Genomic DNA, 57,671 nt, shown 5'->3' with positions numbered 1-57,671 from the left:
GGTGAGGGAGATCAGCATAGTAACACACCGGTTCTTTATTAAACAGGCCTTAATTGCCGCTTTTAAGAAGGAAATACTGGCACATGTACCAGAGAAGATGAAAATTCAGAAGAACAAAAAGGTCGTAGAAATCACTGTGGATAAATAGTCCAATGAAACGAGTTATAAAAGAAAAAGCATCCGCTACAAACGGATGCTTTTTCTCTTGCTATCAGGTATCTGATTATTTCTTGATAGGCGTGTAATACTTCATTGCCTCAGGCATGAGCTTCTGCAGTTCTGATACACGGCGCTCATCGCTTGGGTGCGTGCTCACCAGCTCTGGTGGCTTATTACCACCGCTGGACGCCGCCATACGCTGCCAGAAAGGAATCGCTTCCTGAGGATTATATCCGGCCATCGCCATGAAGATAACACCCAGGTGATCCGCTTCCAGCTCATTCTTACGGGAGTATGCCAGCATACCGAGGTTACCACCTACACCGAAAGATTGCAGGAAGATATTCTGTGCCTGCGGATTACGGTTGAGCGCTACAGAACCAGCTACCTGGATACCCTGTGCCACTACCTGCTGACTCATACGCTCGTTACCATGACGGGCAATAGCGTGGGCAATTTCATGTCCCATTACACAGGCAAGTGCCGTTTCATTCTGTGTTACAGGCAATAAACCGGTATACACCACTACCTTACCACCCGGCATACACCAGGCGTTCACCTCTTTACTATCTACCAGGTTAAATTCCCATTTGTAATTAGCTACCTCGCTAGCCAGATTATGCTCGGTCATGTAACGGGTAACCGCAGAAGCAATACGCTGTCCCACTCTTTTTACCATTTCAGCATCCTTACTGGTTGTAGCGGCTACTGTTTTATTCTGGGATAGGAACGACTGATATTCCTGCAGCGCCATAGATTGCATGGTGCTTTCAGGAATCAGGTTCAACTGGCTACGGCCAGTGATAGGTACTTTGGCGCAAGCAGTGATAAGCGCAAGGCCGGTACCGATAAGAAGGAGTTTCTTTTGCATCTGACAATTTGTTTTTGATGGATATTACCCCATCCGAAAGTGCTACTACAGTTGTTTAAAACAACTTTAATCGTTGCCCTATAAAGCATCAACACCCTATAACGCAACAATCAAAATCCGAGGAAAGTTAAATATTAATATCATTCAGTACAAGAGATATGCCAGAATGGATACGGCATACCTGGTAGCAGCGCAAATTATTTTTTGTCCCTCCTGTTTTTAAATAGGGGTACCTTGCTCTCATTACCGTTTATAAGACGGAAGATGTTCTTCTGATGAGTTAGTACTACCATCAGTGCAACAGCAATAGCAAATATGCGATAGAATACTTCTGGCTCGTTGAAGATATAGAGGATCAGGATAGGGAATGCGATACTGGCAGAAATAGAGCTCAGCGATACATACCTGGTCAGTGAAAGGCTCAGCAGAAATACGCCTACACAGCAGATAGCCACCAGTGGCTGGATGGCCAGCACCAGGCCAAACAGGGTAGCAATACCTTTACCACCACGGAAATTTGCCCAGATAGGAAAAATGTGACCTATTACAGCCGCAAGTCCCAGACCAATCTGGAAGTTCACCAGCTGTGTTGTTACTTCCTGCAGATGCTCAGGATTCTGATAATAACCCACCAGGTAAGCCAGGCGCACGGCCATTACTCCTTTGAGCATATCCACCAACATCACAAAGGAACCTGCCTTTGGTCCTAATACGCGGAAAGTGTTGGTAGCACCGGCATTGCCGCTGCCATACTCCCGGATATCCATACCAAAAACTCCTTTACTTACCCATACCGCAGTAGGTACGGAGCCAATCAGATAAGCACAAAATAGTAACAATAATTCTGTCATACAACAAGTTAGGTTTTGCTAAGATAGTAAATTCGTTCGTTAAAATTAAGAAAACATTAAGAATTTCGTTAACACGAAAATTGTATAGTTTTCAGTGTAATATTAACTAATTTATCTAGAGCGGCCACAGCTATCTCGCTAATAATTTCATAGCCAGCCAATTATCTTTCTCCAGTTGGGTTTCCAACACCAGCGCATTTCTCCTGGCTGCTTCCAGGATCGCAGTCTCATCCTCCTTTAAAATACCGCTCAGCAGTAAAATACCATCCCTGACGAGTATACGGCGCATATCTTCCATATACTCAAGTAAAATATTTCTATTGATATTCGCAAGCACTACATTATAACTACTCCGGATACTCTTCAGACTGTCTGCCTGCCATACCTTTACCGGTAATGCATTGTTATTGACAATGTTCTCCTTCGTGTTTTCCACAGACCATGTGTCGATATCTATGGCATCTATCACAGCCGCTCCCATTTTATATGCCAGAATAGCCAGTATTCCAGTACCAGTGCCAAAGTCAAACACATTCTTTCCCACAAAATCTATTCCCTCCATTAGTTTGATAACAGAATAAGTAGTAGCATGATGACCTGTGCCAAATGACATCTTTGGAGTGATCAGAATTTCATGCTGCGGAGCCGGAACAAAAGGGGGATGAAAAGAAGCCCTGATGCCGCAGAAATTGTCTACAAGTACAGGTTGAAAATTACTCTCCCATACCGCATTCCAGTTTGTCTGTTCTATACGTTCGCGTGTATACGTCATACCAAAACCAGCCGTCAGCTCATTCGTTTCTTCTTCGTTAAAATCCTCTTCAGGAATATAAGCAACGAGAACATTACCGGGTTGTTCCTCAAACCCCTCAAAACCTTTTTCTGACAACACTGCTACCAAGATATCTTTCGTTTCATCGGTACAGGTCAGGGTAATTGCTATATGTGCCATAGCAGCAAATATAGAGAAACTAAATGCATCGTATGTAACGCATACGTGTGAGACCTGCACCCCTACCTGTTATTGTAATGTTAATAACTAATGTGGCAACTGACAAATGCATAAAGTTATTTTATTATATTTGCAATATCTTTAATTGAAAACCATATTTTATGAGAACCTTGTTTTTAACAGTGACGCTGCTGGTAACAGCCCTCGCCAGCAAGTCCCAGGACATCGTCAAGTTGTACCCGGATGATACCATGAAAGATTCAATCGTTTACAAAAATGGCACCAGTATCCTCGTTATCAATCGTGTAGATGTGGTAAACTACATGAAAGGAATGGACACCGTATTACAGAAGACCTGCTACAGCGATAACAGAGCCTTTCATAACGTACAGTTCAGCCATCTAACAGCGCAGGAAATTGAATCACACTTCACCAGCGCACTTGCTTTTCTGGGCGACTCCACACATACCAACCTGGAATACAGCACTGATAAGTTTGTGCAGTTCTGGACAGAAGGCGAGAACATTCTCCTCCCCTACATTGAGGATATGTTATCAAGTCTGCTGACAGACGGACGTATCAAAGTGATCGACAAAAGCACGCAAAAGTCTGTACCTCAGTACACTATTTTCTGGGAAGATATAGCGGGTCAGCCTTTCAAGATCTTTAAGTTACCTTCCGGTAAGATCATCTTCAGAGAAAGTAATCACTACATAGAGCAGTTCGCAGGAAGCGGCGCTGCCAGATAAATCACAATAGTAAATTCACCAACGGATAGATAGTCGATAGTCAACAGAAAAGGCCAGAGCGTTGCTCTGGCCTTTTCTGTTTGCAATGGCAGCGTCAATTTATATTTCTGAATACTCCGCCGGTTGCAGGAATATGATTTCTGCTTTAGACACATTATGACTGTACTCTGGCTTTGCCAGCAGCGTTTTCCATTGTGCATCACTACTGAAGGCCTTCCAGTGTTCATCCCTGGAAGCACGGTTATCAAAAGTGGTCATGTACATCAGATTCGGCATATGGCTACCGCTCAATACCTTGGCATAGAACACTGCATTAAAATCCAGTCTTTTGAAAATACTGATCTCATCTCCCTTATTGAACATATCTACCTTATTGCGGTATAATTTATCGGTCGGACTTTCATAACTACGCAATTCGTATATGCGTTCACTCTTAGGTCCTTTTAACCCTGGCAGTTCCATTTTAGTCATACCAGGAAATGCTTCCAGAATAATGGTTTCCTGGCGTGTATACGTCGGCTTGTCCCATGCAGCGTCAATGAAATCTTTTGCCGCAGTCTGATAAGCAGTATTTTCCAATAATGTTACCGGCAACTGTAATAACTGTTCTGGAGAATTGCCGGGAATAAAAACATACACTCTGCGGTCTGCAGTGGTATCATTCCCAACAGGTTTAAATACACCCACATGCGCAGCGCCGGCTTTGTGCAAAGCAGGTATCAGCGCGTCTTTCAGATAGTTGTCCATGCGCGTTTCCTGCTCAGCATCTTTCAGATGATAGATCAGGATGCTGTAAAATTCTTTCTTCGGAGGAGCATGGTGGGCGGCCTGTAACAGACATGGCAAGAGGAACAGGAGCATTCCCAGCGCAAGGCCATGATATACGTTTAACGAAATGCGTTTTGTTTTCACTGATGTGGAAATTTTAGTCATGAAATATAATACGAATTATCCGGCAGTAAGATACAATTTGTAGGAACGGTCAGACCGGGTGACAGCTTTCTCACAAATAAAATAGCCCTGAAATAAAACAGCCGCCCTGTAGTACAGGACGGCTGCTAAGTATATTGATCTGAATGATCTGTCTGAATTATGATTCTTCATCAAACATAGGCTCCTGCGGCTGATCAGGCGGAGGTGTAGGACGATTACGCTCGCCTCTGTCACCACCATCACGAGGGCCACGACGGTCACCGCGATCACCACCACGGTCGCCACGATCTCCACGGAAATCACCGCGTCCACCACGATCACCTCTGTCACCACGACCACCACGGTCGCCTCTGTCACCGCGATCTCCACGATCACCTCTGTCGCCACGTTCGCTACCTTCAGGTCTTTCTACATAACCTTCTGGTTTTGGCATCAGTATACGGCGGCTCAGTTTGAACTTACCAGTCTTAGGATCTGTACCTACCAGTTTCACTTTCACCTTTTCACCTTCAGACAGTACACCGTCCATTGTTTCCAGGCGTTTCCATGAAACTTCAGAGATATGTAACAGTCCCTGTTTACCAGGCAGGAATTCTACGAATGCACCGTAAGGCATTACTGACTTCACAGTTGATTCGTATACTTCGCCGATCTCAGGAACAGCAACGATACCTTTTATCCATTCGAGTGCCTTCATCAGGCCTTCTTTCTGTGCAGAGAAGATACTTACTTCACCGGTTTCACCAACTTCTTCAATGTTGATGGTAGTACCGGTTTCGCGTTGGATCTCCTGAATCACTTTACCACCAGGTCCGATCACAGCACCGATGAATTCGCGGTCGATGATCAGTTTTTCCATACGTGGTGCATGTGGTTTCGGCTCAGGACGTGGTGCTTCGAGACATGCATACATTGCATCAATGATATGCAGACGGCCATTACGTGCCTGTTCCAGGGCTTTACGCATTACGTCCATGCTCAGGCCATCCACTTTGATATCCATCTGGATACCGCAGATACCATCACGTGTACCGGTTACTTTAAAGTCCATATCACCCAGGTGGTCTTCGTCTCCCAGGATGTCTGTGAGTACCGCCCACTTTCCGTCAGAAGCACGGGAGATCAATCCCATTGCCACACCGGAAACGTGTTTAGGCAGAGGTACACCAGCATCCATCAGCGCCAGTGAACCGGCACATACGGTAGCCATGGAAGAGGAACCGTTGGATTCGAGGATATCGGATACTACACGCACGGTATAAGCGTATTCGCTGCCTGGCATCATCTGCTTCAGGGAGCGCATCGCCAGGTTACCATGACCTACTTCACGACGGCCGGGGCCACGCATAGGTTTTACCTCACCTGTAGAGAATGGAGGGAAGTTATAGTGCAGTATGAACTTTGAATATTTTGATACAGCAGCGCTTTCGATCAGCAGCTCATCATCAGGAGTACCCAGGGTCACAGTAGTGAGGGATTGGGTTTCTCCACGGGTGAACAGTGCAGAACCGTGCGGAGAAGGCAGTATATCTACTTCCATGTTCAGCGGACGTACCTGATCCAGGCTACGGCCATCCAGACGAACGGATTCGTCCAGGATCATGTTACGTATCACTTCCTTTTCCAGGCTGTGGAAGTATTTGCCTACCAGTGGAGCATCCTCTTCGGACAGCTCTCCCAGAGATTCTACCAGCTCTTCGCTGATCTTGTCGAATGCATCACTACGGTCGTGTTTCGCAGAAGCAGATTTTGCTACGGCGAGAATACGGTCTTTTGCAAAAGCAGCTACTTTCGCTTTCAGTTCCTCGTTTGCGTAAGGCAGGTCAAACGCACGTTTGCCGGTAACACCAGCTTTATCACGCAGTTCTTCCTGTGCCTTTACCTGTACCTTGATAGCATTGTGGGCCACTTCGATAGCCTTAATGATATCTTCCTCGCTGCACTCCTTGCTCTCACCTTCCACCATCATGATGTTCTTGTCAGTAGCACCGATGATGAAGTCCATGTCAGCTTTCTCTAAAGAAGCGCGGTTTGGATTTATAACTAATTGTCCCTCAATACGGGACACTCTTACTTCGGAAATAATTTCCTGGATGGGCACGTCAGAAACGGCCAGTGCAGCAGAAGCGGCCAGACAAGCCAGTGCATCCGGCATCACTTCCGGATCGGAAGAGATGAGACTCACCAGTACCTGTACCTCGCAGAAATAATCATCCGGGAAAAGGGGGCGCAAAGCGCGGTCGATCAAACGTGAAACTAAAACTTCGTAGTCAGACAGCTTTCCTTCGCGTTTAAAGAAGGAGCCTGGTATACGTCCTGCAGAAGCAAATTTTTCCTGATAATCAACTGTAAGGGGAAAGAAAGATTGTCCGGGTTTTGGAGTTTTAGCTGCAACGACGGTAGCCAACAGGATACAATTGCCCAGACGAACCGTTACTGCACCATCAGCCTGGCGGGCTAACTTGCCGGTTTCGATGGTTACGATCCGGCCATCTCCTATATCGAAATTAACTGAGATAGGTGTCAGATTCATAAAAATGAGAAGATTAAAATGGTATACCTAAAAAAAAACTATTCCCAACCTTATAAGTTGGGAATAGCGCTATAAAAAAGTTCTTATTACTTTCTGAGACCTAATTTCTCAAGCAGAGCGCGGTAGCCTGTGAGGTTGGTTTTAGACAGGTAGGAAAGCAGACGCTTTCTCTGGCCTACCATTTTCATCAAACCACGGTGTGTAGAAAAGTCTTTTTTGTTTTCTTTCAGGTGACTGGAGATGCTGTTGATACGCTCAGTCAGCAGGGCTATTTGCGCTTCTACAGAGCCGGTATTTTTTTCGCTTCCACCAAATTCTTTAAAAATATTGGCTTTCTTTTCAACAGTTAAGTAAGACATCTTGATAATTAAATAAAAAAATGATAAAGTTTATTTAGTCGCTATTTTTCCGGGGCAAAGGTAAATCAAATATTGTGAATTAACAATTTCACATAAATTTTACACAAAAGTCACACTGGCGTGATCTGTCACCTTGCCATTTTCAGTTCTCAGTACCCTGGACGGGAACTTCTGCAGTAAAATATAATCATGGGTAGCCATCACGATTGCGGCGCCTTCCTCGCGGCTGATCCTAAACAATAACTGCATAATACCGTCAGAGGTCTCGGGGTCCAGGTTACCCGTAGGCTCGTCCGCCAGGATCAGTTTCGGGGAATTCAGCATTGCCCGGGCTATATCCACACGCTGCTGCTCGCCACCACTCAGCTCATAAGGCATCTTGAACCCCTTGGTTTCCAATCCCACTTTCTCCAGCACATCTTTGATCTTCTCGTCCATTTTTTTAGTCTCCGTCCAGCCTGTCGCCTTCAGGGCAAATTTCAGATTGTCATATACGGTCCTGTCTGTCAGCAGCTGGAAATCCTGGAATACCACACCCAGGTTACGACGCAGGTAAGGCACCTTCTTCCAGTCCATCTTCTTCAGGTCAAACCCTACTACCTGACCGGCGCCTTCCTTCAACCGCAGATCCCCATAAAGGGTCTTCAACAGGCTGGATTTACCAGTTCCCGTCCTGCCAATCAGGTATACAAATTCTCCTTTGTTCACCGTAATATTCACGTCAGCAAGGATCAGGGAAGTTCCCTGGTAGATATTCACATTGGATAATTGTATAATAGGTTGTTCTGTCATTTTCCGCTGTATGGTTTTATAATAACAAAAATAGTTATTTATCGGCATAACCATCCGCTCGCGGTCGATCTGGTCTGGAATTTCTTTGAGATAGCATAGAGGTTCGGTCGAGGCTATATCCTATAGGCTCTCTAGTCCTACATTACAGGCACTATTCTATAGCGATCGCTATAGGAAGTGCCTATAATGCTATAGTAATGGGCCTATAGGATATAGCCTCCACCGAATCTCTACTGAATCTCTATCGGATATGTACCGGATACATTTTCCCCAGGAATAAATTACCCGCGCTACAAACAATATGACCCCTAAAGGGGTCGATCGACGGGGATCTGGTGCGTTTTAATCCCGGGGATAAACCCCTGCGCTACAAACAATATGCCCCCTAACGGGTCGATCGACGGGGATGTGCACATTTCATCCGGAGATAAATTCCCGCGCTGCAAACACACAACCGCGCACCCGACGAGTCGATTAACGTTTGTTGCTCCGGCCCAACCTTGTAGACGGCGAAGCATCGAATAAGCATCGAATAAGCGTCGAAGAAGCTACCTCAATTGACCCTTACCATAACTAAAAAAATAGTTTGTAAACTAAATTATTAGTTTTACCTTAGTTTCAGCAACTAAAATTTCACATTATGTCAGCTGTAAAAACATTGACCAAAGCGGAAGAACAGGTAATGCAGGCCCTGTGGACAACCGGGCCGGCATTCGTAAAAGACCTGATAGACATCCTTCCCGAACCCAAGCCCCACTATAATACCGTGTCGACATTAATAAAGATCCTGCAGGACAAAGGCTTTGTGGATTATAAGGCTTATGGTAAATCCTACCAATACTTTGCCCTGGTCAGCAAAGACGAATACAGCCGGAATACCATGCAAAACTTTGTAAAAGGGTACTTCTCCGGCTCATTCAAAGACATGGTGTCCTTCTTCGTGAAGGAGAAAGACCTCAGTGTCAACGAACTGGAACAACTACTGGAACAGATTAAGGACGCTAAAAAACAACAATCATGATTGCTTACCTTATCAAAATGCTGGTGTGCTCAGGCGTACTGTACGGCTATTATGTACTCGCCCTGAAAAATAATTCATTCCACCGCTGGAACAGAGGGTACCTGCTATTAGCTACCATCACATCCATACTCCTCCCCCTGCTGCAGTTTTCCTTTGCCAGCGCTGCTGCTCCTGCCTATACAGGGCCACTGGTAACTGTATACGCTTACATGACAAGCACCGCCCAAAAGGCCGGCGCTTCCAACTTCGCCTCCTGGATCCCGCCGGGCATCTACGCCCTGATAGCTTTATTACTGATCGTTAATATGTTACGGAACTGGCTGCTGATCAAACGGCTGACAAGACAGGGAAAACAGGTTAGTTTTGACAGCTATCTGCTGATCAATCATCCGCAGGTAAAATCTACCTTTTCTTTCTTCAGTGTTATTTTCTGGGGAGACGAGCTGACGCCCGATAGCGAGGAGGGTAAACAAGTACTCAGACATGAGCTGGAACACATACGGGGACGGCACACGGCAGACAAACTTTTCCTCCAGCTGGTTTGCGCTGTTTTCTGGTTCAACCCTTTCCTGCATCTTTTCAAAAGGGAACTGGCCATGGTGCATGAATTCCTGGCGGATAAAGCGGTAGCCGCAGAAAACGCTCCAGACGACTACGCAAGGACATTGTTACAGATGACGCTGCAGACCAAACGCATGCTGATCGCCAACAGTTTCACACAGGCGCCGGTTAAACGCCGTATCCTCATGTTATTTAGTCAGAAGGCGAATTACGCGCTTATGAAAAAGATCATCATATTCCCCGTTCTGGTATTTTTGGGTTTTATTATAGGCTGCCAGCAGGATCTGGACCTGCAATCGCCGGTGAAGCGCAGTACTGCATTGATCAATACGTCAGCATCCGCGGTAAATGCACCATCAGACGAAGTATTCTCTTTCGTAAGCGATCCTCCAAAATTTCCCGGTGGGGATAAAGAGCTGGCCAGGTTTCTTTCGCGTAGCATCCACTACCCGAAAAAAGCCCAGACGAATAATACCACTGGTACCGTATTGGTAAAATTTGTGGTCAACTCCGCCGGTAAGATCTCAGAGGTGACAACCGAAGGCAAGTTCCTTGGAAATGGTCTTGAAGAGGAATCTATGCGTGTGGTGGCCGCTATGCCCGATTGGATACCTGGCGAACAGGAAGGCAGAAAAGTAAGTGTAGAGTTCCACCTGCCTATCCGTTACGTATTGCAATAACACACCATTCTCACAACTAAAAAACAAAAAAGAGGCTGTTCCACTATATAAGCGAACAGCCTCTTTCTATTTAAATAAAGTAATATCTCAGATGTTAAATCAGTTATAGATAAACTCCCCATGAGTACTGCGCACAGTCACCTGCTTTGCAGCCGCTGGTTCTACCCTGCCCACGATCTGTGCGTCGATATTAAAGCTTTTGCTGATCCTGATAATATCCGCTGCAATCTCCTCAGGTACATACAGTTCCATGCGATGTCCCATATTGAATACCTGGTACATTTCCTTCCAGCCAGTACCCGATTGTTCCTGAATTAACTGGAACAAGGGAGGAACCGGGAACAGGTTATCCTTAATAACATGCAGATTATCGATGAAGTGCAACACTTTTGTCTGTGCACCACCACTGCAATGTACCAATCCGTGTATACGGGAACGGTAGGCCTCCAGGATCTGTTTGATCACCGGCGCATAAGTGCGGGTAGGTGACAGGACCAGTCTGCCGGCATCTATAGGACCAAAGCCTGGAATATCAATTTTATCGGTCAGTGCTTTCTTTCCGCTGAAGATCAAGTCGTAAGGAATACCGGGATCATAACTCTCAGGATACTTTTCAGCTACCTGTTTGTTGAACACATCATGACGGGCGGATGTCAGTCCATTGCTGCCCATACCTCCGTTGTAAAATTTCTCGTAAGATGCCTGTCCGTAAGAAGCCAGTCCTACGATCACGTCTCCGGCCTGTATGGTATGATTGGAGATCACTTCCGCTCTTTTCATGCGGCAGGTCACCGTGGAATCCACTATGATGGTGCGTACCAGGTCTCCCACATCAGCAGTTTCACCGCCGGTGGAGTAAATACTGATACCATGCCCTCGCAGCTCTTCCAGGATCTCTTCTGTGCCATTGATGATAGCCGCGATCACTTCTCCTGGTATCAGCTGTTTATTACGGCCGATAGTGGAAGACAACAGAATATTTTCAGTAGCGCCTACACAAAGCAGATCATCAATATTCATGATGATCGCATCCTGCGCAATGCCTCTCCATACATCCAGGTTGCCAGTTTCCTTCCAGTAGGTATATGCCAGTGAAGATTTCGTTCCGGCGCCATCGGCGTGCATAATATTGCAATATTCCTCCTGTCCGCCCAGGATATCGGGCACTATTTTACAGAAAGCTTTCGGAAACAGTCCCTTGTCAATATGCTTAATAGCGTTGTGCACATCCTCTTTTCCGGCTGAAACGCCGCGCTGCGCGTAGATATTCTGATCCACCAGATAATTTTAATAATGAACAATCTGCTGCAAAAGTAACTGATTAGCCACTTATCTGATATCTAAATGTTGTAATTTGCATAGGATTTTGATCGTTTAAGGCAATTTATGCGGATACACAGGGACCTCACCCATTTGCCAGCTTTGAGGCGGGCTGTAATAACAATTGGTACTTTTGACGGCGTTCACAGCGGTCACCGTTATATTATACAGCAATTGCAGGAAACTGCGGCGGCCTGTGACGGGGAAACCGTGATCATTACCTTTGATCCTCACCCACGGGAAGTACTGCAACCCGGCGGCGCACCTGTCAGGCTGCTCACTACCCTGGAAGAAAAGATCGAACTGCTGGCCAAACAAGGCATTGATCACCTGGTGATCGTTCCCTTTACCAAAGAGTTTTCAGAACTTTCTGCCCAGGCTTATCTGGAAGATTTCCTGATCAAAAAATTCAATCCGCATACGATCATTATCGGCTACGACCACCGTTTTGGCCATAACCGCGAAGGTGGGCTGGAACTACTGGAAGCAGAACAGAACCGGTATGGTTTTCAACTGGTGGAGATCCCCCAGCAGGTAGTCCATGACCTGGCCGTCAGCTCTACCAAGATCCGCAAAAGCCTGCAGGACGGGAACATACAGCTAGCCAATGAATTGTTGGGCTATCACTACTTCCTGGAAGGAAAAGTGATCCACGGCGATAAAATGGGCAGGCAGCTGGGCTATCCTACCGCCAATATTGAATTGCCAGACCCACGCAAACTCATCCCCGCACAGGGTATTTATGCTATAAAAGTCTACCTGGATAAACAACCCGTTCCGCTGAACGGCGTAATGAGCATAGGTACCCGTCCCACCTTCAATGGTGTAGACCTCCGCCTGGAGGCGCATATCTTCGATTTCGGCCAGGAAATTTATGACCGGATGCTGCGGGTGGAGATGATCAGTTATATCAGGGCTAACCAGAAATTTGACAATATTCAGGACCTGATCGACCAGATGGACAAAGACAGCCTTGCCGCGAAAAATGTGCTGATGTCCTGAAGATGTTGAACGGTGCAACAGTCACAGCCACCGTCGTTTATCAGTACATCAGCTTGTATACCAGTTCCTTCATCAGCTCTCCATCTTCTACACCACTGTCATTGATACCAATGCTGCGGAGGTTATAGGCATGCAGCAGCAAAATGGCCTTTTCCGTGCCCTCTACGCCGTATTGACGGGCAGCGTTGACATAATCCTTCACAAAGAAGGGATGTACGCCTAAAGCGGCTGCAATCTCCTTTTCTCCGCCTTTTACACCAAAGACCATGTTCATCTTGCTGAAGAAATTATACAATGCCGGCAGGACCATCTGTATAGGGCCTGCTTTGGGATTGGCAGCAAAGTAATGGATGATACGCATCACCTTGCTGATATCTTTCTGTCCAAGAGCATTCTGCAATTCAAACACATTGTATTCCTTGCTGATCCCTACATATTTCTCAATATCGTTCTCGTCTATCTTTTTATCAGCCGGCAGATTGACCAGCAGTTTGTCTATTTCATTGGCCATCCTGGACAGGTCATTACCGATATGATCTACCAGCAGGATACCCGCCTTCTGGGAAATGGCTCTTCCCAGGCCGCTTACGTAAGCTTCCACCCAGGCAGGTAGCTGATTGTCGTACATCTTCTTTGTACTCAGTAGTACTCCCTTCTCCTTGATCAGTTTAGCCAGTTTACTACGCCCGTCTATCTTACCCTGTTTATGAGCCACTACAAAAATGGTGGAACCCAGCGGATTATCGATATAAGCTTCCAGCTTCAGGATATCTTTCATAGACTGCGCCTCTTTCAATACCACTACCTGTCTTTCGGCAAACATGGGATAACGGCGGCAGGCATTGATGACCGTACTCCAATCTGTTTCCTTCCCATATAGAATGGTCAGGTTAAACCCCTTCTCCGCTTCGTCCAGCAGGTGGTGTTCCGCATAATTGCTGACCTGATCGATAAAAAAATCCTCCTCCCCTTCCAGCCAGTAAAGCGGTTTAAACTTCTTTTGCTTCCACTCTTTTATAATATCCTGATATTCCATGCTTTATTATTTTGAATACACCACGTCTTCCGTTTCCAGTAAGGGAATGCCCTTAAAACGCATCAGCAGTTGTCCAACGGCTACCACATCTTTCTGGCAATAATTGGCAATTCTTTCCAGATCCTTGTCCTGCCAGTAGACTTTTGCTACCATACTACCGTCAATATCATCTTTTGGTGTCGGAATGCCCATGACAGCTGTCATCAGTTTCAGGGAAGTATAGTTCTTAAAGTCTCCGAACCGCCATAACTGCATGGTATCCAACATCGGCAACTCCCAGGGTTTAAATCCATGGATCTGCAAAGGCAGGGGCAAAGATAGCTGATGAATAACAGATCGCCTGCAAATAAAAGGAATATCAAATTCTTTGATGTTGTGCCCCGCAAACTGGAAACGGGGAAATTTTATATGGAATTTATTTACCAATTCTAAAAAACTCGTTAATACAACTTTTTCATCATCATTATAAAATGATTTTATACGTAGTTGATAACGACCACTTTCCACGTGAAAAAACCCTACTGAAATACAGATGATTTTGCCGAATTCGGCGTAGATCCCGGCCCTGTCTGCATATGCTTCTGTAGGGTTCCCCGTTTCTGGCAAAGTTTTTGCAATTTTGTCCACCCAGAGCGATTGCATATTGTCAGGTAAAAAATCGAACGCCGCAACAGCCGGAGTTGTTTCAATATCCAACAGCAATAATTGATCTAAAGATATATTCGGTAACACTATTTTCTACGGTTTATATTTTTTTATAATAAAGTGCTTTTAACAATTACATTTGCATAACTAGTTTTAACCATATAACAATTAACTATAAAACACAAAAACGACTATGACTGAGAACACTTTTAACACGCCTGCGGCAGGATCCTCCGGACCTGAAAAGCCTAGAAGCCGTAATGGTCTGATATATGGTATATTGATTGCAGCATTGGCCGGTACTTGGATTTACATGTTGTATGACAAAAATAAAACTACCGATCAAATTGCTCAACAGGCTACACAGATCGATTCTATCTCCACTTCAAGAGATGCTTTACAGCAGGAATACAATGCCGCAAATGCGCGTCTGGATGACCTGATCTCCCAGAACAGCCGCATGGATAGCCTGGTAAAAACAAAAGATAAGGAAATTGCCGATATGAAAGCGAGGATCCAGGGTATCCTCTCCAACAAAAACGCTACTCAGAAAGAACTGGCTGAAGCCCGTCGTCTGATCGAAACACTGAAGGGTAACATTGAAAACTATACGGAAACTATCGAACGCCTCGAAGGTGAAAAGATCGTACTGACAGGTGAGCGTGACAACGCCCGCAAAGAAAGGGATGAAGTAAGTACCCAGAGAGATAGTCTGAACAAGAAAGTAAACCTGGGTTCTGTATTACATGCATCCAACATTCATCTGCAGCCTATCAACATTAAAAAGAATGGTAAGGAAGTAGAAACGACCAAGGCTAAACGCGCAGACATGATGCGTGTAAGCTTCGATCTGGATGAAAACAGGATCGCTCCAACCGGTGATAAAGAATTGTACGTTGCTATCACTTCTCCTGACGGCTCTCCACTGGCAGTAGAAGCGCTGGGTTCCGGCAGATTCACACTGGAAGATGGTACTGAAAAATTATACACTGCCAAGAAAACAGTGAACTACGCTACCGGTCAGAAACAAACCGTAAGCATGGACTGGAAACAGAATTCAGATTTCAAACCAGGCGATTATGCTGTTGAGATCTACCATGATGGTTACAAGATCGGTTCAGGCAAGGTGACACTGAAAAAAGGCGGACTGTTCTAATAGTCTTCACCTGATTACATAAGAAATCCCGGATATTTACCCGCCAAGGCAGGTAGATATCCGGGATTTTTTATGTATTTTAAGCAAACACGACCATATTTTTAGGTTTCAGAATTTGTTAACAATTAGTTATTGGGCAATTATCATATATAAAATTATAATTAATTAGTGTTTATTTGCATTCGATTGTACCATGTGAAACCGGGGATTACATCAGCTGTGTTTTATGTTACCCCCCTCGAATACTAGGAAGATTAAGTTTGCAAAATCAGGTATATATGGTGGAAACCGTTAAACAGGTGTATGTTGTTGACGACGATGAAATATTCCATTTCATCCTGAAAAAAATGTTAGAACAGAATGGGGAAAATCTCGAAGTGACCTCATTCCTCTGTGCAGAGGATGCATTGGAAGAATTACAGCATTCCAAAGGACATCCCTTACCATCACTGATCATCCTGGACATGAACATGCAACGGATGAACGGCTGGGATTTTATAGAAGCCTACCGTGGTATTAAATGCAACCTGACCCAGCAGATCCCTATCATTATGTGCTCCTCCTCCATTGATATGCGCGACATACAGAAAGTGAAACGTACGCCGGAACTGAAGGCCTACATCACAAAGCCTCTGGATCCTGAGAAAATGCAGCAGATCAAAGACTACCTCTAAAAAAAACCAGGAATCAGGCATTAAGAACAATTTATTCTTAATACCCAACTCCTGATCCTTCAAAACACTAATCTTTATAAACACAGCTCATCCGGAGCTGCCTGTTGCTTAGGAAATCGCTACTTTCTCCCCATACATCTCTTCTCTCAGCGCTTTTACCCTGTCATCTGCCAGATACTCATCAAAGCTCATCAGCCTGTCAATAATACCTCTTGGCGTTATTTCGATAATACGGTTCGCTACTGACTGCATGAATGCGTGGTCATGTGTGGTGAAAAGTACAACACCCTTGAAGTTCATCATGCTTTCGTTGAACGACTGGATAGATTCCAGGTCCAGGTGGTTGGTAGGCTCATCAAGTACCACCACGTTAGGGTCCTGCAGCATCATACGGCTGGTCATACAACGTACTTTCTCACCTCCACTTAATACGCTGGTCTTTTTCATGATCTCATCGCCGCTGAACAGCATTTTACCCAGGAAGCCACGCAGGAATGGCTCATCCACATCTGTTACATGCGGCGGTACGAACTGGCGTAACCAATCCATCAGGTTCAGGGATTGATCAGTAAAGAATTTAGCGTTATCGTTTGGCAGATAAGCGGACGTAACAGTCGTTCCCCACTCAAATTTACCGCCATCAGCAGCCTGTTCGCCGTTGATAATCTCGAAGAAAGTGGTCAGCGCCACGTGCTCTTTAGACAGGAAAGCGATCTTATCACCTTTATTCACCGTGAAAGTTACATTGCGGAACAGGGTATTACCTTCGACTGATTTCTCCAGTTTTTCCACATTCAGGATCTGATTACCGACTTCACGCTGCTGCTTGAAGATGATACCAGGATATTTACGGTTGGAAGGCTGGATATCTTCGATAACCAGTTTTTCCAGGGCTTTTTTACGGGAGGTAGCCTGTTTACTCTTGGAAGCGTTGGCACTGAATCGGGCAATGAAGTCCATCAGGTCCTTACGTTTATCTTCCATTTTCTTGTTCTTATCGGCTATCTGGCGGGCCATCAACTGGGAAGACTCGTACCAGAAGGTATAGTTACCGGAGAAGATCTGGATCTTGGCGCGGTCCACGTCAGCCACATGGGTACAAACAGCATCCAGGAAGTGACGGTCGTGGGATACTACGATCACAATGTTCTCATAATCAGCCAGGAAGTTTTCCAACCAGCCGATGGTTTCTACGTCCAGGTGGTTGGTAGGCTCATCCAGCAGCAGAATATCAGGGGTGCCGAACAGGGCCTGCGCCAGGAGCACACGCACCTTCAGGTTACCACTCAGCTCCTTCATCTGTACCCCATGCAGATCTTCCTTTACGCCCAGATCGCCCAGCAGTACGCCGGCATCACTTTCTGCGGTATAACCGCCCATCTCGCCATATTCTGCTTCCAGCTCGCCGGCACGCATACCGTCTTCTTCTGTAAAATCAGCTTTGGCATAGATCTGATCTCTCTCATGCGCTATCTCCCACAGCTTTTTATTCCCCATCAGTACGGTGTTCAGTACGGTTACTTCGTCAAATTCGAAGTGGTTCTGCTTCAGAACACTCATACGTTCACCGGGTGTGATTTCGACAGTGCCCTTAGTTGGGTCAATCTCACCTGATAATATCTTAAGAAACGTGGATTTACCGGCGCCATTGGCACCGATTACACCATAACAGTTACCTTTGGTGAAATTGAGGTTAACTTCATCAAACAACACCCTTTTTCCGAAAGAAAGCGATACGTTTTTAACACTGATCATGCTGGCTAAAGAAATTTAAGGCGCAAAGTTACTAAATGTTCCTGGTTTTACAGTTATGGTTTTAAACTGACGGCCGGGGCCATAATTTCAGGAGTTTGTTTATCCGTCCCCCTGTTTCGGGGGAAATCTGACTACGGGACAACCAATCACCTTCTTACTGCTTACAGCTATTGAAAAAGTAATAGCTGTCGTGATGTATCTTTACGCCCTATCCGTGAATGTTATACGCAATCTAACTTTATTAAACTCCTTACTATATGACCAGGTACGACGAGATTTTTGAGAACAACAGAATGTGGATGGCTTCCAAAACAGCCTCAGACAAGGAATTCTTTGAAAAGCTGGCAGTGGAACAGAACCCGGACTACCTTTACATTGGCTGCAGCGATAGCCGCGTGCCTACCAATGAGATCATGGGACTGGATGCAGGCGAAGTATTTGTGCACCGTAACATCGCTAACCTGGTGAACAACGTGGACCTGAGTGTCATGTCTGTCATCAATTATGCCGTGCGGCACCTGAGCGTAAAACATATCATCGTTTGCGGTCATTATAACTGCGGTGGCGTGAAAGCAGCGATGCAGCCTGCCGACCTCGGACTGCTCAACCCCTGGTTGCGTAATATCCGCGACGTATACCGTTTACACCGTCAGGAACTGGATGCTATTGAAGATGATCACGCCCGTTACAACCGTCTCGTGGAGCTGAATGTACAGGAACAATGCGTGAATGTTATCAAAACCGCTGCTGTACAGCAATCATATGTTGAAAGAGGCTATCCTACCGTACATGGCTGGGTATACGACCTCAATACCGGCAGGCTCATTGACCTGAAGATCGACTTTGAAGGTATCCTGCATAATATCCAGGAAATTTATGACCTGACTGGTCAGGGCTTAATGAAAAAAAAGGATGACAAATGACAGGACCTATTGGTGTGTTTGATTCCGGTTATGGCGGATTGACGGTGTTGAAAGAGATCATTGCCACTCTTCCGCAGTACGACTATATCTACCTGGGTGATAATGCACGTGCTCCTTATGGTAACCGCGGCTTTGATGTTATACACACTTATACGCTTCAATGTGTGCAGCACTTGTTCGATATGGGCTGTCCGCTGGTAATACTGGCCTGCAATACTGCTTCTGCACGGGCGCTCCGCACTATTCAGCAGAAAGACCTGCCGCGTATTGCTCCAGACCGTCGTGTACTTGGCGTGATCCGTCCTACTACTGAAATGGTGGGTACGCTCACGCAGAACGGTGAAGTAGGTATCCTGGCCACCAATGGCACCGTTGCATCCCAATCATACCCGATTGAGATCAACAAGTTCTTCCCACATGTGAGAGTGCATCAGCTGGCCTGTCCGATGTGGGTACCGATTGTTGAAAATGGCGAAGCAAATAGTGAAGGAGCTGATTACTTTGTCAAAAAATATCTTAATCAGATACTGACAGACGCACCTGAAATAGATACGTTGGTATTGGCTTGTACCCACTACCCTATTCTGACTAAAAAGATCCGGCAATTCCTTCCCGGAGGCATCACGCTGCTGTCCCAGGGAAAGATCGTTGCGCATAGTCTCAAAGACTATCTGCATCGTCATGCTGAGATGGAAGTCCAGCTGAGTAAGAATGGTACGCGGAAATATTTCACTACGGATGATCCGGTGATATTTGAAAAACAGACAGAGATATTTCTGGGAGAAACAGTGAAGACGGAGTTTATCAATCCTTAGTTACATAAACCAAAGCAAGTAATAAAAAAGCCCATAGATCGTGATGACCTATGGGCTTTTAAATATCTACACCAGACTACTTCCCTTCGAGATCCAGCAGGAATGCATATTGCAATGCAATATCCTCCAGGCTCTTGAAACGGCCGGAAGCACCACCGTGCCCTGCTTCCATATTGGTATGCAGCAGCAGCGTATGATTGTCTGTTTTTAATTCACGCAGCTTGGCTACCCACTTAGCGGGTTCCCAATATTGCACCTGTGAGTCATGCAGGCCTGTTGTGACAAGCATATTAGGATATGCCTGCGCCTTTACATTATCGTAAGGAGAATAAGCCTTCATATAGTCGTAGTATTCCTTCTTCTTAGGATTGCCCCATTCGTCAAACTCACCGGTAGTGAGAGGAATACTTTCATCGAGCATTGTTGTCACTACATCTACAAATGGTACAGCTGCAATAACACCATGCCAGAGCGTAGGACGCATATTAATAACAGCGCCCATCAGCAGCCCACCGGCACTGCCTCCCATTGCGTAGAGGTGTGTGCTGTCAGTGTAATGCGCTTTTACAAGATAGTCAGCACAATCAATGAAGTCGGTGAAAGTATTCATCTTCTTGAACAGCTTACCATCTTCATACCATTGCCTGCCCATTTCCTCACCACCTCTGATATGCGCGATAGCATAAGCAAAACCTCTGTCCAGCAAACTGAGACGGTTACTGCTGAAAGACGGTTCTATACTATGACCATAAGAACCATAGCCATAGAGTAACAGCGGCCCTTTGCCATTTTTCTCGAATCCTTTTTTGTATACGATAGATACCGGCACTTTCACACCATCCCTGGCAGTAACATACAGGCGCTCTGTGACATAATCCTTCGGATCATATCCTCCCAATACTTCCTGTCGTTTACGCAGCTCATTCTTTTTAGTATCCATGTCGTAATCGTAAGTAGATACCGGCGTTGTCATGGAAGTATATGAATAACGCAGCGTCTTCGTATCAAACTCAGGATTGACAGAGATAGAAGCAACGTAGGCAGGTTCTTCGAATTTCAGGTAATGATCTTCCTTTGTACGTGAGTTGATCACACGTAACTGTGTAAGACCATTCTTACGTTCACTCAGCACCATATGATCGCGAAACAGCTCAATGCCCTGTAGCAATACATCTGCACGATGAGGTATTACCTCTTTCCAGTTACTGCTGGCGGTTTTATCCAAAGGACATTCCATGAGACGGAAGTTCACAGCCTCCCAGTTGGTAACGATATAAAACTTATCATCCTGATGATCGATATCATAGAGATGGTCGCGCCTGCGCGGTTCAAAAACACGGAATGCGCCATCAGGTTTTGCAGCATCCAGTATACGGTATTCGGAAGATACCGTACTGTGACTTTGTATCATGATGAACTTACCCGATTTTGAACGGCCTACACCAATGGAGAAGGTCTCATCCTTCTCATTGAACACCTCTTTATCTGTGCGTACGTCCGTATTGGTTACATGCCGCAGAATGCGTTCCTCTCTCAGTGTAACCGGGTTCTTCACTGTATAAAAGAAAGTCTTGTTATCGCTTGCCCAGGCTGCGCTGCCGGATGTTTCTTTAATCGCCTCAGGCAATACTTCTCCCGTCTTCAGGTTCTTGACATAGATCGTGTACTGACGGCGGCTTACTGTATCAACACCATAGGCCAGCCATTGTGCATCGGGGCTTACAGACATGCCTCCTACCTGGTAGTAGTCATGTCCGGCAGCCAGTACGTTCACATCCAGTATCACTTCCTCTGTACCTTCCAGACTGCCCTTTTTGCGGCAGTATACCGGGTATTCCTTGCCCTGGGTAAAACGGGTATAATAGTAATAACCATCTTTCAGGTAAGGCACGCTGGCATCCGTTTCCATAATGCGGCCTCTCATCTCTTCATACAGCTTCTTCCTCTTATTCACAGAAGACTCCATCATGGTATCCAGGTAGGCATTCTCTGCTTTCAGATACGCGATGACTTTGGGATCATTACGGTCATTCATCCAGTAGTATTTGTCTATCCTGGTATCACCGTGTATGGTCATTGCTGTATCTATCTGTTCCGCTACCGGTGGCTTTATTGTTTTGACTTCGGCTGACATACTTTTTTTATTTTCCTTACAGGCAAACAGGCCCATGCCTGACAACATTATGGTAAATGCAGCGGCTTTCCTCATAGGTGACAAATTGAGGCTACGAATGTAATACTAATACTGTTACACAATCTTCATTTTTTGGGCATCCCAATGGATCACTTTTTTATTGAAGTAACTTTCATTGGTAACCAATGCAGGACCTGCTGCGCGGAGCCCAAAAGAGGCATCTTCCACCACAGGTTTGCCTGTACGCATGGCATCAAAAAAGTTGATAAAGTGGTCCAGGCGGGCGTCATATCCCCTCGGAGCAGCATAGGCACTTTCTGAGCGTTGTGCCGGCTTGCGTGTTTCCTCCGGATATTTTGCATTATACTGCTTCACATAAGCTTCCTGGGTAGCCTTTGTAAAGGTGTTATAGGTATCCCAACCACCATAACCAGGTGCTGAGGAAAGTTTATGTTTCTTTATTTTGAAATCGTCCCATCCCAGTTCCAGTACGCCGTCGGTACCGATAAAGCGGGTAAATTCACCACCACCGCCACCATCAGCGAAGTTTACACGTAACGTGACCTGGAAGGCAGGGTGCGCTTTTGTTTCCGGATAATCAAAGATCGCCACGACAACGTCCGGAACATCACGCCCATCTTTCCATTGTACCAGGTTACCACTGGCAAAGATGCGCTCAGGGCCCAGGGAACCGGTGATAAAGTGCAGTCCGGAGATGAGGTGGACGAACAGATCACCGGGTACACCGGTACCATATGCCCGGTAGTTGCGCCAGCGGAAGAAGCGTGTAGGATCAAAGGGTACTTTGGCCGTATCCTTGAGGAAAGTGTCAAAGTCGACGGTAGCAGGGGAAGCATCCGGCGGAATGGAATACTGCCAGGCGCCCAGGGCATCATGACGGTCTATCCTGGCCTCTACCATGTTCAGCTGGCCTATTTCTCCGGCCTCATAACGCTTCTTTGCTTCTGCCAGGGCAATACTACTTACACGTTGGCTACCCACCTGAAAAATGGCCTTTGTGCGCTGCTGGGTGGCAATGACCTTATGCCCTTCTTCAATCTGCTGTACCATAGGTTTTTCACAGTATACCGCCTTTCCTTTTTCCATGGCATCAATAGAGATAGTATCATGCCAGTGGTCAGGTGTAGCTATGATCACAGCGTCTATGTCCTTCCTGTTCAGCAGCTCGCGGTAGTCGCGGGTAGTAAAGATGTCTTTACCATATACCTCTTTGACTTTTGCAAGATGCCCATCATACAGGTCGGCAGCGGCTACAAATTCTACACCGGGTGCTTTCAGCGCAGTCTCTAAATCGCCGAAGCCCATAATGCCCATACCGATACAACCGATACGGATCTTATCGTTGGCAGCAATGCGGGTGTTGGGTTGAAGGATGTGGACCTGTTCTTTTCCTATAGCGGCCAATGAACCGGCGCCCAACAGGGCGGCTGTACCTCCGAGGTTACGGAGGAATTTTCTCCTGGAGTTGTCTGTCATAACGTAAAATTTGTGTGCAAACGGGTTTTAACTCCAAACAATATACAAAAAAAATCCCCCTCGTTTCAGCGAGGGGGATCATAGTATTCACCAAATACAATACTGACAATAACTATTTTTCGTAGCTGAGACCAGCGGCAATGTATTCGCGGTTCAGACGTGCAATATTTGTCAGAGAAATTTCTTTCGGGCATTCTGCTTCGCAGGCGCCGGTGTTGGTACAGCTACCAAAACCTTCCTTATCCATCTGCGCGATCATATTCAATGCCCTTGTCTTCTTTTCAGGCTGTCCCTGTGGCAGCAATGCCAGCTGGGATACTTTCGCTGAAACGAAGAGCATAGCAGAAGAGTTTTTACAAGCTGCTACGCAGGCGCCGCAACCGATACATGCCGCTGCTGCGAATGCTGCATCTGCTTTATCTTTTGGTACCAGGATGTTGTTCGCATCCTGCGCATTACCTGTATTTACAGAAACATAACCACCCGCTTCAATGATACGGTCAAACGCACCTCTGTCAACGGTCAGGTCTTTTACTACAGGGAAAGAACCTGCTCTCCATGGCTCAACAGTAACGGTATCACCATCTTTGAAAGCGCGCATGTGTAGCTGGCAAGTGGTAGTACCCGCCCAAGGACCGTGCGCACGGCCGTTGATATGCATGGAACATGCACCACAGATACCTTCACGACAGTCATGGTCAAACGCTATCGGCTCTTTGCCTTCATTGATCAGGCGCTCATTCAGCACGTCAAACATTTCCAGGAATGACATTTCAGAAGAAATGCCGCTTACCGGATAAGTTTCAAATTTTCCCTGTGCGTCTGTGTTTTTCTGCCTCCACACTTTAAGTGTGAGATTCATAGTATAATGTTCCATATCTATTGGACTATTATTATTGTGAAAATTATTTATAGCTACGTTGAGTTGGTTTACATTCTACAAACTCAAGAGCTTCTTTATGCAACTCGAACTGGCTTTCACCTTTATATTCCCATGCAGCTACATAGCTGAAGTTTTCATCATCACGTTGTGCTTCGCCATCTGGTGTCTGTGATTCTTCACGGAAGTGGCCTCCGCAGGATTCACGACGGTTCAGAGCATCTAGGCACATCAGTTCTCCCAGCTCCAGGAAGTCAGCCACACGGCCTGCTTTTTCCAGTTCAGGGTTGAATTCGTTGGCATCACCCGGGATACGTACATCGCTCCAGAATTCTTTACGTAAAGCCTGGATCTCAACGATCGCTTCTTTCAGTCCCTGCTCATTACGGGCCATACCGCATTTATCCCACATGATCTTTCCCAGTTTCTTGTGGAAGTGGTCTACGGATTTGGTACCCTTAATGCCCATTAGCTTATCGATAGTAGACTGTACATTCTTCTCAGCTTCTACGAAAGCAGGATGATCCAGAGAAATTGCCTTGGTCTTGATATCGTCAGCCAGGTAGTTACCCAGTGTATAAGGAATAACGAAGTAACCATCTGCCAGACCCTGCATCAGTGCGGATGCACCCAGACGGTTTGCGCCGTGGTCGGAGAAGTTAGCTTCACCCAGTGCGTACAAACCGGTAACGGTTGTCATCAGTTCGTAGTCCACCCACAGGCCACCCATGGTGTAGTGTACTGCAGGGTAAATGCGCATTGGCACTTCATATGGATTTTCACCGGTGATCTTGGCATACATATCGAAGAGGTTACCGTATTTCTCAGCTACGACTTCTTTACCCAGTTTACGGATCTCTTCAGGAGTAGGATTGGACAGCTGTCTTTTGTTGGCTTCAATCCTTCCGTAACGCTCTGTGTTATATGCGAAATCCAGGTATACCGCCTGTTTGGAGCTACCAACACCATAACCAGCATCACATCTTTCCTTGGCAGCGCGGGATGCCACGTCACGTGGTACCAGGTTACCGAAAGCAGGATATCTTCTTTCCAGGTAGTAGTCCCTTTCGTCTTCAGGAATATCAGAAGGTTTGCGGGTATCGTTCTGTTTTTTAGGCACCCATATACGACCATCGTTACGGAGAGACTCAGACATCAGCGTCAGCTTGGACTGGTGGTCTCCGGAAACCGGGATACAGGTCGGGTGGATCTGCGTAAAACAAGGGTTGCCGAAGAAAGCGCCTTTGCGGGTAGCTTTCCAGGCAGCTGTTACGTTAGAGCCCATCGCGTTGGTAGACAGGTAGAATACGTTACCGTAACCACCACTTGCCAGCAGTACTGCGTGACCGAAGTGACGTTCCAGTTTACCGGTGATGAGGTTACGGGCAATGATACCACGTGCTTTACCATCTATCACTACGATGTCCAGCATTTCATGACGGTTGTACATGGTCACATTACCTAATGCTACCTGGCGCTCCAGGGCGGAGTATGCGCCTAACAGCAGCTGCTGACCGGTCTGACCGGCAGCGTAGAAGGTACGCTGTACCTGTGTACCACCGAAAGAGCGGTTGCTCAGCAATCCGCCATATTCGCGGGCAAAAGGAACACCTTGTGCCACACACTGGTCAATAATATTGCCACTTACCTCTGCCAGACGATGCACATTCGCTTCACGGGCACGATAGTCGCCACCTTTTACAGTATCATAAAACAGACGGAACACAGAGTCACCGTCGTTCTGGTAGTTCTTTGCAGCATTGATACCACCCTGTGCAGCAATACTGTGCGCACGGCGTGGACTATCCTGGAAACAGAAAGCTTTCACCTTATAACCTAACTCACCCAAAGCAGCAGCAGCCGAAGCCCCTGCCAGGCCAGTACCCACGATGATCACTTCCATGTTGCGCTTGTTAGCCGGGTTTACCAGCTTACAATGCCCCTTATAATCTTCCCATTTCTTGTCTAATGAACCGGCAGGAATTTTTGAGTTCAACATATATCCTTACTTTACTGAGTTTATTTGAAATATATAACCACGGGAATGATAGCAAAGCCAATAGGAATCAGGATCCCGAACAACCAAACACCTACGAAATTGATAAGGCCATTGTACTTAACGTGATTCAGGCCGAATGTCTGGAAGGCGCTTTTAAACCCGTGTACCAGGTGGAAAGAAAGACCGATCATACCGATCACATAGAGTATCACCAGCCATAATTCCTTGAATGCCAACTGCGCCGCAAGATAAAGGTTCTTGTATTCCTCACCTTTATAGCTCACGGACTCCAGTGACCCATAGTGCATCTGGAACCAGAAATCTTTCAGGTGAATGAGCAGGAAGATCAGCAGGATGCTACCCATGATAGCCATCTGACGGCTGAACCAGGATGAAGTCTGGTTACCTGGATTGATCGCATACTTTACCGGACGGGCAGCCCTGTTGCGGAAAGTAAGCTGTAAAGCAAGAATAGCGTGGATCAAAATAACGACCTTCAAACCCCAGGCTAAGAACTGGATTAAGGCGTTGTGACTCATGAATGCGGCATAGATGTTAAAAGCTTCGCCCCCATCGTCTTTGAGTAACGCGAGATTACCAGCCAGGTGCACTATAACAAAACTACACAGAAAGAGACCGGTAGCACCCACTAATAATTTTTTACCGATAGAGGTATTAAAGAACTGTGACCACTTCATAAGTTAAATTCTAAGCTTCCTTAAAAGATGATATGATAATATTTCGAATATATCGCGCAAATTTAGCGCAGGAAAAATTAAAACCAAATGATATTTCTCAGTTTTTGCTTTGTACTGAGCGCCAATTCATTGTTTCAGCGGCAAGCCCCGGTTCATTAAAGGACAAATGCCCCTTACCTGTCGGTTAGTAGGGAGACAGGCTGTTCATTTACGGGAATAAACAAAGAAACGTGGAATTTGTTCCGCCCTACTCGAGGCGGCGCATCATAACGTTATCAATAATGGAATAAAGATGTTGCGGCTGGTAAGTACGCCATTTCTCATTGTTCAGAAGATGTACGTAATTATCCAGATGGGCTTTCTCAAATTCCTGCCGCGTCTGTACCGGCATATTCAGGCTCACAATCCATCCTCCGTCATCACGGATGTCATCCCACCATTCTTCATAGTAGCTATCGTCAGATGAATGAAAATTCATCACATTTTCCGTGATAAGGATGAACTTATTGATCTTACTGGCAATCATCACATCGATGACATCACGTTTCAATACCATAATATCATTCTCCAGACAGTCGTTCCATTCTCCCAGTACTTCAATAATGGCATAGTTGAATTCGTAATCGGCAAAAAGTACCTTCAGATACAGATTACGGGAGCCGAATTCATCCCACTGTGGGTGTACATAATAATTATATACAGTATTGGAGTAAGTGAACTCACTATATTCCCTGCCATAGAACGGGGATAGCTCATCATCCTCTGCTGTATATAAGTGGCGCCAGTTATAAAAAGGTTCTATATCGTGCATGTCACTCTAACTCTAAAATGTTCGTTTCTACAAATTTCGGTGGAAATTTCAAAAAAGAGAAACGTTCCATTTCTGGAAAAAGTTGTAACTATACATAGTCCTCAATGGCCTTTCTGACGCTGCCGGCTTTCAGCAATAACTCTTTTGCCTTTTCGTAATCTGTCAGGGATAATTTCTCCATCAGCATCTTCACCCCTCTGTCTACCAGCTTGTCATTGCTCAGCTGCATGTTCACCATCTTATTATCCTCTACCCTGCCCAGCTGGATCATCACGGCAGTAGAGATCATATTAAGAACCAGCTTCTGCGCAGTACCACTTTTCATACGGGTGCTGCCGGTAACAAATTCCGGTCCTACCACCACCTCTATCGGAAAGTCTGCCTCGGCCGACAGGGGCGCTCCGGGATTACAGCAGATGCTGCCCGTTACAATCCCTTCCTTACGGCATTTATTGAGGGCGCCGATCACATAAGGGGTGGTGCCGCTCGCCGCAATACCTACTACCACATCTTTTTCTGTGATATTACATTCCTGCAGATCTTTCCAGCCCTGTTCCCTGTCATCTTCTGCAAACTCCACCGCTTTACGGATGGCTGCATCCCCTCCGGCTATCAGCCCTATCACCAGCCCATGAGGCACCCCAAAGGTAGGCGGGCATTCAGACGCATCAACAATGCCTAAACGTCCGCTGGTACCTGCGCCCAGGTAAAACAACCTGCCGCCGGCCAGCATTTTGTCGGCGATAGCGGTCACCAGCTTTTCTATCTGAGGTAAAGCCCTGGCTACAGCCTGGGGCACGGTGGTATCTTCCTGATTAATATTGGTGAGGATCTCCTGCACACTCATTTGCTCCAGGTGGCGGTAGTGTGACGCTTGCTCTGTTACTCTCTCAAAGGACATTTGTTGTGTATTTGTTTATTGATGATATGCCATCAGTCCTTCCATAGGGCTGCGCAATATCCGGCCCAGCTGCAGTTCGTACAGTTCACATAACTCCTGCAGGATATCCCTGAAATTCCAGGCAATACTTCCGGTAAAGTGCAGCGGGTGCGTCCAGCTTTCGCTGTATTTATAAATATGGCTAAAGAAGAATTCGTTTAAGCTGTCTTCCAGGATGTTCTCGATAATAAAATGCCCCCGGTTCTCGCCCAGGAATTTCGCAAAACCAGCCAGATAGCGGTTCGGGAAAGGTCTGCGGTACACATTTTCCAGTATTTCCTCATGACTGGTATTATACTGGGCGTCAAAACGGCTTTTCAGGTCTTCGTCGAAGGAATTGTACAGGTAGTACTGCAATAGCTTTTTACCCAGGAAGGCGCCACTGCCCTCATCTCCCAATACGTATCCCAGTCCCGGATTATTCTTTCTGATGGTAGTGCCGTCGAAAAAACAGGAATTGGACCCTGTACCCAGGATACTGGCTACGCCAGGCTCCTTTCCGCACAGCGCTCTGGCGGCTCCCATCATATCGTGGTTCACTTCGAAGGATGCGATAGGCCACACCGCCTGTAAAGCCGACTCCACAATCTCCACGCTCTTCCGCTGTAAACAGCCAGTCCCGTAATAATGTATCTCGTCTATCTGGATATCAGGTGGCAACTGAGGCAGTAGCTCTTTCTCCAGCAACTCCTGTATCTGTTGTGCATTCAGGAAAAAAGGACTGATCCCGGATGTCTGATAACGCGCGGGCGCTCCGGCACCGAGCAGGCACCAGTCAGCCTTAGTCGATCCACAATCTGCAATTAGCTGTACTTTCATGACACATCCGTTGAAGGTTGAGGTTTAATATACTATTTTTGCCACAAGTTAAATAAATAGCGACAAGATACAAGCTACCTTGCAGCTGTTTTCAATATGTCATTATGTCGAACAGGAAACTGAATGTTTTTTTACCTCTCTTATTTGCAATAGTGCTTGCTTTGGGAATGTATCTGGGTCATAAAATGCCAGGAGCTAACACAGGGGCGCAAACGTTACTATTCAGCCGGGCAGGGCGTGCACCATTGCAGGAAGTCATGGACCTGCTAAAAATAAAATACGTTGATACCTTACAGGTAGCGGATCTCCAACAGGAGGCCATTGAAGGCCTGCTTAGCCACCTGGATCCTCATTCCATCTATATTCCGCCGTCCAACCTGCAAACCGTGAACGAAGACCTGGAAGGTCACTTCTCCGGTATCGGTGTGGAATTCAACATTATAGCTGATACCGTGAATGTTGTTTCCGTAGTTCCCGGAGGTCCTTCAGAGACAGCCGGCGTACAATCCGGCGACAAGATCATCAAAGTGAACGACTCTCTCGTGGCGGGCAATAGCATTTCCGGCGACAAGATCCGTAAAATGCTGCGCGGTCCGAAAGACTCTAAAGTGACTGTCACTATGTTACGTCAGCAGAAAATGGTCCCCGTTCAGATCATCCGCGGCGACATTCCTCTTTATAGTATCGATGCCAGCTACATAGCGGCGCCCGGGGTTGGCTACATCAAGATCAGCAAGTTCTCCGGCACCACCTACCAGGAGTTCATGGATGCGCTACGCAAACTGACTAAGGCAGGCATGACCAAACTGGTGATCGACCTCCGTCAGAATCCCGGTGGCTACCTGGATGCTGCCACCCGTATTGCCGACGAACTACTCGACGACAACAAACTGATCGTATATACCAAAGGGAAAAGCTACCCACGTTCAGACTACCGCTGTGAAAAGCCAGGTCTGTTCGAGAAAGGGGAACTGGCGGTCCTCACAGATGAAGGTTCTGCCAGCGCGAGCGAGATCCTGGCGGGCGCTATACAGGAATGGGACCGCGGTACCATCATCGGCCGCCGTACTTTTGGAAAGGGCCTGGTGCAGGAACAGTTTGACCTCAGTAATGGCGGTGCCCTCCGTCTGACAGTAGCACGCTACTACCTCAATTCCGGCAGAAGCATCCAGAAGTCCTACGCCAATGGTCGTGAAGCTTATGATGAAGATATTCTGAACCGTTTCAATCATGGTGAATTCGTCAACCGTGACAGTATCCGTCCTAATGACACCCTGCAATTCAAAACTGCCAGTGGCCGCGTTGTATACGGCGGTGGTGGCATCACGCCCGATGTCTTCATTCCTTTTGATACCAGCCGCTTCTCTAATGTGCTGACCAACATGTATTCCCGTAGTACTTTCAGCAACTTTGCTTATCAGTACTATACCAGCCATAAAGACGAGTTCAAACAGTATAAGGATGCTACTCAGTTCAGTAATCAGTACCATGTGAGCAATGAACTTTATAACGCTTATAAAGCTTTTGCTGCAAAGGACAGTGTGCGTGGTGTAGAATCAATCAATGCACATGATGAGACCGAGATCAGGACGCGTTTGAAGGCTTTGTTGGCGAGGCAGATGTGGAGTTATGCGGGGTTCTATGAGTCGCTGAATAAAGAGGATGATATGATGAAGAAGGCGTTGCAGGTGTTGGAGAAGAAATAATTGAGCGTTAATAGCTATTTGGAAGCCATCTGGATATACTCCGGATGGCTTTTTTTTGGGGCTTTTATTTTACGCTAAGTAGCTTCGGTTCCAGTATGCTTTACGCTAAGTAGCTTCGGTTCCAGTATGCTTTACGCTAAGTAGCTTCGGTTCCAGTATGCTTTACGCTAAGTAGCTTCGGTTCCAGTATGGGATGGCGGTCGGCGCCTCTCTGGAATGCTATTTAGCATTGTCAAGCGAATAGGGGTTGAATATACATTGAGCAGCATCTGTCGTGTCACCCGAGAGCCGAAGGCCCGCCATTCCCATCTGGAACCGCTTGCTACTTCCGCTGCCCTACGATAATATCATGTGTCCGACTTTTCAGAACGACGATGTGAAATGCTGATAACACTGTATAATAGCGGCATTCAAGAATTATGTATGACTATGTATGACTATGTATGATTATGTATGATTATGTATGATTATGTATGATTGTGTATGATTGTGTATGATTGTGTATGATTATGTAGTTGCCTCAATGCGTTAAAACCAAATATTTCGGCCCGGTATTACAGAGCTCAATTTATAAGCGGAACTCTCAAAGCATAGCGGTTTCAGGTGGGAATCACTGGCATAAGTTGTTTGAAGCTAAGCTCACACGATTGATAGGGGTTTAATTCATATTCAAAAGCCCATACGATTCCAAAAGCTTAATAGCACGCAGCTTCAAAGAACTAAGCCAGTGATCCCAGCCTGAAGACCGCGATACTGCTCACCGCCATAAAATATAGCACCCAAATATGAACGGAACGCTCAAAGCATAAAGGAAATCCCAGCCTGAAGATTACTACCTCTCCTTTGACATGCAGCCACACGCTATAAGAAGAACTCACTAAAAAACCTTTGAGAATAGGGCAAAAAAAAACCGCCTCGTTTACACGAGACGGCAAATAAATTCTTACAAAACAGATTAGTGTTTTGCTTCTGCAGCAGGAGCAGCAGCAGCTGAATCAGCAACTGGAGCAGCAGTAGAATCTGTAGTAACAGCAGCAGAATCAACAGCTGGAGTAGCAGCAACTGTATCAACAGCTGGAGTAGCAGTAGAATCTGCAGTTGTAGTAGAAGCACCACCGTTGCAAGCTACGAAGAACATGCCAGCAGCAACTGCGAAGAAGAATAATTTTTTCATGCTTTAGTTTGTTTTTAAAGATGCGCAAAGGTATAGTTATTTTTAATTATAGAACAATACCTATAACAAATTTTTACCTTTATTTCTTCCTGAAGAACAGTTTCAATGGCACACCTTCAAAATCAAAGTTGCTACGGAGCTGATTTTCAAGGTAGTTTCTGTACGGTTGCTTCACATCATCCGGCAGGTTACAGAAGAACGCAAATGCCGGTGTATACGTCGGAAGCTGCGTTACATACTTGATTTTGATAGGAATACCTCTCACTACCGGTGGATGGAAATTCTCGATCGCCTTCAACATCACCTCATTCAATTTCGATGTCTGCACTTTACGCTTACGGTTATCATATACACGCAGCGCCTCTTCTATCGCCTTGAAAATACGTTGTTTCTCTAAAACAGAGGTGAATATGATCGGTACATCAGAGAATGGCGCCAGACGGCTTTTCAGGTCTTTTTCATAGTCCCTTGCCGTGTTGGTACCCTTATCTTCGATCAGGTCCCACTTATTCACCAATACTACAAGTCCTTTCCCCTTGCGGCCTGCCAGGCTGAAAATGCTCAGGTCCTGTGCAGTGATGCCTTTGGCGGCATCGAGCAACAGCAGACAGACATCTGCTTCATCCATCGCCTTGATGGCCCGGATCACGGAATAAAATTCCAGGTCTTCCTGTACTTTGTTCTTACGGCGCAAACCGGCAGTATCGATCAAAACGAAGTCCTTCTGGAACATTTTATAGTGGGTGTGAATCGTATCGCGTGTAGTGCCGGGAATGTCGGATACAATGTTCCGCTCTTCCCCGATCAGGGCATTCAGGAGGGATGATTTACCCACATTTGGCTGACCGATGATCGCGATCTTCGGCAGTTCTGCCGCTTCCTGCGCTGCTTCCAGCGTTTCATCATCTTCCGGGATCTTGCTGGTGATTTCATCAAGTAATTCACCACTGCCACTACCACTCATAGAAGACATGAAAAATATGTTTTCAAACCCAAGACTGTAGAACTCTGTTGCTTCCAGCTGACGGGTATTGTTGTCCACTTTATTCACTACCAGTATCACCGGTTTGGAAGAGCGGCGCAGCATATCTGCCATATCCGCATCCAGGTCAGTAATACCTGTAGCTACATCACACATGAACAGGAGAAGGTTAGCCTCCTCCATCGCTATTTTTACCTGCTTGCGTATCTCACGCTCAAAGATATCTTCACTTCTGGATACAAAACCACCGGTATCAATCACGTTGAACGATTTCCCGTTCCAGTCCGCAACACCATATTGCCTGTCACGCGTAACGCCGCTCACGTCATCGACGATGGCTTTACGCTGCTCCAGCAAACGGTTGAACAGGGTAGATTTACCCACATTTGGACGACCGACGATTGCTACTGTAAATCCTGCCATAAAAATTAAAAATTAATAACCGTATTCCCTTAAATAAATATCATTATCCCGCCACTTGCTGCGCACTTTCACAAATAGTTCAAGGAAAACTTTCTGACCCACAAATTTCTCGATATCCTGGCGGGCCAGCGTACCGATCTTTTTAATGGAAGCCCCTTTATCACCCAGGATGATCGCTTTCTGCGTCTCACGCGTCACAATGATCTCTGCCGAGATCTTGATCAGTGTATTTTTCTCCTGGTACTGTGTAACAATTACCGCAGTATGATAAGGGATCTCTTCGTCAAACAGGTGAAATATCTTTTCCCGGATGATCTCTGCTACAAAGAAACGTGTAGACTTATCGGTTAACGTGTCTTCCGGATAGAAGGGGTCGCTTTCGGGGAGCATCGCTACCACAGTTTCCAGCAATGCAGGAATACCTTTTTTCTGCATGGCAGAGATCACTACCACTTTTTCCGCTTTTCCCCACTCCTCACATTTCTTTACCAGTACATCCAGCTCCTCTTTCAGCAGGAGATCCGATTTGTTGATCACCAGTATGCTGCGGGCTTTCAGTTTCAAGGACCCGAACAGCTCCAGGTTCTCTTCCAGATTATCCTTGGCATCCATGAGCAACATGGCAACATCGGCATCTTCCAGCGCTGATTTCACAGCACCCATCATCTTTTCGTGCAGCCGGTAACGGGGATCAATAATACCCGGGGTATCAGAGAATACGATCTGGTACTCCGGTGTAGTGACCACTCCCGTAATGCGGTGTCTGGTCGTTTGTACCTTCGGAGATACAATAGCGAGCTTCTCGCCCACCAGCGCGTTCATCAGGGTACTTTTCCCTGCATTTGCCTTACCGAAGATATTGACGAAACCAGCTTTATGCATGCACAACGAATTTCCTTAACTTCCTGAAATAAAAAAAGCCGAATCACTTCGGCCTTTTTTTGCTTTGATTTTTTGTAGCGAGGAGAGGATTCGAACCCCTGACCTTCGGGTTATGAGCCCGACGAGCTACCTCTGCTCTACCTCGCAATGAGGGTGCAAAGATAGGATTAAAATCATTCCAGCCAAATCTTTTTTAGGAAAATCCGAAAAAGATGGTAAAAAAACTGCAGCATTCATCTTTCCCATTTACATGAAAGGCAGTACAGCAAAGTATTACAACATGCTTCGACTGTCAGGTCTGCTACTGCTATTAAAATATTGCTCATCCGGTTATTTTAGATGAGAAAGTATTTTAACAGGCTCTAGCGACCACGTCCGGCACTGTTGCAGGTACTGCTGCACACGCCTGGTTGCTCCAAATGGAATGCTTCAATCCTTTCTGTTATTGCTACGCAACCAGGGGAAATGTTACCAACTTCCTTCTGTCGGAGAAAACAGGTCCGTGTACAGCAGCCGCGACCATCACGTTCGCTGCTATCAGTATGCTGACATTTACCAGTCACCATAAACCGGAAAACAGTCAACGCTGCCGCACTACCAACATGCAGTCCTAAAAAGGCAGATCATCGGCAACATCTGCATTATCAGTTGCCACTTCCTCCCCTTCCAGCTCCTTTCCGCCGCTTCCACGCGGCCTGTTAAGTAACTTTAAAGCGGAGATCCGCAATCGAAGTGATGCCACCTGCTCCCCCTGATTGTTCACATATACCTCCACAGAAGGCGTGCCATCTACAAATACCTGTGTGCCCCTGGTGAGATAAGGACCCACTTTTTCGCGATCCCACAGGGAACAATCTACCCAGATGGTCTTTTCCTGCAATACACCATCCTTGTTTGTGTACCGCTCAGAATGAGCCATACGAAAGCTGAGTACGGACTTGCCATTTACATGCCGCTGAACTGCATCTTGTCCAAGATGCCCGATTAACTGTAGTCTGATCATTACAGATTCAATTTGGTTAACACTAAAAAAAGTTCAGGGAGGATTCAATTTGAGTGAGATGTATAATGAATGGAAATTATACATTTTCTGTCATTGTGAAAAATATTTTCTCTTTTTAATCTCCGCAGCTATAACTTTGTTCCCGGAAACAGGAGTGCGTACTGGCGCAATTAGCATTCAAAACTCCCTTGTTTCACCTCGGGGTGCCTTACTATCAGGCTGAGATCAGACCCGTTGAACCTGACCAGGTAATGCTGTTTAGGAAAGGTAAGCGAACAATCTCTTCCTTACCCAATATTATTGAAAGAAAGCTACAGATTGTAAGCTATTAAACCGTCAACGTCCATGAGACAACTTTTATTTCTTTTGCTGCTATGCAGCTTAAGTACTGTACACGCGCAAACTGTGCTGACAGGAACAGTGACTGACAAGAACAGTGGCAAACCACTGCCGGGAGTTTCTGTAAGTATCCCTTCCTCCAATACCGGTGTTTATACCAATGAAAGCGGCCAATACCGCTTTACCATCCCTTCAAAAGGTCACTATAGCCTACAAGCCGCTTATCTTGGTTTTAAGACATTTACGACGAATATCAGCGCCAACGGCAGCAGCATTCAGACAGATATCTCCCTGGAAGAAACCGGCCTCTTTGTGAAGCCCGTGGAGATCACCAGTCTGCGTGCAGGTGAACACTCGCCTTTCACACAGTCGACCGTAACTGCTGAAGACATCAAAAGACAGAATCTCGGACAGGACCTGCCACTGCTGCTGAATCAGCAACCAGGTGTGGTTACCAACTCCGATGCCGGAACAGGTATCGGTTATACTGGCATCCGCGTGAGAGGTTCTGATATCACCCGTATCAATGTCACTGCAAATGGTATCCCTATCAATGATGCAGAGTCACAGGGTACTTTCTTCGTGAACATGCCCGACTTTGCGTCTTCTGTCAGCAGCATTCAGCTGCAACGAGGTGTAGGTACCTCTACCAATGGGGCTGGTGCTTTCGGTGCTTCGCTGAACCTCAGCACCAACGATTTCAGGGATAAAGCCTATGGTGAGATCAGCAACAGCTACGGTTCCTTCAACTCCTGGAAACATACAGTGAAAGCAGGTTCAGGTTTGATCAATGACCACTTCACCATTGACGCCAGACTGTCTAAGATCTCTTCAGATGGTTATATAGACCGCGCATCCTCCGATCTGCGCTCTTTCTATACATCTGCTGCCTATATTTCCAAAAATACCGCTATCCGCCTCAACGTGTTTTCCGGCAAGGAAAAGACCTACCAGGCATGGAACGGTGTACCCTTTGATTCACTGAAAACACATCGTACATACAACTCTGCCGGACAACGTTCCGATGGTTCTTACTACGATAATGAAACAGATAACTACCAACAGGATCACTATCAGTTGTTCCTGAACCAATCTCTTAACTCCAGGCTCGATTTCAACGTTGCGGCACACTACACCCGCGGTAGAGGTTATTATGAGCAATACAAGGAAGCACAAGCATTTGCCGACTATGGCATTGCTGATCCTGTGATCAACGGGGCACCTGTAACAAAAACAGATCTCATCAGACAACTCTGGCTGGACAACCATTTCTACGGTGGTATCTTCTCTGTGAACTATAAAGGCACTCACCTTAACTGGAGCCTGGGTGGTGGCTGGAATCGCTATGAAGGCAGTCACTATGGTAAGATCATCTGGGCGCAATATGCGATAGACAAAGATCACAAGTATTACGACAACGACGCTTTTAAACGCGATCTCAACATCTACTGGAAAGGCGAATACAAACTCACAACTGCCCTCCGCCTGTTTGCTGATCTGCAATACCGTACGGTGAAATACAATATCGATGGGTTTGATGATAATCCTCACCTGATACAACACAACGACTATAACTTCTTTAATCCGAAAGCAGGTATTTCCTATACAGTAGACGGCCACCAGGAAGTATATGCGTCCTTTGCAGTGGGCAATAAAGAACCTAACCGCGATGACTTCGAAGCTGGAGTGAACAATACACCTAAACACGAAACACTGCGTGATATCGAGGCAGGATATTCCTACCGCAGCGGCAACCTGGTATTACATGCCAATGCCTACTACATGAACTATAAAAACCAGCTGGTGCAAACCGGTCAGCTGAATGATGTAGGCGCTTATACCCGCACCAATATTCCGAAAAGCTACCGTGCCGGCGTAGAGCTGCAGGCTAGCACAAGACTGGGCCGCCTCTTCACCCTGTCGGCCAACGCTGCCCTGAGCCGTAATAAGGTAAAAGACTTCAGGAATTTCGTTGATAACTACAACACCGGCCTGCAGGATACAGTCACTTACAACAACAGCAATATTGCCTTCTCTCCTTCTTTTGTAGGCGGTTATACATTAACAGCCAGACCGATCAGGAACCTGGAAATAAGCCTCCTGGGCAAATATGTAAGCAGGCAGTATCTGGATAATACCAGTACAAAAGCACGTAGCCTGGACGGTTACTATACCAACGATCTTCGCATTAACTATGTCATTCCGCAGCCGCTATTCAAAGAACTCGGTGTACAGTTTATGCTGAACAATATCTGGAACAAGAAGTATTCACCCAACGGATGGACTTACGCATATAAAGAGGATGGGGCCGAAAAATCGACGAACGGATACTATCCGATGGCTGGCACCAATTTCTTCGCCGGCGTCAATATAGCCTTCTAAAATAGCTTAGAACAGGAAAAGGGCTGTCCGCCGTTGGTGGACGGCCCTTTTTATTTCCAATAGTTTGTAGTCCCGAAAATGAATCCGCCTATATAGTATTATTTTTTCTTATATTGCCTGAAAATCACACCTATACCTTCGAGGGGACATTGCATGAGACTTATACCTGGTTATCCATGACCATCACTGTTCACACTATCTGGCAGCGCATCAAACATAATGCCCTGCAATTCATAGCAAATCACCTTTCAGACCGGTACGGGCCTTGTACGTCACAAAATTCAAACCTACACCACGTAGTTGCACTTTTAAACACTTATAAATGAAAAAAAGATTCCTGGTATTCCTGTACGCCTTATTTATTGTTTCTAATGTCAATGCCCAGTCCAGGGTATTTAAACAGGTGGGTAGTGGCATTTCTACTTCCCTGCACAGCATTCTGCAGGATGGAAGCCTCGTAGGCTATCTGACATTTACCGAACTGGAAAAAGCCAGCAAAGACTCTTTTAACTACGAGATCACTATCATGGATGAAAACCTGAACGATATCGGAAAGGTGAAGTTCAGTCAGCAGAAGCTGAACCTGCGCAGTGTAGCTTTCGAGCAGGATATCCTCTGTCTGACCTACATCAAAAGTGATGTATTAGGTACAACTGCAAAACACAAAATCTCTTACAAAATAGCAGCGAAGAAAGGCTATGTATCTTTCTTCGCGCAGTTCATCAACCTGCAGGGCGAGATTACGAAAACCTTCGAAAAGAAGGCTGACGTCGATCTATATGTAGCACTGAAAGAATACGAAGCAGGTATACGTCCGTTCAAACAGGACATCCAGCTGAAAAATATCAGCGGTGTGGGTTTCGCCGCCTTCTATGGTGACAAGACTAAAAAATCTTTGCTCACTTTTAATGCTGCCGGTGAAAAGATCGGTGAACGACAAGTGAAAGAAGTTGCAGCCACTTATTATCTGCATACTGCCGGCGATGATATCTACCTGCTCACGCAAAAAGCAGAGGAATACGGCAGCGGTTATACCCTCTATGGCTACAGCGGCACGGCTAACTCTCCTACACTGAAACTGCCGCTAAGGGATAAAAAACAACGCATGCTGGATATTCTCGGCTTTGGGAATGACCCCGCTACCGGTAAATTATTTATCTCTGGCATTGTTGCCGGCAAATTCCAGGAGAACAGCGAGGGCAACGTATACGACATCTACAACGGAGCGTTCAAAGGCATTTTCAAAATGGATATAAATGGCGCTCATAAAGAAGATGTGAAAACTGTTTATTCCTGCTGGGCTGACAGCACTGATAATGATATCACCTCCAAAGGTTACATCACCAGCGCCCGGGGGCACATCGTGCCACGCCCTTCTTTCAGAGACTTTGAGGGTAACACCTATTTTCTGGGAAGCCGCCTTACTGCAAAGAAAAACAAGGGAGCTCTGATTGCCGGTATAGTAACAATGCCATTGCTGATCCCTTACTATGTTATGATGGCAACAGGTGCATTCGGCACCTATTCCTTCGATGATGTACTGTTGATGCAAATGGATAAGAATGGTAAGATCAGCTATGTTGACAGCATCGGCACCGAAATATATAAACGAAAAAATGCGGCGCCGGTATTTCAATTCGCTGACAACTGCAGTTTTTATTCCTTAACCAACCCAGACACCAAAACTTCCTTCCTGATTGTTAAAGGCGAAAAAGACATTATTATTTACAATGTCCATGAGAAAAAGATCGTGCGGAAAATAGCTAAGAACAATAATGAGGTAAAAACAAACATCTATCCAGCAAAGGATGGCCATATCATTGTCTCCGAGTATGATGAAAAGGAGAAGTCCACGAGGTTATCCATCGAGGCTATTTAGTAAATACGTTATAAAAGAAGAAGCCTGAAAGTATTGTACTTTCAGGCTTCTTCTTTTATAACGTATATCTCCCTTCGTTTAACTCAACAGCTTCTCTACTGCTGCTGCTACCTTTCCGAAAGGAAAACCTTTGATCACTTCATCCATCATCCTGTTTACTTCTTCATTCCCTGGATTACCAATACTTCCTTCATGCGTATGTTGCACGGTCTTATCAGGTGTGAAGTTGCCTTTCTCAATATCCAATCCTACCTGCTTATAGGCTTCACGGAAAGGCACCCCTTCCAGTACAAGCTTGTTCACTACTTCCACGCTGAACAGGTAACGGTATTTCTCATCTTCGAGTATGTTTTCTTTGATGCGGATATTCTCCAGCATTAATCCTGCCATACGCAAACAATCTTTCAGCACGCCAAATGCAGGGAACAGGTTTTCCTTCAGCAGCTGCAGGTCACGGTGATAACCGCTGGGCAGGTTCGTGATCATCATAGTGATCTCATTCGGCAATGCCTGCAGTTTATTACCATGTGAGCGGATCAGTTCCCACACATCAGGATTCTTCTTGTGAGGCATGATGCTGGAGCCTGTGGTCAGCTCATCAGGGAAACTGATAAAACCAAAGTTCTGGTTCATGAACAGACAGGCGTCCATGGCCATTTTCGCCACTGTGGAAGCAATGCCCGCCAGTGCAAAGGCAACGATCTTTTCTGTTTTGCCACGTCCCATCTGTGCATACACCACATTGTAGTTCAGGTCATCAAAACCCAGTAACTGTGTAGTCATGGTACGGTTCAACGGGAAGGAAGAACCATAACCCGCTGCGGAACCCAGTGGGTTTTTATTCACTACTTTATAAGCACCCTGTAAAACAGTCAGATCATCTACCAGGCTTTCCGCATAAGCACCAAACCATAATCCGAAGGAAGATGGCATTGCTATCTGCAAATGCGTATAACCAGGTATCAGGTGATCTTTGTATTGAATACTTTTCTGTTGCAGCAGATCGAATAAGGTTTTCACCTCTCCTACCAGCACTTCCAGCTCATGACGGAGGAACAGTTTCAGGTCTACCAGTACCTGGTCGTTACGGGAACGGCCACTGTGGATCTTCTTGCCTACTTCTCCCAGTCTGCGGGTGAGTATCAGTTCTACCTGTGAATGGATATCTTCCACGCCATCTTCCAGCGTAAAATTGCCCTCCTGTATTTCTTTATATATCTGTTTTAATTCCTTTTGCAGGATCGTCAGTTCATCTGCTGTCAACAGCCCGATGCTCTCCAGCATGGCCGTATGTGCCAGGGAGCCCAGCACATCGAAAGGCGCCAGATAAGCGTCCATCTCACGGTCTTTACCGACGGTGAACTTGTCCACTTCTGCCAGCGCTGTTTTATCCTTTTGCCAGATTTTCATATCTACAAGATTTCTTCCAGTAATTTAATGTAACTATCAATACCCTGACGAACTTCATCCAGGTAAATATATTCGTCCGCAGTATGCGAACGGGCGGAGTCACCAGGCCCCATCTTGATGGAGGTAGCTGGTATCAGCGCCTGATCTGATGTAGTGGGCGAGCCATAGGTAGTCTTACCATGACGTAAGCCACCCTGTACAAAAGGATGATCTATCGGAATACCTGAAGGACGCATACGCAGGGAACGTGGCTTCACTTCACATTGCACATTTGCACGGATGATGTCCAGCACTTCTTCCAGCGTATATTGCTCCGTTACGCGCACATCCACGACAAAAGTACAATCCGCCGGTACCACATTGTGTGCTTTGTTGGAAGTGTTGATCACCGTTACGCTCATCTTCACAGGCCCAAGTGTATCAGACACTTTTGGGAAGCGATAGGTCCTGAACCATTCTATGTCCGGCAATGCTTTGTACAAAGCATTCTCTCCCTCATCGCGCGCAGCATGTCCTGCCTTGCCATATACGGTGCAATCCAGTACCATCAGGCCTTTTTCAGCAGTAGCCAGTTGTGTTTGTGTAGGCTCTCCCACGATCGCAAAATCAACTGCCGGCAATTGTGACAGGATACTTTCAATACCGTTTACACCACTGATCTCTTCTTCTGCCGTGGCAGTAAGAATGATGTTGTAAGCCATATCGCTACGATCATAAAAATGCAGAAAAGTAGCGATAAGACTGACCAGGCATCCGCCTGCGTCATTACTGCCAAGACCGAATAGTTTACCGTCTTCGACATCGGGAGAAAAAGGGTCGCGGGTGTATTGCGGATTAGGTTTTACAGTATCGTGGTGAGAGTTAAAAACAATAACGGGCTTTGCAGGGTCAAAATGTTTATTTTTTGCCCATATATTATTCAGGTGCTGCTGATAAGGAATATTCCGCTCTCTCAGAAAATCAGCGATCAGTTGGGCAGTCCCCTGTTCCTCCCTGCTCAGGGAAGGGATGGAGATCAGCCCTTTTAATAAAGTTACTGCATCATCATACAGCTGTTGGTTCCACATAGGTTTAGCGTATTAAAGTACCCGCTACTGTATCTGTGGTGTTGCTCTGTACGTCATCAGCATGACCAATCAGTACTTCCGCCACACCACTTTCTATAGCTGCGAAAGCATTTTCCAGTTTAGGCAGGATACCGTCCGTCAGCACGTTATCAGCCTTTAGTTCCTCATAGATCATACGGTCTATCAGGGTAATAACAGAATTATCATCGTCCGGGCTATGCAGCACACCTTTCTTCTCGAAGCAATAGATCAGCCTTACGTTGTAAAACTTTGACAAGGCTATCGCCAGTGATGAAGCAATCGTATCTGCATTGGTGTTCAGCATCTGCCCCTTACCATCATGTGTAAGCGGCGCAAATACAGGCACCAGGTTAGCCTCCAGCAATGCTTTCAGGGAAGTACCCTGTACATCTTCAGTGTTGATATCTCCTACAAATCCATAATCGATCTCTTTCACCGGACGTTTCACAGCTGGGATGATATTGGCATCAGCGCCTGTCATACCGATCGCATTACAGCCATTGGCCTGTAATTTAGCTACCAGTTGTTTATTCACCAATCCACCGTATACCATTGTCACTACGTCGATCGTCTCCGCATCAGTGATACGGCGGCCATTAACATATTTTGATTCAATACCCAGCTTGTCTCCCATGCGAGTGGCTATTTTGCCACCCCCATGGATCAGTATTTTCTTTCCCTTGATGGCTGCAAAATTCCTGAGGAATTCTTCCAGCAACTTAGGATTATCGATGACGTTACCGCCGACTTTTATTACAAAGAGATCGATCATACAAATTAACCTTTTAAGATCTGGCTTAATACCGCCTGTGCCGCCCATACACGGTTAGCCGCTTCAGGGATCACGATGGAATTGGGTCCGTCCAGCACTTCATCAGCAATCACCACATTCCTTCTTACCGGCAAACAGTGCATCACTTTTGCCTGGTTGGTTCCCTTCAGTTTTTCGTCGGTCACCATCCAGTTACTATCTGTACAGGTGATCTTACCATAATCTTTATAAGAAGACCAGTTCTTTACATACACAAAATCCGCACCTTCCAGGGCTTTGTCCTGGTTGTATTCTATCTGCGCATTGCCGGTGAATTTCGGGTCCAGTTCATATCCTTCCGGATGTGTGATCACGAAATCGGCTTCACCCCAGGCATTGATCCACTGTGCAAAGGAGTTGGGAACAGCCTGTGGCAACGGTTTTACGTGCGGCGCCCAGGTCATTACCACCTTCGGTTTGCGTGGCTGCTGCCAGCGCTCCTTAATGGTGATCACATCTGTTAAACTCTGCAAAGGATGCAGGGTAGCGCTTTCCAGGCTCAATACCGGTACGCCTGCGTATTTGATGAACTGATTGATATATTTCTCCTTATAATCAGACTCTTTATCTTTCAGTCCCGGAAATGTACGGATCGCCATGATGTCGAAGTACTGCCCCATTACGGCTGCAGCTTCTTTCACGTGCTCCGAAGTATTTCCATTCATTATAGCGCCATCATTCATTTCCAGCTGCCAGCCTTCCTTATCGATGTTAAATACCACTACTTCCATTCCGAGGTTCTTCGCCGCCACCTGCGTACTCAATCGGGTTCGCAGACTGGGGTTCAGAAATATCATTCCCAGCGTCTTGTTCTGTCCTAATGTGTTGTCTTTGAAAGGCTGTTTTTTGTACTCCAGTGCTATCTCCACTAACCGCGGGACACTTGGCACATCATCTACGGAAATAAATTGTTTCATTTTCTGTATGGGCTCTGTAATGATGATTGTTTAGTTTTTCTCTACTTCCTGTTTGAATGCAGTCAGGAACTGATCTGCGTGTTCCATGGTCAGTGCCAGGGAAGGCAGCAGTCTTATTACGTTTGGCTTAGCCTCACCGGTAAAGATCTTATGCTTGAACAACAGTTCTTTCCTTACATGACTCAATGATTCAGGCAGGTCTATACCGATCATCAATCCTCTTCCTCTTACTTCTTTTACCTGCGGGAATGTTTTCAGTTGCTCGATCAGGTAACCGCCTACTTTCGCTGCATTGGCGATCAGGTTATCCTTTTCTATCACTTCCAGTACGGCCAGTGCTGCTGCACAAGCCAGGTGATTACCTCCAAAGGTAGTACCCAGTAAACCATAGGAAGCTTTGATATGCGGCGCAATGATAATACCACCGATAGGGAAACCATTACCCATTCCTTTTGCCATCGTGTAGATGTCTGCATTCACACCGGCAAAATCGTGAGAGTAGAATTTGCCACTTCTGCCATAACCACACTGCACGCTATCTGCAATAAACACGGCATTATGTGCATCACAAAGGCTTCTGATCTTTTGCAGGAATGACGCACTCGCTACCTGGATACCGCCTACGCCCTGAATACCTTCGATGATAACAGAAGATACCTCATATTGTTTAAAGGCTGCTTCCAGCGCTGCCTCATCCTGCCAGGGCAGGAATACGATGTTGTCCGTTTCATTTACCGGCGCTACGATCTTCGGATTGTCAGTAGCGGCTACTGCCAGTGAAGTTCTGCCATGGAATGACTTTCTAAATGCGATCACTTTCTTCCTTCCATTGTGGAAAGACGCCAGTTTCAGCGCATTCTCATTGGCCTCCGCACCGGAGTTACAGAGGAACAGCTGGTAATCTTCCTTACCGGAGATCTTACCCAGTTTCTCTGCCAGCTCCTGCTGCAGTGGTATTTTGATAGAGTTGGAATAGAATCCTACTTTCTGTAACTGATCTGTTAAGCGTTGTACATAGTGAGGATGTGTATGACCAATGGAAATTACCGCATGACCGCCATACAGGTCAAGATATTTATTGCCCTGCGCATCCCATACATTGGAACCCGCAGCTTTCTCTATAGTGATATCATTAATGGGATATACGTCAAATAATTGCATCGTAGCTCAGATTGTTCCCGTTCTACACGGGAGATTGTTAAAATTGGCACCTGGTTGGGCATAGTTTAAAATACAACAGACTTCAGCCTTAATCCCGCAGTTTCATCCAGTCCGAACATCAGGTTCATATTCTGTACGGCCTGTCCGGATGCACCTTTCAGCAGATTGTCTTCTATAGAGTGGATCACCAGTTTGTTTCCTACCTTTTCCAGCTGGATCAGGCATTTGTTGGTGTTCACGATCTGCTTCAGGTCTATCTGTTTATCACTCACATGTGTAAACGGATGTCCTGCGTAATAGGCTTTATACAGCTGCTGCGCTTCTTCAAGCGACAAATCGCTCTGCAGGTAAGAGGTTACCCAGATACCTCTTGGAAAATCCCCGCGTACCGGTACGAAGTTTACGTCGCCGGCAAAGGAGGGCTGCAACAGCTGTAAGCTTCGTCGGATTTCTTTTAAATGCTGATGGGTCAGTACTTTGTAAGTGGAGATGTTGTTGGCCCTCCATGTGAAATGGGAAGTGGCCTGCAAACTCTGTCCTGCACCGGTGGATCCTGTGATACCGGTGGTATGTACCTCCTGCAGCAAACCCGCTTTGGCCAATGGCAACAATCCTAACTGGATACCAGTTGCAAAACAACCCGGGTTAGCAATATTATTGGCAGTAACGATCTTTTCCCGCTGCATTTCAGGCAGTCCGTATACGAACTCCCTTCCTTTCACAGTCTCTCCCAGCCTGAAGTCCTGGCTGAGGTCAATCACTTTTACCGCTGGAGCGATCTCCGTTTCTTCCAGGAATTTCTTTGCTTCTCCGTGTCCGAGACACAGGAACAATACATCTATATCGCTGCTGATCTCACCGGTAAAGGTAAGCTCAGTTTCCCCCAGCAGGTCGGCATGTACTGCGTACAGGGGATTGCCGGCGTTGCTCCGACTATTTACATAAGAGATCTCTACGTTGGGATGATTCAATAAAAGACGGATCATTTCACCGCCGCCATACCCTGCTCCTCCAATGATCCCCGCCTTTATTTTTTTGTCGTTTGCCATTTTTCTTGTGTTTTGCGCCTCCGGCTATTTGTCCTTCACACTTTCTGCAATCTGATGCCAGATCATGGTCTGGTTACCGAATATTTTGCTGAATCCTCTCACATCTTCGCCGGTCCAGCCACTGTTCATTTCACCGTATTTACCAAACTTGCTGCTCATCAGGTCATATTCGGATTTGATACCTGTTACCTGGAAGCGGTAAGGCTGCAGGGTAACATATACTTCACCAGTTACATGCTCCTGGCTGTGCTGCAGGAAGGCTTCGATGTCGCGCATTACAGGGTCCATTACCTGTCCTTCATGCAACCAGTTACCATAGAACTGTGACAACTGGTCTTTCCAGGTCAGCTGCCATTTGGTCAACACATGTTTTTCCAGTGCATGGTGTGCTTTGATGATGATCACAGGTGCAGCGGCTTCAAAACCCACACGGCCTTTGATACCAATGATGGTATCCCCTACGTGGATATCGCGGCCGATAGCAAACGGACCAGCCAGTTCCTGCAGATGCTGGATAGCTTCTGACGGATGACTGAAGGTCTTACCGTTCACGCCGGTCAGTTCACCTTTTACGAACTGCAGGGATACCTTTTCAACACCTTGTTTTGACAGCTGGGTAGGCCATGCCTCCTCAGGCAGGAACCCGTCTGATGTCAGTGTTTCCTTACCACCTACGGAAGTACCCCAGATGCCTTTATTAATAGAATAAGCTGCTTTCTCGAAGTTCATCTGCACACCCTTACCTTTCAGGTAAGCAATCTCCTCTTCACGGCTCAGTTTCATATCACGGATCGGCGTGATGATCTCAACACCGGGGATCATGATATGGAAGATCATATCGAAACGCACCTGGTCGTTACCAGCGCCGGTACTACCGTGCGCTACGGCATCAGCACCCAGTTCCTTCACATGCTGTGCAATCACCAGCGCCTGTGTAACACGTTCCGCACTTACACTCAGCGGATAGGTGTTATTCTTCAACACATTACCAAATACCAGGTATTTGATAGCACTATCATAATAAGAACGTACTGCATCTACCGTTTTATGGCTTTTCACTCCCAGACTGTATGCACGCTTTTCAATCTCCTGCAGCTCTTCTGCTGAAAAGCCACCGGTATTGATGATAACTGAATGCACTTCATACCCTTTTTCTTCTGTCAGGTATTTTACGCAATAGGAAGTATCAAGGCCTCCGCTAAATCCAAGTACTACTTTTTTCATTTATGATAAGATTGTGCTCCTTCTCCACACGACTGTATGGGCGATGCGTTATAATTAAAAATGATCTCTTAAAATAAGTTGAACAGGAAGAACCTCTTCTTGTTAGCTGGTGCACTGCCAGTGTTAACACCTTCCTTTCCACTCTTCAGCAGCACGTGTCTTTTAAAGCGCAGCCATCTTTCGAACAGCTTGAAGTTTTCCTTGAACTTCCTCGCTTTTTTGTGATTCATCTCACCATTCGCTGCTACGAGTACCTGAGCATGTGCTTCTGTCTCGGTCCTGATGGTCAGGCTGGCCTTTTTCATCGCTTCCTTTTTCTCCGCCTCTTCCTTGGCTTTCTCAACCGGATCGTATAACATAGCCGTACAGAGACAGTTCTTACGGTTCTTGCTCGTCAGCACGTCAAAGTTCACACAACTCCGGCATCCTTTCCAGAACTCGTCATCGTCAGTCAGCTCTGAATAGGTTACCGGCTCGTAACCCAGTTCCGAGTTGATCTTCATCACAGCAAGCCCTGTAGTCAGACCGAATATTTTGGCGTCAGGGTATTTCTCCCTTGACAGTTCGAACACGCGATGTTTGATAGCCTTTGCCACACCGTGTCCCCTGAAGGCAGGATTCACGATAAGGCCCGAGTTGGCCACAAATTTTTCATGTCCCCAGGCTTCTATATAGCAAAAACCTACCCATTCGCCTTTATCTGTAACTGCTATAACGGCTTTTCCTTCCTCCATCTTAAGTTGAACATACTCGGGAGAACGTTTGGCAATACCTGTACCACGTGCTTTGGCGGAAGCTTCCATCTCGTCAGTGATGGTTTTGCCATAATGTTGATCGTCAGCGGTAGCAACCCTGACAATGATATTCGGATTTTCCAATTTTGTCAATTGAAAACGTAAATCAATAAAATTAATAATCTGGAATCCATTGCTGGATAAAAAACACCTTTTTGTGTGACTGAGAGGATCACGGTGTTGCGATAGCGTGCATGATGTGAGCGGACGCTATCAAATACGAGGTCGTCGGGAAAGATATCTAAAGACATTGAACCCAATAGAGTACTCTCCTTCCATCAGAGAAGGATGATATGCAGAAAGGTTATGGGCCGCAAAGTTTTCCAACTTCAGTTCAGCATTAAATTGTTAAAAACTGTCTTTAATAAAAATCAAACGCAAAGTTATACTATTATTTTTTTTCGCGGTTAAAAAAATTAAAGACGATACGTTAAATTATCAGATAGGTAGTTGCAAATTACGGGCCAACATAGATTTTAAAAATACATATAACAAAAACTCCCCGCCAGTTTGACGGGGAGCTACTGAAAATCAATAATTTACTTATCTGGTAATAACGCCCAGTTCTGCCACACTGGCCCATTGCTCCTTTTCATTGGCGGGAGCAACTGCCACCAGCTTTATAAAATGTCCCTTCACCGGTTTACCGAATCTGACCATTTGTGTCACAGGATTGTTTGCTATGTTGGCAAAGTTTCCTTGTGCTACCGGCGCTCCCCAGTTCTTTCCATCTTCACTCACATAGAAAGCATACCCATATATGGTACCCGCCTTCTCCGTCAGGTGTCGCGGTGTATAGGTAAAGCCCTTGAACGTCAGCTCCTCTCCCAGGTCTACCTGGATCTCATGAGGATACTTCGCTACGTCTGGCTGGATCGCAGAAGCCCAGAAAGACTCCGGATTACCATCTATCGCCTTTTCCGGATCAGCTCCTTTTGCCTGTCCGTCAGTAAAGGTCACCTTCCATTTTGCAGGAGCGATATCATACACCGCGGTGACCGTTGCGCTGGCTTTCTTTCCTTTTTCGAGGAACGCTTTGGCCTTTACAACACCTCCTGCGGGCAGGGAAATGGCGCCCGTATATTTAGGAGAAGCATAGCCCGGCTCCTTACCATCTATCGTATAATGCAATTCAGGATCAGGAGAAGAGCAGGTAATGCTTACCTCACCCTGCTTATTACGCTGGATAACAGGCACTGCCAGTAATCCCGGTGCTTTGTACAGCTGTACCTCACTGATCACCGGACAAGCCAGTGCATCCTGTATATTAATACGCACCTGCGTAGTGGTTACATCAGGGAAAGACAGGATGCGCTTATGACCGATAGTAGTAGCGGTTGCTATCTCCTTGAAAGCCCCGTTCTCCAGGATTTCTACCGAGAAGGCCTTCACACGCTGGCCCAGTGTAATATATTCCTGCAGTACCAACCTGTTGAAGGAGGTTGGTTTTGGAAAGGTCAGGGTGATCGTACCTTTCAGCACATTATCCGGCGTTGCCCAGTAGGTATCTCCTTTGCCATCTACCAGGTTGGCTGCTTTCACCTTCGTATTGTTCTGACGGGTCTCTGTAGCGGTCACTTTCGCTTTCAGCGCCAGGTTCGTTTTAAAGCTCGCATCCCGGAAACGCTTGAATTCCATCAGGCGAATGGAGTCTGCCGAATAGATCAGCCCTCTTCTGTCCACCGGTACGTTCAGCAACATATTGCCATTACGCCCTACGGAGCCATAATAGATGTCCAGCAGCTGCTGAGTGCTCTTTACCTTATCGTTGGTAGAAGCGCTGTAGAACCATCCCGGACGGATAGATACGTCACATTCTGCCGGTATCCATTTCTCACCATTGATATTCCCTTCGTTCAGCACAGACTGCGCAGGCGCGCCTTTACCAGGCGTAAAGCCTTTCACGTTCAGCGTAGCCCAGTTGGTAGTGCCGGCAATACCATCTTCATTCCCTACCCAGCGGCAACCAGGACCTACGTCGCTGAAGATGACCGCATTGGGCTGATTCTTATATACCGTATTGTGGAAGAGGTCCCAGTCATATACCGGCTTTTTGCCATTCGGACCTTCGCCGTTGGCGCCATCGAACCACTGTTCGAATACCGGGCCATAGCTGCTAAGCACCTCATTCAGCGTATTGGAGAATACCTGGTTGTACTCAGGCGTGCCGTAGGCTGGATGGTTACGGTCCCAGGGCGACAGGTACACACCGAACTTCAGGCCATATTCCTTACAGGCGGCCGACAGTTCTTTCAACACATCGCCCTTCCCGTTTTTCCAGGCACTTTCCCTCACGGTGTGGGTGCTGTACTTACTGGGCCAGAGGCAGAAACCATCGTGGTGTTTAGCGGTGATAATGATGGCCTTCATGCCTGCCAGTTTCGCGGTACGCGCCCACTGACGGGCATCCAGCTGGGTAGGATTGAACACCTTCGGGTCTTCGTCCCCATGTCCCCATTCATTGTCAGTAAAAGTATTCGGACCCAGGTGGATGAACATGTAGTATTCCATGTTCTGCCAGTCTACCTGGGCTTTGGATGGCAGTGCACCATAAGGGGCAATTTCCTGCGCATGAACAGTGGCCAGGGTGCTGCAAAGCCCCGCCATTAAAAGAAATTTTCTCATCTCTGATGTTTGTCTTTCGTGGAACCGGAATTGCTTCCGGCGCAATCAGTAGTGATACGACCTGTTTTGTTTATTCCTGATACGATCTGGATGATCATGTATCCATCTAAAAATAATGTTTAATAAAGCGACAAGTATACAACAGGAGAAAATTGATGCAGGGAAAGCTAAAATACAGGAGAACCGGTTCAGCGGACATTCTTCCTGCCAGACGAAAATCAGCCGGATAATGGCCTTATAAACAACGGCAGGGCCATTCTGATAATACGGCTGCAAACTATTTTATAGCGACTATAGCAACTATACCACATTTTCTATACTTTTAGACATCACATGCATACACCAGCAGTCTCGTTCTTTTAGCAAGGGCTAAAACCTTTACACGCATGAAAAAGCAGCACTTACACAGGAGAAACTTTCTCAAAAACACTGTGGCAGCAGGTGTAGGATTGACCCTCCTCAATACCCCTGCCCGCCTCTTTGCAAACACCAAAAAAGAAAAAGTAAGAGTAGGATTGATCGGAGTCGGCGCCCGCGGACAAGGGCACCTGGAACTATGCCTTCACCGGGACGATGTAGATGTTATTGCCATCTGCGATCCTGACACCAAATGGGCTATCCCCCAGTCACGTCAGTTGATCGACAAAGCCTATGGCGGCAAGAAGAAAGTAGCCGAATACAGCAACGGTCCGGAAGATTTCCACAACATGCTAAAACGCGATGATATCGATGCCGTGGTGATTGCTACTCCCTGGGAATGGCATTCCATACAGGCGATCGCTGCCATGAAAGCAGGTAAAACACCGGCCGTAGAAGTATGTGGTGCGTCTGACATCCAGGAGTGCTGGAACCTGGTCAATACCAGCGAAGACACCGGCGTTCCGCTGTTCGGCATGGAGAATGTATGCTATCGTCGCGACGTGATGGCTGTATTGAACATGGTACGGCAGGGCCTTTTCGGCGAACTGACACACCTGCAGGGCGGTTACCAGCATGACCTCCGCAAGGTGAAATTCAACAATGGTAAACAGTTGTATGGTGGTGGTGTTGAATTTGGAGAGAATGCCATGTCGGAAGCCAAATGGCGTACCAATCACAGTGTGCACCGCAATGGTGACCTCTACCCGACACATGGCCTGGGCCCCGTTGCCAATATGATCAACATCAACCGCGGCAACCGCCTGCTATCACTCACTTCTGTAGCCACCAAATCCAGGGGACTGCATAAGTACATCGTAGATAATGGTGGTGAAAGCCATCCGAATGCCAAGGTGGAGTTCAAACTGGGCGATATCGTGTCCACACTGATCCGCACCAACAACGGCGAGACCATCATGTTATCACATGATACCAATTCTCCCCGCCCCTACTCGCTTAACTTCCGCGTACAGGGTACCAATGGCCTCTGGATGGACGATCTCGATTCTATCTATGTGGAAGGGAAAAGCCCATATGACGAATGGGAAAAAGCAGGTACAGAAAAGGATGCCGGCAGTTACATGGCCAGGTATGATCACCCATTATGGAAGCGTTACACCAGCAGCGCTGCCGGTGCAGGCCATGGCGGTATGGACTGGTATGTGATCAACTCTTTTATAGAAAGCGTTAAACGGCGCGCGCCTTATGCCCTCGATGTATACGACCTGGCTACCTGGTATGCTATCACTCCACTGAGTGAGCAATCGGTAGCAGAAGGTGGGAATGTGCAGTACATCCCTGATTTCACCCGCGGCCGGTGGATGAACCGAAAACCGATCTTTGCACTGGACGACCAGTACTAAAATAAACGAAGCCTTCCGCCATGGCGGAAGGCTTCGTTCTTATAACAAGTTCGTAATTACTTCTTACCTACTTTGTGTCCGGCTACTGCATAATAGAGAATGTAGATATACCCTGGTACCATACAGTACAGGAAGGCATGCCTGAAGTCCATACCCTGCACATAAATAAAACTTTCAGGGTTATACAGACGGGAAAATATCTGCGGCAGTACACCACCACCAACAATACCCATGACCAGGAAAGCGGAGCCCAGCTTTGTAAATCTGCCCAGCTTTTCAATGGCAAGCGGGAATATGGCCGGCCACATCAGGGAGTTAGCTAAACCCAGTAAGGCAATGAAAGTAACTGCGGTATAGCCTTTGGTCATAAATGCGCAGGTGGTAAACAGTATACCCAGAATAGCGCAGATACGTAAACTTTTGTCCTGAGACAGGTATTTCGGAATGGTAATAATCCCCACAACGTATCCCACCAGCATGGCAGCCAGAGTGAATGTGGTGAAATATTTCGTTTTATCAAGGCTCATGCCCAGTTCCCTGCCATAAGTGCCTATTACGTCACCAGCCATTACTTCCACACCAACATACATGAAAATACACAGGGCGCCCAGCAACAGGTAAGGATACTGGAAAACACTGGTTCTGTTGTCTGTCAGCGTCTTTCCCGCCGCATCCACAGGTCCGCTTTCAGTTTCAATTTCCGGCAGGGAAGAACGGCCAATGGCTATCGCCAGTAATACCAGGAAAACCGCAAGAACGATATAAGGAAGGATCACCCTGGAAGCCAGGCTGTCCAGTAAGGTACTTTTTTCGACCAGATCTGTTGCCGCCTTTATTTTCAATTCCAGCTCACTGGCATTTTTAAGAATGATGGAAGCAAGGATCAGCGGACTTATAGTACCAGCAATCTTATTACAGATACCCATCATACTGATGCGTTTAGCGGCACTTTCGATAGGCCCGATAATACTTACGTAAGGGTTGGAAGCGGTCTGTAAGAGCGACATGCCCGCCCCCTGTATGAACAGCCCTGTCAGGAAAAGACCAAAACTACGGGTATTAGCCGCCGGAATGAATACCAGGCAACCCGCAGCCATGATAACCAGGCTATAGGCCATTCCGTTCTTAAAACCCGTCTTTTTAATGATAAAAGAAGATGGGATTGCCAGGAAAAAGTATCCCAGATAAGAAGCAAAAGTCACCAGCAACGCTTCAGCGATGGAAAGCTCACAGGATATTTGCAGGAATGGAATCAGTGTGGCATTCACCCACGTGATAAAACCCAGCATAAAATAAAGCACGCCCAGAATAATAAGCGATTGCACATAGCCAGCCTGTTTAGGCGGGGCAAGCGTAGTTGCGGTGTTAGCCATTACATTCCTGTTTATAAAATTTAATGATTTTGATTGATCCTTGCGAACTTAGTCAACTATTTCTGCATTTCATAGGAATTTGTAACTAAATACGCTTTTTTAATAGATTTAAGTTAAATTCCCATCTTAATTGGTTCAAAAAGTACGTTTTTTCACTCCCAAGCCGGAATAATTATCACTCTATGTCTAATTTAAATAGAAATTTTATAACATATTAGCTAAAACGTTTTTGCCTCAGGAAAATAGGCACATTTATTTTTGAAATTTAGGAATTCTCGAAAAATAATTTATACATTTATCGCGCAAAAATTACAGTAATTTAACACGTTTATGGCTCAACAAACAAAGCAAAGTACACATCCATCTTTCTTTGTACTGATACTTGTATTTTTTTTCTGGGGATTTGTTGCTGCATCGAACAGCATCTTTATTCCCTTCTGTAAGGCCCACTTCCACTTGGGACAGCTGGAATCACAATTAATCGATTTCTCGTTCTACGGCGCTTACTTTATCGGCTCGCTGTTGCTGTACCTCTTTTCAGCACTGCGGGGCGTAGATATTTTAAACAAGATCGGCTACCAGAAAGGGATTATTTATGGCCTTCTGATTTCCGTAGTAGGTGCAGTGGCATTGATCGCTGCAGTGAATATCGGTAATAAAATGGCTGATGCCACTATGGCCTTCTATCTTATTCTCGGTGCGTTCTTTATTGTTGCTTTGGGCTTCTCTCTGCAGCAGACCGCTGCTAATCCCTTTGCTATCCTGCTGGGTGATCCGGCTAAAGGCACCCACCGCCTTAACCTGGCGGGAGGTGTGAACTCATTTGGTACCACCATCGGACCACTCGTTGTAAGTATCCTGCTGTTTGGTTCTGCCAAAGATGCTGCTGCTTCTGCTGATACAGATATCAGCAAGATCAATACACTCTACATCCTGTTGATCGTATTGTTCCTTGTTGCTGCCGCCATCTTCTGGTTCTCCAAAATGCCTTCAGAAACTTCTGACGAGCCATTTGAACAATCAGCCAAGGCTAGCCGTTCATTAAGCGGTATCACTGCTATGTTCGTCCTGATCCTTGTTGGTATTATACTGAACGCCATTAAAACTAACATTGGCTTCTCTCCCACCGCGGAGGTAGGACTGCCATTCTTCCTGGTAGGTATCATCGGCATCTTCGGTATCCTGTTCAATGCAAGAATGAAAGCACAGAAGGACGGTAACGGCTGGGGTGCAATGAAATACCCGCAGCTGATCCTCGGTATGATCGCCATCTTCGTGTACGTTGGTGTGGAAGTAACCATCGCCAGCAACATGGGCGCCCTCCTGAAACATCCTGGTTTCTTCACGCTGGAAGGCCTGAATGAATCGCAGATCGATCCTTATGTATCCCTCTTCTGGGGTAGCATGATGGTGGGTCGCTGGACAGGTGCTATCACGGTATTCAACCTTTCCGAACGTTCCCGTAAAATACTTTCCGTATTCGTTCCTTTCATTGCCTATGGCGTAGTGCTTGGCGCTAACCACCTGAAAGGTACAGACGTAAGCGTATTATATCCTTATGCCGGTGTACTGGTAGTACAGATCATCGGTTTCTTCGCCGGACAGGAAAAACCAGCTAAAACGCTGATGATATTCGCCCTGCTCGGCATCCTTGCAATGGTGATCGGCTTATGCACTACCGGTTCAATAGCTATCTTCGCTTTCATCAGCGGTGGCCTGTTCTGTTCCGTAATGTGGTCCTGTATCTTCGCACTGTCTATCGCAGGTCTGGGTAAATATACCAGCCAGGGTTCATCCTTCCTGATCCTGATGATCCTGGGCGGATCCCTGATCCCTCCGGTACAGGGTGGTCTGGCAGACATTCCTTCCATAGGCATTCATTATTCTTACATTATACCGGTGATATGCTTTGCATACCTGGCTTTCTTCGCATTCAGAGTTAAAAACATATTAAAATCACAGGGAATAGATTATGAGTCAGCAATTAGCGGTGGGCATTGATATTGGCGGAACCAATACAAAGTTTGGCATAGTAGATCGCAGAGGTAATATTCTGTGTGATGGTCGTATGCTTACAAATCAACACGAGGACGTTCATGGCTTCCTGGATGAACTGCATGAACACCTCTCCGTACTGATAGCACAGGTAGGTGGCATTGAAAATATCAGAGGTATCGGTGTAGGTGCACCAAATGGTAACTTTTATACAGGAAACATCGAATACGCTCCTAACCTTCGCTGGAAAGGTGTCATTCCATTGGCAAAATTGCTGGCTGAGAAGTTCGGTGTTCCGGCTGTACTCACTAACGACGCCAACGCGGCTGCACTGGGCGAATTCCAGTATGGCGCGGCAAGAAGTATGAGGGACTTTATCGTTATTACCCTGGGTACAGGTGTAGGTAGCGGTATCGTAGCCAACGGTCAGCTGATCTATGGTCACGACGGCTTTGCCGGTGAACTGGGTCACTGTATCGTAATACCAGGCGGCAGATATCACCCTGGTACCGGTGCACACGGTTCCCTGGAAGCATATGCTTCTGCTACCGGTGTTACCAATACAGCATTGGAATTCCTGGCTAACCGTCCGGATACCAAAAGCATCCTGCGCGAGCATTCAAAAGAAGAGATCAATTCCAAGGTGATATATGAAGCTGCCATGAAGGGCGACCCACTGGCAGTGGAAGTGTACGAATTCACCGGTAAGATACTAGGTGAGGCTTTAGCTAACTTCGTGATGTTCTCCAGCCCTGAAGCGATCATCCTCTTCGGCGGTCTGACCAAAGCAGGCGACATGATCATGAAACCTGTACGCGAGCATATGGAGAAAAACCTGCTGCCTATCTTCCAGAACAAGGTGAAGCTGGTATTCTCCGAGCTGAAAGAAAGTGATGCGGCGATATTAGGCGCCAGCGCACTGGCCTGGGAAATGAAAGATTAAACTTTCAGCCGGGAAACCGGTATCATAAATAAAGCATTATGCAAGATCGCAGACATTTTCTGAAAGCAGCGGCACTAGGTGCCGCTGCTTTATCTTTAGATGGCGTTACATCTAAACCGGCACACGCAGCCCCTTTTGTGAAAGGAACAAAGGCCAAGCCTATTG

49 protein-coding genes, 1 tRNA gene and 1 riboswitch (2 of these 51 cut by a window edge) are annotated in these 57,671 nt (G+C 46.4%); of the genes, 16 read left to right on the top strand and 34 right to left on the bottom strand.

Going from position 1 to position 57,671, the window contains the following annotated elements; translation table 11 throughout:
• Positions 1-148, top strand: the 3' portion of a protein-coding gene (locus tag CLV42_RS11565; RefSeq protein ID WP_106602077.1) for a hydrogen peroxide-inducible genes activator. Its footprint begins 800 nt before the window's first position; only the last 148 of its 948 coding nucleotides appear in the window; the start codon falls outside the window, past its left edge; it ends in the stop codon at positions 146-148.
• 75 nt (positions 149-223) lie between these two features.
• Here CLV42_RS11565 and CLV42_RS11560 read toward each other — a convergent pair whose 3' ends face one another.
• The 3 genes from CLV42_RS11560 to prmA all read right to left on the bottom strand — a co-directional run bounded on the left by CLV42_RS11560 (position 224) and on the right by prmA (position 2,833).
• Positions 224-1,030 carry a M48 family metallopeptidase gene (locus tag CLV42_RS11560; protein ID WP_106602076.1) on the bottom strand — a complete coding sequence of 269 codons (807 nt, stop codon included), beginning with the start codon at positions 1,028-1,030 and terminating at the stop codon, positions 224-226.
• 197 nt (positions 1,031-1,227) lie between these two features.
• Positions 1,228-1,881 (bottom strand): glycerol-3-phosphate 1-O-acyltransferase PlsY, encoded by a 654-nt coding sequence (gene plsY, locus CLV42_RS11555; RefSeq protein WP_089835016.1) that lies wholly within the window; start codon positions 1,879-1,881, stop codon positions 1,228-1,230.
• A 130-nt stretch (positions 1,882-2,011) separates the two neighbouring features.
• The gene (gene prmA / locus CLV42_RS11550; RefSeq protein ID WP_106602075.1) at positions 2,012-2,833 is read right to left on the bottom strand and encodes a 50S ribosomal protein L11 methyltransferase; all 822 of its coding nucleotides are present in this window, start codon (positions 2,831-2,833) and stop codon (positions 2,012-2,014) included.
• 161 nt (positions 2,834-2,994) lie between these two features.
• Here prmA and CLV42_RS11545 point away from each other — a divergent pair, with 161 nt between their 5' ends.
• Entirely contained in the window at positions 2,995-3,582 is a 588-nt protein-coding gene (locus tag CLV42_RS11545) for a hypothetical protein (RefSeq protein WP_106602074.1), read from the top strand.
• Positions 3,583-3,681: 99 nt separating this feature from the next.
• Here the strand turns inward: CLV42_RS11545 and CLV42_RS11540 are convergent, their stop codons facing one another.
• From CLV42_RS11540 to CLV42_RS11525, 4 genes are all read right to left on the bottom strand, one after another.
• On the bottom strand, positions 3,682-4,494 hold the full coding sequence (locus CLV42_RS11540) for an NIPSNAP family protein (RefSeq protein ID WP_106602475.1): 813 nt from the start codon (positions 4,492-4,494) through the stop codon (positions 3,682-3,684).
• Between the two features lie 178 nt (positions 4,495-4,672).
• The gene (locus tag CLV42_RS11535) at positions 4,673-7,048 is read right to left on the bottom strand and encodes a polyribonucleotide nucleotidyltransferase (protein WP_106602073.1); all 2,376 of its coding nucleotides are present in this window, start codon (positions 7,046-7,048) and stop codon (positions 4,673-4,675) included.
• Between the two features lie 86 nt (positions 7,049-7,134).
• Positions 7,135-7,407, bottom strand: a complete 273-nt coding sequence (rpsO, locus tag CLV42_RS11530) for a 30S ribosomal protein S15 (protein WP_012794085.1) — start codon at positions 7,405-7,407, stop codon at positions 7,135-7,137.
• 99 nt (positions 7,408-7,506) lie between these two features.
• On the bottom strand, positions 7,507-8,199 hold the full coding sequence (locus CLV42_RS11525; RefSeq protein WP_106602072.1) for a cell division ATP-binding protein FtsE: 693 nt from the start codon (positions 8,197-8,199) through the stop codon (positions 7,507-7,509).
• 640 nt (positions 8,200-8,839) lie between these two features.
• Between CLV42_RS11525 and CLV42_RS11520 the strand changes: the two genes are divergently transcribed.
• Together CLV42_RS11520 and CLV42_RS11515 are read left to right on the top strand one after the other, a co-directional pair.
• Positions 8,840-9,220, top strand: a complete 381-nt coding sequence (locus CLV42_RS11520) for a BlaI/MecI/CopY family transcriptional regulator (protein ID WP_106602071.1) — start codon at positions 8,840-8,842, stop codon at positions 9,218-9,220.
• The gene (locus CLV42_RS11515) at positions 9,217-10,461 is read left to right on the top strand and encodes a M56 family metallopeptidase (protein ID WP_106602070.1); all 1,245 of its coding nucleotides are present in this window, start codon (positions 9,217-9,219) and stop codon (positions 10,459-10,461) included. The genes CLV42_RS11520 and CLV42_RS11515 overlap by 4 nt, the downstream gene beginning before the upstream one ends.
• A gap of 99 nt (positions 10,462-10,560) precedes the next feature.
• On the opposite strand, the gene CLV42_RS11510 is transcribed toward CLV42_RS11515, so the two are convergent.
• Positions 10,561-11,739 carry an AIR synthase related protein gene (locus CLV42_RS11510; protein WP_106602069.1) on the bottom strand — a complete coding sequence of 393 codons (1,179 nt, stop codon included), beginning with the start codon at positions 11,737-11,739 and terminating at the stop codon, positions 10,561-10,563.
• A 108-nt stretch (positions 11,740-11,847) separates the two neighbouring features.
• Here CLV42_RS11510 and CLV42_RS11505 point away from each other — a divergent pair, with 108 nt between their 5' ends.
• A complete protein-coding gene (locus CLV42_RS11505; RefSeq protein WP_106602068.1) occupies positions 11,848-12,783 on the top strand; it encodes a bifunctional riboflavin kinase/FAD synthetase in 936 nt (311 codons plus the stop codon).
• 40 nt (positions 12,784-12,823) lie between these two features.
• Here the strand turns inward: CLV42_RS11505 and holA are convergent, their stop codons facing one another.
• The gene (gene holA / locus CLV42_RS11500; protein WP_106602067.1) at positions 12,824-13,819 is read right to left on the bottom strand and encodes a DNA polymerase III subunit delta; all 996 of its coding nucleotides are present in this window, start codon (positions 13,817-13,819) and stop codon (positions 12,824-12,826) included.
• A 6-nt stretch (positions 13,820-13,825) separates the two neighbouring features.
• The gene (locus tag CLV42_RS11495) at positions 13,826-14,461 is read right to left on the bottom strand and encodes a ribonuclease H-like domain-containing protein (protein WP_245901620.1); all 636 of its coding nucleotides are present in this window, start codon (positions 14,459-14,461) and stop codon (positions 13,826-13,828) included.
• A 196-nt stretch (positions 14,462-14,657) separates the two neighbouring features.
• Between CLV42_RS11495 and CLV42_RS11490 the strand changes: the two genes are divergently transcribed.
• Both CLV42_RS11490 and CLV42_RS11485 read left to right on the top strand, forming a co-directional pair.
• Entirely contained in the window at positions 14,658-15,620 is a 963-nt protein-coding gene (locus tag CLV42_RS11490) for a coiled-coil domain-containing protein (RefSeq protein WP_106602065.1), read from the top strand.
• A gap of 278 nt (positions 15,621-15,898) precedes the next feature.
• Positions 15,899-16,294, top strand: coding sequence for a response regulator (locus tag CLV42_RS11485; protein WP_106602064.1), 396 nt, complete (start codon positions 15,899-15,901; stop codon positions 16,292-16,294).
• A gap of 108 nt (positions 16,295-16,402) precedes the next feature.
• Here the strand turns inward: CLV42_RS11485 and CLV42_RS11480 are convergent, their stop codons facing one another.
• A complete protein-coding gene (locus CLV42_RS11480; protein ID WP_106602063.1) occupies positions 16,403-18,049 on the bottom strand; it encodes an ABC-F family ATP-binding cassette domain-containing protein in 1,647 nt (548 codons plus the stop codon).
• A 257-nt stretch (positions 18,050-18,306) separates the two neighbouring features.
• On the opposite strand from CLV42_RS11480, the gene CLV42_RS11475 reads away from it, so the two are divergent.
• The gene (locus tag CLV42_RS11475) at positions 18,307-18,972 is read left to right on the top strand and encodes a carbonic anhydrase (RefSeq protein WP_106602062.1); all 666 of its coding nucleotides are present in this window, start codon (positions 18,307-18,309) and stop codon (positions 18,970-18,972) included.
• Positions 18,969-19,787 (top strand): glutamate racemase, encoded by an 819-nt coding sequence (gene murI, locus CLV42_RS11470; protein ID WP_106602061.1) that lies wholly within the window; start codon positions 18,969-18,971, stop codon positions 19,785-19,787. The genes CLV42_RS11475 and murI overlap by 4 nt, the downstream gene beginning before the upstream one ends.
• A 76-nt stretch (positions 19,788-19,863) precedes the next feature.
• Here murI and CLV42_RS11465 read toward each other — a convergent pair whose 3' ends face one another.
• The 8 genes from CLV42_RS11465 to CLV42_RS11430 all read right to left on the bottom strand — a co-directional run bounded on the left by CLV42_RS11465 (position 19,864) and on the right by CLV42_RS11430 (position 29,565).
• Complete coding sequence (locus tag CLV42_RS11465; RefSeq protein ID WP_245901618.1) at positions 19,864-21,921, bottom strand: S9 family peptidase; 2,058 nt, start codon at positions 21,919-21,921, stop codon at positions 19,864-19,866.
• 114 nt (positions 21,922-22,035) lie between these two features.
• Positions 22,036-23,418 carry a Gfo/Idh/MocA family protein gene (locus CLV42_RS11460; RefSeq protein ID WP_106602059.1) on the bottom strand — a complete coding sequence of 461 codons (1,383 nt, stop codon included), beginning with the start codon at positions 23,416-23,418 and terminating at the stop codon, positions 22,036-22,038.
• A gap of 112 nt (positions 23,419-23,530) precedes the next feature.
• Positions 23,531-24,295 carry a succinate dehydrogenase/fumarate reductase iron-sulfur subunit gene (locus CLV42_RS11455; RefSeq protein ID WP_106602058.1) on the bottom strand — a complete coding sequence of 255 codons (765 nt, stop codon included), beginning with the start codon at positions 24,293-24,295 and terminating at the stop codon, positions 23,531-23,533.
• 28 nt (positions 24,296-24,323) lie between these two features.
• Entirely contained in the window at positions 24,324-26,297 is a 1,974-nt protein-coding gene (locus CLV42_RS11450; RefSeq protein ID WP_106602057.1) for a fumarate reductase/succinate dehydrogenase flavoprotein subunit, read from the bottom strand.
• Between the two features lie 20 nt (positions 26,298-26,317).
• Positions 26,318-26,995, bottom strand: a complete 678-nt coding sequence (locus CLV42_RS11445; RefSeq protein ID WP_106602056.1) for a succinate dehydrogenase cytochrome b subunit — start codon at positions 26,993-26,995, stop codon at positions 26,318-26,320.
• A gap of 247 nt (positions 26,996-27,242) precedes the next feature.
• Positions 27,243-27,806 carry a hypothetical protein gene (locus tag CLV42_RS11440; protein WP_106602055.1) on the bottom strand — a complete coding sequence of 188 codons (564 nt, stop codon included), beginning with the start codon at positions 27,804-27,806 and terminating at the stop codon, positions 27,243-27,245.
• An 88-nt stretch (positions 27,807-27,894) separates the two neighbouring features.
• Positions 27,895-28,707, bottom strand: a complete 813-nt coding sequence (gene murQ, locus CLV42_RS11435) for an N-acetylmuramic acid 6-phosphate etherase (RefSeq protein ID WP_106602054.1) — start codon at positions 28,705-28,707, stop codon at positions 27,895-27,897.
• Between the two features lie 15 nt (positions 28,708-28,722).
• A complete protein-coding gene (locus CLV42_RS11430) occupies positions 28,723-29,565 on the bottom strand; it encodes an N-acetylglucosamine kinase (protein WP_106602053.1) in 843 nt (280 codons plus the stop codon).
• Positions 29,566-29,669: 104 nt separating this feature from the next.
• On the opposite strand from CLV42_RS11430, the gene CLV42_RS11425 reads away from it, so the two are divergent.
• A complete protein-coding gene (locus CLV42_RS11425; protein ID WP_106602052.1) occupies positions 29,670-31,271 on the top strand; it encodes a S41 family peptidase in 1,602 nt (533 codons plus the stop codon).
• 955 nt (positions 31,272-32,226) lie between these two features.
• On the opposite strand, the gene CLV42_RS11420 is transcribed toward CLV42_RS11425, so the two are convergent.
• The 5 genes from CLV42_RS11420 to CLV42_RS11400 form a co-directional block, all read right to left on the bottom strand.
• Entirely contained in the window at positions 32,227-32,445 is a 219-nt protein-coding gene (locus CLV42_RS11420; RefSeq protein ID WP_106602051.1) for a hypothetical protein, read from the bottom strand.
• A gap of 79 nt (positions 32,446-32,524) precedes the next feature.
• Complete coding sequence (der, locus tag CLV42_RS11415; protein ID WP_106602050.1) at positions 32,525-33,850, bottom strand: ribosome biogenesis GTPase Der; 1,326 nt, start codon at positions 33,848-33,850, stop codon at positions 32,525-32,527.
• A 12-nt stretch (positions 33,851-33,862) separates the two neighbouring features.
• Positions 33,863-34,732 carry a GTPase Era gene (gene era, locus CLV42_RS11410; RefSeq protein ID WP_106602049.1) on the bottom strand — a complete coding sequence of 290 codons (870 nt, stop codon included), beginning with the start codon at positions 34,730-34,732 and terminating at the stop codon, positions 33,863-33,865.
• 75 nt (positions 34,733-34,807) lie between these two features.
• Positions 34,808-34,879 (bottom strand) — tRNA-Met (locus CLV42_RS11405).
• A 463-nt stretch (positions 34,880-35,342) separates the two neighbouring features.
• Complete coding sequence (locus tag CLV42_RS11400) at positions 35,343-35,735, bottom strand: single-stranded DNA-binding protein (protein WP_106602048.1); 393 nt, start codon at positions 35,733-35,735, stop codon at positions 35,343-35,345.
• A gap of 189 nt (positions 35,736-35,924) precedes the next feature.
• Positions 35,925-36,017, top strand: a riboswitch (TPP riboswitch).
• A 63-nt stretch (positions 36,018-36,080) separates the two neighbouring features.
• Here CLV42_RS11400 and CLV42_RS11395 point away from each other — a divergent pair.
• Together CLV42_RS11395 and CLV42_RS11390 are read left to right on the top strand one after the other, a co-directional pair.
• Complete coding sequence (locus CLV42_RS11395; RefSeq protein ID WP_106602047.1) at positions 36,081-38,456, top strand: TonB-dependent receptor; 2,376 nt, start codon at positions 36,081-36,083, stop codon at positions 38,454-38,456.
• Positions 38,457-38,778: 322 nt separating this feature from the next.
• Entirely contained in the window at positions 38,779-40,335 is a 1,557-nt protein-coding gene (locus CLV42_RS11390; RefSeq protein ID WP_106602046.1) for a DUF6770 family protein, read from the top strand.
• A 78-nt stretch (positions 40,336-40,413) separates the two neighbouring features.
• On the opposite strand, the gene argH is transcribed toward CLV42_RS11390, so the two are convergent.
• From argH to CLV42_RS11345, 9 genes are all read right to left on the bottom strand, one after another.
• Positions 40,414-41,745, bottom strand: a complete 1,332-nt coding sequence (argH, locus tag CLV42_RS11385) for an argininosuccinate lyase (RefSeq protein WP_106602045.1) — start codon at positions 41,743-41,745, stop codon at positions 40,414-40,416.
• 2 nt (positions 41,746-41,747) lie between these two features.
• A complete protein-coding gene (locus CLV42_RS11380; protein ID WP_106602044.1) occupies positions 41,748-42,812 on the bottom strand; it encodes a M20 family metallo-hydrolase in 1,065 nt (354 codons plus the stop codon).
• 4 nt (positions 42,813-42,816) lie between these two features.
• Positions 42,817-43,605: an acetylglutamate kinase gene (gene argB, locus CLV42_RS11375; protein ID WP_106602043.1), complete on the bottom strand. Its 789-nt coding sequence runs from the start codon at positions 43,603-43,605 to the stop codon at positions 42,817-42,819.
• Between the two features lie 5 nt (positions 43,606-43,610).
• On the bottom strand, positions 43,611-44,561 hold the full coding sequence (locus tag CLV42_RS11370) for an N-acetylornithine carbamoyltransferase (protein WP_106602042.1): 951 nt from the start codon (positions 44,559-44,561) through the stop codon (positions 43,611-43,613).
• 30 nt (positions 44,562-44,591) lie between these two features.
• Positions 44,592-45,722 (bottom strand): aspartate aminotransferase family protein, encoded by a 1,131-nt coding sequence (locus CLV42_RS11365; RefSeq protein WP_106602041.1) that lies wholly within the window; start codon positions 45,720-45,722, stop codon positions 44,592-44,594.
• Between the two features lie 65 nt (positions 45,723-45,787).
• Positions 45,788-46,771 carry an N-acetyl-gamma-glutamyl-phosphate reductase gene (gene argC / locus CLV42_RS11360; RefSeq protein ID WP_106602040.1) on the bottom strand — a complete coding sequence of 328 codons (984 nt, stop codon included), beginning with the start codon at positions 46,769-46,771 and terminating at the stop codon, positions 45,788-45,790.
• A gap of 24 nt (positions 46,772-46,795) precedes the next feature.
• Positions 46,796-47,995, bottom strand: coding sequence for an argininosuccinate synthase (locus CLV42_RS11355; protein ID WP_106602039.1), 1,200 nt, complete (start codon positions 47,993-47,995; stop codon positions 46,796-46,798).
• Between the two features lie 68 nt (positions 47,996-48,063).
• Positions 48,064-48,873, bottom strand: coding sequence for a GNAT family N-acetyltransferase (locus CLV42_RS11350; protein WP_245901616.1), 810 nt, complete (start codon positions 48,871-48,873; stop codon positions 48,064-48,066).
• Positions 48,874-49,332: 459 nt separating this feature from the next.
• Entirely contained in the window at positions 49,333-51,414 is a 2,082-nt protein-coding gene (locus CLV42_RS11345) for an alpha-L-fucosidase (protein WP_245901614.1), read from the bottom strand.
• Between the two features lie 386 nt (positions 51,415-51,800).
• On the opposite strand from CLV42_RS11345, the gene CLV42_RS11340 reads away from it, so the two are divergent.
• Positions 51,801-53,195, top strand: coding sequence for a Gfo/Idh/MocA family protein (locus CLV42_RS11340; protein ID WP_106602037.1), 1,395 nt, complete (start codon positions 51,801-51,803; stop codon positions 53,193-53,195).
• Positions 53,196-53,251: 56 nt separating this feature from the next.
• Here the strand turns inward: CLV42_RS11340 and CLV42_RS11335 are convergent, their stop codons facing one another.
• On the bottom strand, positions 53,252-54,568 hold the full coding sequence (locus CLV42_RS11335) for a sugar MFS transporter (RefSeq protein WP_106602036.1): 1,317 nt from the start codon (positions 54,566-54,568) through the stop codon (positions 53,252-53,254).
• Between the two features lie 330 nt (positions 54,569-54,898).
• Between CLV42_RS11335 and CLV42_RS11330 the strand changes: the two genes are divergently transcribed.
• The 3 genes in view from CLV42_RS11330 to CLV42_RS11320 are tightly spaced (at most 38 nt apart) and all read left to right on the top strand, a layout consistent with a single transcriptional unit that may run on beyond the window.
• A complete protein-coding gene (locus CLV42_RS11330; RefSeq protein WP_106602035.1) occupies positions 54,899-56,569 on the top strand; it encodes an MFS transporter in 1,671 nt (556 codons plus the stop codon).
• Positions 56,541-57,506 (top strand): ROK family protein, encoded by a 966-nt coding sequence (locus tag CLV42_RS11325; protein WP_106602034.1) that lies wholly within the window; start codon positions 56,541-56,543, stop codon positions 57,504-57,506. The genes CLV42_RS11330 and CLV42_RS11325 overlap by 29 nt, the downstream gene beginning before the upstream one ends.
• 38 nt (positions 57,507-57,544) lie before the next feature.
• Positions 57,545-57,671: the 5' portion of a N(4)-(beta-N-acetylglucosaminyl)-L-asparaginase gene (locus CLV42_RS11320; protein ID WP_106602033.1), read on the top strand. It continues 926 nt past the right edge of the window; 127 of the gene's 1,053 nt are visible here — the first part of the coding sequence; it begins with the start codon at positions 57,545-57,547; the stop codon falls past the right edge of the window.

The organism is Chitinophaga ginsengisoli (assembly GCF_003014595.1).
Classification (GTDB): Bacteria; Bacteroidota; Bacteroidia; order Chitinophagales; family Chitinophagaceae; genus Chitinophaga; species Chitinophaga ginsengisoli.
The sequence above is the reverse complement of the archived record's forward strand: the minus strand, read 5'-3'. Positions and strand labels throughout refer to the sequence as shown.

Excerpts from the sequence above, each read along its gene's own strand:
- CLV42_RS11560 (WP_106602076.1), bottom strand. The coding sequence starts at position 1,030 with ATGCAAAAGAAACTCCTTCTTATCGGTACCGGCCTTGCGCTTATCACT.
- plsY (WP_089835016.1), bottom strand. The coding sequence starts at position 1,881 with ATGACAGAATTATTGTTACTATTTTGTGCTTATCTGATTGGCTCCGTA.
- prmA (WP_106602075.1), bottom strand. The coding sequence starts at position 2,833 with ATGGCACATATAGCAATTACCCTGACCTGTACCGATGAAACGAAAGAT.
- CLV42_RS11545 (WP_106602074.1), top strand. The coding sequence starts at position 2,995 with ATGAGAACCTTGTTTTTAACAGTGACGCTGCTGGTAACAGCCCTCGCC.
- CLV42_RS11535 (WP_106602073.1), bottom strand. The coding sequence starts at position 7,048 with ATGAATCTGACACCTATCTCAGTTAATTTCGATATAGGAGATGGCCGG.
- rpsO (WP_012794085.1), bottom strand. The coding sequence starts at position 7,407 with ATGTCTTACTTAACTGTTGAAAAGAAAGCCAATATTTTTAAAGAATTT.
- CLV42_RS11525 (WP_106602072.1), bottom strand. The coding sequence starts at position 8,199 with ATGACAGAACAACCTATTATACAATTATCCAATGTGAATATCTACCAG.
- CLV42_RS11520 (WP_106602071.1), top strand. The coding sequence starts at position 8,840 with ATGTCAGCTGTAAAAACATTGACCAAAGCGGAAGAACAGGTAATGCAG.
- CLV42_RS11515 (WP_106602070.1), top strand. The coding sequence starts at position 9,217 with ATGATTGCTTACCTTATCAAAATGCTGGTGTGCTCAGGCGTACTGTAC.
- CLV42_RS11505 (WP_106602068.1), top strand. The coding sequence starts at position 11,848 with ATGCGGATACACAGGGACCTCACCCATTTGCCAGCTTTGAGGCGGGCT.
- holA (WP_106602067.1), bottom strand. The coding sequence starts at position 13,819 with ATGGAATATCAGGATATTATAAAAGAGTGGAAGCAAAAGAAGTTTAAA.
- CLV42_RS11495 (WP_245901620.1), bottom strand. The coding sequence starts at position 14,461 with ATGCAATCGCTCTGGGTGGACAAAATTGCAAAAACTTTGCCAGAAACG.
- CLV42_RS11490 (WP_106602065.1), top strand. The coding sequence starts at position 14,658 with ATGACTGAGAACACTTTTAACACGCCTGCGGCAGGATCCTCCGGACCT.
- CLV42_RS11485 (WP_106602064.1), top strand. The coding sequence starts at position 15,899 with ATGGTGGAAACCGTTAAACAGGTGTATGTTGTTGACGACGATGAAATA.
- CLV42_RS11480 (WP_106602063.1), bottom strand. The coding sequence starts at position 18,049 with ATGATCAGTGTTAAAAACGTATCGCTTTCTTTCGGAAAAAGGGTGTTG.
- CLV42_RS11475 (WP_106602062.1), top strand. The coding sequence starts at position 18,307 with ATGACCAGGTACGACGAGATTTTTGAGAACAACAGAATGTGGATGGCT.
- murI (WP_106602061.1), top strand. The coding sequence starts at position 18,969 with ATGACAGGACCTATTGGTGTGTTTGATTCCGGTTATGGCGGATTGACG.
- CLV42_RS11465 (WP_245901618.1), bottom strand. The coding sequence starts at position 21,921 with ATGTCAGCCGAAGTCAAAACAATAAAGCCACCGGTAGCGGAACAGATA.
- CLV42_RS11460 (WP_106602059.1), bottom strand. The coding sequence starts at position 23,418 with ATGACAGACAACTCCAGGAGAAAATTCCTCCGTAACCTCGGAGGTACA.
- CLV42_RS11455 (WP_106602058.1), bottom strand. The coding sequence starts at position 24,295 with ATGGAACATTATACTATGAATCTCACACTTAAAGTGTGGAGGCAGAAA.
- CLV42_RS11450 (WP_106602057.1), bottom strand. The coding sequence starts at position 26,297 with ATGTTGAACTCAAAAATTCCTGCCGGTTCATTAGACAAGAAATGGGAA.
- CLV42_RS11445 (WP_106602056.1), bottom strand. The coding sequence starts at position 26,995 with ATGAAGTGGTCACAGTTCTTTAATACCTCTATCGGTAAAAAATTATTA.
- CLV42_RS11440 (WP_106602055.1), bottom strand. The coding sequence starts at position 27,806 with ATGCACGATATAGAACCTTTTTATAACTGGCGCCACTTATATACAGCA.
- murQ (WP_106602054.1), bottom strand. The coding sequence starts at position 28,707 with ATGTCCTTTGAGAGAGTAACAGAGCAAGCGTCACACTACCGCCACCTG.
- CLV42_RS11430 (WP_106602053.1), bottom strand. The coding sequence starts at position 29,565 with ATGAAAGTACAGCTAATTGCAGATTGTGGATCGACTAAGGCTGACTGG.
- CLV42_RS11425 (WP_106602052.1), top strand. The coding sequence starts at position 29,670 with ATGTCGAACAGGAAACTGAATGTTTTTTTACCTCTCTTATTTGCAATA.
- CLV42_RS11420 (WP_106602051.1), bottom strand. The coding sequence starts at position 32,445 with ATGAAAAAATTATTCTTCTTCGCAGTTGCTGCTGGCATGTTCTTCGTA.
- der (WP_106602050.1), bottom strand. The coding sequence starts at position 33,850 with ATGGCAGGATTTACAGTAGCAATCGTCGGTCGTCCAAATGTGGGTAAA.
- era (WP_106602049.1), bottom strand. The coding sequence starts at position 34,732 with ATGCATAAAGCTGGTTTCGTCAATATCTTCGGTAAGGCAAATGCAGGG.
- CLV42_RS11400 (WP_106602048.1), bottom strand. The coding sequence starts at position 35,735 with ATGATCAGACTACAGTTAATCGGGCATCTTGGACAAGATGCAGTTCAG.
- CLV42_RS11395 (WP_106602047.1), top strand. The coding sequence starts at position 36,081 with ATGAGACAACTTTTATTTCTTTTGCTGCTATGCAGCTTAAGTACTGTA.
- CLV42_RS11390 (WP_106602046.1), top strand. The coding sequence starts at position 38,779 with ATGAAAAAAAGATTCCTGGTATTCCTGTACGCCTTATTTATTGTTTCT.
- argH (WP_106602045.1), bottom strand. The coding sequence starts at position 41,745 with ATGAAAATCTGGCAAAAGGATAAAACAGCGCTGGCAGAAGTGGACAAG.
- CLV42_RS11380 (WP_106602044.1), bottom strand. The coding sequence starts at position 42,812 with ATGTGGAACCAACAGCTGTATGATGATGCAGTAACTTTATTAAAAGGG.
- argB (WP_106602043.1), bottom strand. The coding sequence starts at position 43,605 with ATGATCGATCTCTTTGTAATAAAAGTCGGCGGTAACGTCATCGATAAT.
- CLV42_RS11370 (WP_106602042.1), bottom strand. The coding sequence starts at position 44,561 with ATGAAACAATTTATTTCCGTAGATGATGTGCCAAGTGTCCCGCGGTTA.
- CLV42_RS11365 (WP_106602041.1), bottom strand. The coding sequence starts at position 45,722 with ATGCAATTATTTGACGTATATCCCATTAATGATATCACTATAGAGAAA.
- argC (WP_106602040.1), bottom strand. The coding sequence starts at position 46,771 with ATGGCAAACGACAAAAAAATAAAGGCGGGGATCATTGGAGGAGCAGGG.
- CLV42_RS11355 (WP_106602039.1), bottom strand. The coding sequence starts at position 47,995 with ATGAAAAAAGTAGTACTTGGATTTAGCGGAGGCCTTGATACTTCCTAT.
- CLV42_RS11345 (WP_245901614.1), bottom strand. The coding sequence starts at position 51,414 with ATGAGAAAATTTCTTTTAATGGCGGGGCTTTGCAGCACCCTGGCCACT.
- CLV42_RS11340 (WP_106602037.1), top strand. The coding sequence starts at position 51,801 with ATGAAAAAGCAGCACTTACACAGGAGAAACTTTCTCAAAAACACTGTG.
- CLV42_RS11335 (WP_106602036.1), bottom strand. The coding sequence starts at position 54,568 with ATGGCTAACACCGCAACTACGCTTGCCCCGCCTAAACAGGCTGGCTAT.
- CLV42_RS11330 (WP_106602035.1), top strand. The coding sequence starts at position 54,899 with ATGGCTCAACAAACAAAGCAAAGTACACATCCATCTTTCTTTGTACTG.
- CLV42_RS11325 (WP_106602034.1), top strand. The coding sequence starts at position 56,541 with ATGAGTCAGCAATTAGCGGTGGGCATTGATATTGGCGGAACCAATACA.